This is a genomic window from Maricaulis sp. B-26 (assembly GCF_056857855.1).
In genome coordinates, this window is record NZ_JBSXNX010000027.1 from 163,939 (window position 1) to 220,832 (window position 56,894).

54 protein-coding genes and 2 other RNA genes (2 of these 56 only partly in view) are annotated in these 56,894 nt (G+C 64.9%); 19 read left to right on the top strand and 37 right to left on the bottom strand.

Annotation, left to right across the window (positions count from 1 at the left end; translation table 11 throughout):
• Both AC13HB_RS14460 and AC13HB_RS14465 read right to left on the bottom strand, forming a co-directional pair.
• Positions 1-2,321, bottom strand: the 5' portion of a protein-coding gene (locus AC13HB_RS14460) for a vWA domain-containing protein (RefSeq protein ID WP_482950484.1). 1,945 nt of this gene lie to the left of the window's left edge; 2,321 of the gene's 4,266 nt are visible here — the first part of the coding sequence; the start codon lies at positions 2,319-2,321; the stop codon falls past the left edge of the window.
• Complete coding sequence (locus tag AC13HB_RS14465) at positions 2,300-2,815, bottom strand: hypothetical protein (protein WP_482950485.1); 516 nt, start codon at positions 2,813-2,815, stop codon at positions 2,300-2,302. Before AC13HB_RS14465 ends, AC13HB_RS14460 begins: the two co-directional genes overlap by 22 nt.
• A 267-nt stretch (positions 2,816-3,082) precedes the next feature.
• On the opposite strand from AC13HB_RS14465, the gene ssrA reads away from it, so the two are divergent.
• The 5 genes from ssrA (at position 3,083) to AC13HB_RS14490 (ending at position 6,307) form a co-directional block, all read left to right on the top strand.
• Positions 3,083-3,458: a transfer-messenger RNA gene (gene ssrA, locus AC13HB_RS14470) on the top strand.
• Between the two features lie 153 nt (positions 3,459-3,611).
• Complete coding sequence (locus tag AC13HB_RS14475; protein ID WP_482950486.1) at positions 3,612-4,124, top strand: SspB family protein; 513 nt, start codon at positions 3,612-3,614, stop codon at positions 4,122-4,124.
• Positions 4,124-4,615, top strand: a complete 492-nt coding sequence (locus AC13HB_RS14480; RefSeq protein WP_482950487.1) for a PaaI family thioesterase — start codon at positions 4,124-4,126, stop codon at positions 4,613-4,615. Before AC13HB_RS14475 ends, AC13HB_RS14480 begins: the two co-directional genes overlap by 1 nt.
• Entirely contained in the window at positions 4,615-5,832 is a 1,218-nt protein-coding gene (locus tag AC13HB_RS14485; protein WP_482950488.1) for an MFS transporter, read from the top strand. The genes AC13HB_RS14480 and AC13HB_RS14485 overlap by 1 nt, the downstream gene beginning before the upstream one ends.
• Positions 5,833-5,908: 76 nt before the next feature.
• Positions 5,909-6,307 carry a hypothetical protein gene (locus AC13HB_RS14490; RefSeq protein ID WP_482950489.1) on the top strand — a complete coding sequence of 133 codons (399 nt, stop codon included), beginning with the start codon at positions 5,909-5,911 and terminating at the stop codon, positions 6,305-6,307.
• On the opposite strand, the gene AC13HB_RS14495 is transcribed toward AC13HB_RS14490, so the two are convergent.
• Entirely contained in the window at positions 6,304-6,642 is a 339-nt protein-coding gene (locus AC13HB_RS14495; RefSeq protein WP_482950490.1) for a RusA family crossover junction endodeoxyribonuclease, read from the bottom strand. The two genes, AC13HB_RS14490 and AC13HB_RS14495, sit on opposite strands and share 4 nt — an antisense overlap.
• A gap of 157 nt (positions 6,643-6,799) precedes the next feature.
• Here AC13HB_RS14495 and fumC point away from each other — a divergent pair, with 157 nt between their 5' ends.
• Positions 6,800-8,194 (top strand): class II fumarate hydratase, encoded by a 1,395-nt coding sequence (gene fumC, locus AC13HB_RS14500; protein ID WP_482950491.1) that lies wholly within the window; start codon positions 6,800-6,802, stop codon positions 8,192-8,194.
• Positions 8,195-8,259: 65 nt separating this feature from the next.
• Here the strand turns inward: fumC and AC13HB_RS14505 are convergent, their stop codons facing one another.
• Positions 8,260-9,219, bottom strand: a complete 960-nt coding sequence (locus AC13HB_RS14505; protein ID WP_482950492.1) for a S41 family peptidase — start codon at positions 9,217-9,219, stop codon at positions 8,260-8,262.
• A gap of 111 nt (positions 9,220-9,330) precedes the next feature.
• On the opposite strand from AC13HB_RS14505, the gene AC13HB_RS14510 reads away from it, so the two are divergent.
• A complete protein-coding gene (locus tag AC13HB_RS14510; RefSeq protein WP_482950493.1) occupies positions 9,331-9,639 on the top strand; it encodes a hypothetical protein in 309 nt (102 codons plus the stop codon).
• A gap of 150 nt (positions 9,640-9,789) precedes the next feature.
• On the top strand, positions 9,790-9,987 hold the full coding sequence (locus tag AC13HB_RS14515; RefSeq protein ID WP_482950494.1) for a DUF4169 family protein: 198 nt from the start codon (positions 9,790-9,792) through the stop codon (positions 9,985-9,987).
• Here AC13HB_RS14515 and AC13HB_RS14520 read toward each other — a convergent pair.
• Positions 9,984-10,289, bottom strand: coding sequence for a hypothetical protein (locus AC13HB_RS14520; protein ID WP_482950495.1), 306 nt, complete (start codon positions 10,287-10,289; stop codon positions 9,984-9,986). The two genes, AC13HB_RS14515 and AC13HB_RS14520, sit on opposite strands and share 4 nt — an antisense overlap.
• Positions 10,290-10,471: 182 nt before the next feature.
• Between AC13HB_RS14520 and AC13HB_RS14525 the strand changes: the two genes are divergently transcribed.
• Positions 10,472-10,696 (top strand): ribbon-helix-helix domain-containing protein, encoded by a 225-nt coding sequence (locus AC13HB_RS14525; RefSeq protein ID WP_482950496.1) that lies wholly within the window; start codon positions 10,472-10,474, stop codon positions 10,694-10,696.
• Positions 10,697-10,699: 3 nt separating this feature from the next.
• Here the strand turns inward: AC13HB_RS14525 and AC13HB_RS14530 are convergent, their stop codons facing one another.
• Complete coding sequence (locus AC13HB_RS14530) at positions 10,700-11,137, bottom strand: SRPBCC family protein (protein ID WP_482950497.1); 438 nt, start codon at positions 11,135-11,137, stop codon at positions 10,700-10,702.
• 195 nt (positions 11,138-11,332) lie between these two features.
• Here AC13HB_RS14530 and AC13HB_RS14535 point away from each other — a divergent pair, with 195 nt between their 5' ends.
• The 6 genes from AC13HB_RS14535 (at position 11,333) to AC13HB_RS14560 (ending at position 18,639) form a co-directional block, all read left to right on the top strand.
• The gene (locus AC13HB_RS14535; protein WP_482950498.1) at positions 11,333-12,940 is read left to right on the top strand and encodes a chloride channel protein; all 1,608 of its coding nucleotides are present in this window, start codon (positions 11,333-11,335) and stop codon (positions 12,938-12,940) included.
• Positions 12,941-13,042: 102 nt separating this feature from the next.
• Entirely contained in the window at positions 13,043-13,564 is a 522-nt protein-coding gene (locus AC13HB_RS14540; RefSeq protein WP_482950499.1) for a hypothetical protein, read from the top strand.
• A 69-nt stretch (positions 13,565-13,633) separates the two neighbouring features.
• Entirely contained in the window at positions 13,634-14,014 is a 381-nt protein-coding gene (locus AC13HB_RS14545; RefSeq protein WP_482950500.1) for a hypothetical protein, read from the top strand.
• A gap of 362 nt (positions 14,015-14,376) precedes the next feature.
• Positions 14,377-16,671 (top strand): ATP-dependent helicase, encoded by a 2,295-nt coding sequence (locus AC13HB_RS14550; protein ID WP_482950501.1) that lies wholly within the window; start codon positions 14,377-14,379, stop codon positions 16,669-16,671.
• Between the two features lie 180 nt (positions 16,672-16,851).
• Positions 16,852-17,637 carry an outer membrane protein gene (locus tag AC13HB_RS14555; RefSeq protein ID WP_482950502.1) on the top strand — a complete coding sequence of 262 codons (786 nt, stop codon included), beginning with the start codon at positions 16,852-16,854 and terminating at the stop codon, positions 17,635-17,637.
• 141 nt (positions 17,638-17,778) lie between these two features.
• Positions 17,779-18,639 (top strand): 50S ribosomal protein L11 methyltransferase, encoded by an 861-nt coding sequence (locus AC13HB_RS14560; RefSeq protein WP_482950503.1) that lies wholly within the window; start codon positions 17,779-17,781, stop codon positions 18,637-18,639.
• 13 nt (positions 18,640-18,652) lie between these two features.
• Here AC13HB_RS14560 and AC13HB_RS14565 read toward each other — a convergent pair whose 3' ends face one another.
• Positions 18,653-19,717: a serine hydrolase domain-containing protein gene (locus tag AC13HB_RS14565; protein WP_482950504.1), complete on the bottom strand. Its 1,065-nt coding sequence runs from the start codon at positions 19,715-19,717 to the stop codon at positions 18,653-18,655.
• Positions 19,718-19,800: 83 nt separating this feature from the next.
• Here AC13HB_RS14565 and AC13HB_RS14570 point away from each other — a divergent pair, with 83 nt between their 5' ends.
• Positions 19,801-21,276, top strand: coding sequence for a LytTR family DNA-binding domain-containing protein (locus tag AC13HB_RS14570; protein WP_482950505.1), 1,476 nt, complete (start codon positions 19,801-19,803; stop codon positions 21,274-21,276).
• On the opposite strand, the gene AC13HB_RS14575 is transcribed toward AC13HB_RS14570, so the two are convergent.
• Positions 21,273-21,434 (bottom strand): hypothetical protein, encoded by a 162-nt coding sequence (locus tag AC13HB_RS14575; RefSeq protein ID WP_482950506.1) that lies wholly within the window; start codon positions 21,432-21,434, stop codon positions 21,273-21,275. The genes AC13HB_RS14570 and AC13HB_RS14575 overlap by 4 nt on opposite strands.
• A gap of 154 nt (positions 21,435-21,588) precedes the next feature.
• Here AC13HB_RS14575 and AC13HB_RS14580 point away from each other — a divergent pair, with 154 nt between their 5' ends.
• Both AC13HB_RS14580 and AC13HB_RS14585 read left to right on the top strand, forming a co-directional pair.
• Positions 21,589-23,427, top strand: coding sequence for an aminopeptidase P family protein (locus AC13HB_RS14580; protein WP_482950507.1), 1,839 nt, complete (start codon positions 21,589-21,591; stop codon positions 23,425-23,427).
• Positions 23,427-23,966, top strand: coding sequence for a hypothetical protein (locus AC13HB_RS14585; RefSeq protein ID WP_482950508.1), 540 nt, complete (start codon positions 23,427-23,429; stop codon positions 23,964-23,966). Before AC13HB_RS14580 ends, AC13HB_RS14585 begins: the two co-directional genes overlap by 1 nt.
• Here the strand turns inward: AC13HB_RS14585 and AC13HB_RS14590 are convergent.
• The 29 genes from AC13HB_RS14590 to AC13HB_RS14730 form a co-directional block, all read right to left on the bottom strand.
• Positions 23,963-24,403, bottom strand: a complete 441-nt coding sequence (locus AC13HB_RS14590) for a hypothetical protein (protein WP_482950509.1) — start codon at positions 24,401-24,403, stop codon at positions 23,963-23,965. The two genes, AC13HB_RS14585 and AC13HB_RS14590, sit on opposite strands and share 4 nt — an antisense overlap.
• Positions 24,403-26,511, bottom strand: a complete 2,109-nt coding sequence (gene ligA / locus AC13HB_RS14595) for an NAD-dependent DNA ligase LigA (protein WP_482950510.1) — start codon at positions 26,509-26,511, stop codon at positions 24,403-24,405. Before ligA ends, AC13HB_RS14590 begins: the two co-directional genes overlap by 1 nt.
• 92 nt (positions 26,512-26,603) lie before the next feature.
• A complete protein-coding gene (gene recN, locus AC13HB_RS14600; protein ID WP_482950511.1) occupies positions 26,604-28,301 on the bottom strand; it encodes a DNA repair protein RecN in 1,698 nt (565 codons plus the stop codon).
• Positions 28,302-28,328: 27 nt separating this feature from the next.
• A complete protein-coding gene (locus AC13HB_RS14605) occupies positions 28,329-29,159 on the bottom strand; it encodes an outer membrane protein assembly factor BamD (RefSeq protein WP_482950512.1) in 831 nt (276 codons plus the stop codon).
• A gap of 118 nt (positions 29,160-29,277) precedes the next feature.
• Entirely contained in the window at positions 29,278-30,177 is a 900-nt protein-coding gene (lpxC, locus tag AC13HB_RS14610; RefSeq protein ID WP_482950513.1) for a UDP-3-O-acyl-N-acetylglucosamine deacetylase, read from the bottom strand.
• Between the two features lie 199 nt (positions 30,178-30,376).
• On the bottom strand, positions 30,377-32,008 hold the full coding sequence (gene ftsZ, locus AC13HB_RS14615) for a cell division protein FtsZ (RefSeq protein ID WP_482950514.1): 1,632 nt from the start codon (positions 32,006-32,008) through the stop codon (positions 30,377-30,379).
• Positions 32,009-32,154: 146 nt separating this feature from the next.
• The gene (locus tag AC13HB_RS14620) at positions 32,155-32,553 is read right to left on the bottom strand and encodes a hypothetical protein (protein WP_482950515.1); all 399 of its coding nucleotides are present in this window, start codon (positions 32,551-32,553) and stop codon (positions 32,155-32,157) included.
• Between the two features lie 105 nt (positions 32,554-32,658).
• On the bottom strand, positions 32,659-33,993 hold the full coding sequence (gene ftsA, locus AC13HB_RS14625) for a cell division protein FtsA (protein ID WP_482950516.1): 1,335 nt from the start codon (positions 33,991-33,993) through the stop codon (positions 32,659-32,661).
• A gap of 2 nt (positions 33,994-33,995) precedes the next feature.
• Positions 33,996-34,898 (bottom strand): cell division protein FtsQ/DivIB, encoded by a 903-nt coding sequence (locus AC13HB_RS14630; RefSeq protein WP_482950517.1) that lies wholly within the window; start codon positions 34,896-34,898, stop codon positions 33,996-33,998.
• A complete protein-coding gene (locus AC13HB_RS14635; RefSeq protein WP_482950518.1) occupies positions 34,886-35,800 on the bottom strand; it encodes a D-alanine--D-alanine ligase in 915 nt (304 codons plus the stop codon). Before AC13HB_RS14635 ends, AC13HB_RS14630 begins: the two co-directional genes overlap by 13 nt.
• A gap of 40 nt (positions 35,801-35,840) precedes the next feature.
• Positions 35,841-36,425 carry a hypothetical protein gene (locus AC13HB_RS14640; protein WP_482950519.1) on the bottom strand — a complete coding sequence of 195 codons (585 nt, stop codon included), beginning with the start codon at positions 36,423-36,425 and terminating at the stop codon, positions 35,841-35,843.
• Positions 36,422-37,354 carry a UDP-N-acetylmuramate dehydrogenase gene (gene murB, locus AC13HB_RS14645; protein ID WP_482950520.1) on the bottom strand — a complete coding sequence of 311 codons (933 nt, stop codon included), beginning with the start codon at positions 37,352-37,354 and terminating at the stop codon, positions 36,422-36,424. Before murB ends, AC13HB_RS14640 begins: the two co-directional genes overlap by 4 nt.
• A complete protein-coding gene (gene murC / locus AC13HB_RS14650; protein ID WP_482950521.1) occupies positions 37,351-38,760 on the bottom strand; it encodes a UDP-N-acetylmuramate--L-alanine ligase in 1,410 nt (469 codons plus the stop codon). Before murC ends, murB begins: the two co-directional genes overlap by 4 nt.
• Entirely contained in the window at positions 38,757-39,863 is a 1,107-nt protein-coding gene (gene murG, locus AC13HB_RS14655; RefSeq protein WP_482950522.1) for an undecaprenyldiphospho-muramoylpentapeptide beta-N-acetylglucosaminyltransferase, read from the bottom strand. Before murG ends, murC begins: the two co-directional genes overlap by 4 nt.
• Entirely contained in the window at positions 39,860-40,987 is a 1,128-nt protein-coding gene (gene ftsW / locus AC13HB_RS14660; protein WP_482950523.1) for a putative lipid II flippase FtsW, read from the bottom strand. Before ftsW ends, murG begins: the two co-directional genes overlap by 4 nt.
• Positions 40,980-42,401: a UDP-N-acetylmuramoyl-L-alanine--D-glutamate ligase gene (gene murD, locus AC13HB_RS14665; RefSeq protein WP_482950524.1), complete on the bottom strand. Its 1,422-nt coding sequence runs from the start codon at positions 42,399-42,401 to the stop codon at positions 40,980-40,982. Before murD ends, ftsW begins: the two co-directional genes overlap by 8 nt.
• Before the next feature lie 11 nt (positions 42,402-42,412).
• Positions 42,413-43,516: a phospho-N-acetylmuramoyl-pentapeptide-transferase gene (gene mraY, locus AC13HB_RS14670; RefSeq protein ID WP_482950525.1), complete on the bottom strand. Its 1,104-nt coding sequence runs from the start codon at positions 43,514-43,516 to the stop codon at positions 42,413-42,415.
• A gap of 7 nt (positions 43,517-43,523) precedes the next feature.
• Entirely contained in the window at positions 43,524-44,936 is a 1,413-nt protein-coding gene (locus AC13HB_RS14675) for a UDP-N-acetylmuramoyl-tripeptide--D-alanyl-D-alanine ligase (protein WP_482950526.1), read from the bottom strand.
• On the bottom strand, positions 44,929-46,383 hold the full coding sequence (locus AC13HB_RS14680; protein WP_482950527.1) for a UDP-N-acetylmuramoyl-L-alanyl-D-glutamate--2,6-diaminopimelate ligase: 1,455 nt from the start codon (positions 46,381-46,383) through the stop codon (positions 44,929-44,931). The genes AC13HB_RS14675 and AC13HB_RS14680 overlap by 8 nt, the downstream gene beginning before the upstream one ends.
• Positions 46,380-48,137 (bottom strand): peptidoglycan D,D-transpeptidase FtsI family protein, encoded by a 1,758-nt coding sequence (locus tag AC13HB_RS14685; RefSeq protein ID WP_482950528.1) that lies wholly within the window; start codon positions 48,135-48,137, stop codon positions 46,380-46,382. The genes AC13HB_RS14680 and AC13HB_RS14685 overlap by 4 nt, the downstream gene beginning before the upstream one ends.
• Positions 48,137-48,526: a cell division protein FtsL gene (ftsL, locus tag AC13HB_RS14690; RefSeq protein ID WP_482950529.1), complete on the bottom strand. Its 390-nt coding sequence runs from the start codon at positions 48,524-48,526 to the stop codon at positions 48,137-48,139. Before ftsL ends, AC13HB_RS14685 begins: the two co-directional genes overlap by 1 nt.
• Positions 48,523-49,527, bottom strand: coding sequence for a 16S rRNA (cytosine(1402)-N(4))-methyltransferase RsmH (gene rsmH, locus AC13HB_RS14695; protein ID WP_482950530.1), 1,005 nt, complete (start codon positions 49,525-49,527; stop codon positions 48,523-48,525). The genes ftsL and rsmH overlap by 4 nt, the downstream gene beginning before the upstream one ends.
• Positions 49,524-49,985, bottom strand: coding sequence for a division/cell wall cluster transcriptional repressor MraZ (locus AC13HB_RS14700; RefSeq protein WP_482950531.1), 462 nt, complete (start codon positions 49,983-49,985; stop codon positions 49,524-49,526). The genes rsmH and AC13HB_RS14700 overlap by 4 nt, the downstream gene beginning before the upstream one ends.
• A 290-nt stretch (positions 49,986-50,275) precedes the next feature.
• An RNA gene (rnpB, locus tag AC13HB_RS14705) (RNase P RNA component class A) lies at positions 50,276-50,669 on the bottom strand.
• 33 nt (positions 50,670-50,702) lie between these two features.
• Positions 50,703-51,371 (bottom strand): N-acetylmuramoyl-L-alanine amidase, encoded by a 669-nt coding sequence (locus AC13HB_RS14710; protein ID WP_482950532.1) that lies wholly within the window; start codon positions 51,369-51,371, stop codon positions 50,703-50,705.
• A complete protein-coding gene (locus tag AC13HB_RS14715) occupies positions 51,368-52,282 on the bottom strand; it encodes a DMT family transporter (protein WP_482950533.1) in 915 nt (304 codons plus the stop codon). The genes AC13HB_RS14710 and AC13HB_RS14715 overlap by 4 nt, the downstream gene beginning before the upstream one ends.
• A gap of 54 nt (positions 52,283-52,336) precedes the next feature.
• Positions 52,337-53,569, bottom strand: a complete 1,233-nt coding sequence (locus AC13HB_RS14720) for a glucuronyl esterase domain-containing protein (protein ID WP_482950534.1) — start codon at positions 53,567-53,569, stop codon at positions 52,337-52,339.
• 118 nt (positions 53,570-53,687) lie between these two features.
• A complete protein-coding gene (locus AC13HB_RS14725; RefSeq protein ID WP_482950535.1) occupies positions 53,688-53,987 on the bottom strand; it encodes a hypothetical protein in 300 nt (99 codons plus the stop codon).
• A gap of 57 nt (positions 53,988-54,044) precedes the next feature.
• The gene (locus AC13HB_RS14730) at positions 54,045-54,743 is read right to left on the bottom strand and encodes a TerB family tellurite resistance protein (RefSeq protein ID WP_482950536.1); all 699 of its coding nucleotides are present in this window, start codon (positions 54,741-54,743) and stop codon (positions 54,045-54,047) included.
• 155 nt (positions 54,744-54,898) lie between these two features.
• Between AC13HB_RS14730 and AC13HB_RS14735 the strand changes: the two genes are divergently transcribed.
• On the top strand, positions 54,899-56,894 hold the 5' portion of the coding sequence (locus AC13HB_RS14735; protein ID WP_482950537.1) for a hydantoinase B/oxoprolinase family protein. It continues 1,580 nt past the right edge of the window; the window shows 1,996 of its 3,576 coding nt (coding positions 1-1,996); the start codon lies at positions 54,899-54,901; its stop codon lies off the right edge, out of view.

Genomic DNA, 56,894 nt, shown 5'->3' on the forward strand with positions numbered 1-56,894 from the left:
GCATTGTCCAGGCTGAACCTTATCTCACCATCGTTCCAGGTCTCGATATCGTCCGCGGCGATGAGCGTCGCCGAACCGGGCCGCAGCCCGATCTTGAGCGTCCCTCGTTGCTCGCCGAAATGCCGCCCGGTGAGGATCACCGCGTCGCGCGTATCCTCGACCACGGCGACGATGGTCTGCTCAGCCAGCGCCTCCTCATCCTCATAGTCGATCACCGGTGTCTGGTCGCACCAATTGGCGACGGAGCGGTAGGACATGTCTCCTCGCGCCATGGCAAAAGCCTGAGCTTCATTGCGCGAGAAATCCCATGGCACATAGCCGGGATGCATATTCTCCAGCGGGTCGCCGTCGAAATCCGGGGCGGACCAGTTTTCGACCGCGACCTCGCACAGGGGCTGCGCTTCGCGGCGCTGACCATCCGCGTCCAGCATGGCGAGATATTCCTCGACCCGCGAACTCTCCTGACGCACGCCGGTATAGATGCGCTGGGCGAGAAGCCGGCACATGGCGCGCTCATTATCCTGCAGGGAACCGCGCAGCTGCGGCAGCAATTCATCGGATTCTTCACAGAAGTGGTCGGCATGGGCCCGGTTAAAGAACCCATAGATGGATTGCGCGTCCCGGCCGCGCGGGTCCTCCCCGGGCAAGGATGCGATATCGGCCGGTTCGAAATAGGAGGCGATCGGATAGGTGTCGCCCGTGGGAACGCCCAGCAGGTCCATCATCCCGCCCTGGGCGAGATCGATCCCGTCGGGGTCGCGATAGGCACGCAACCGCGCATGCACATAAATGCGCGACAGGCTCAGCGTATTATTGCGGCTGCGGACGAAACCCTGGATCTCCGGCGGCAGATCCTCCAGCTCGGCATTGCCCGTGACATTGTTGATGACATTGCCGATGCGAAAGCCAGCCTGGGCCAGGGTCGTTATCCCGCCGGCAATGGCGAATTCCTGGCCCATGCCGTTGAGGATGGAGTCATTGGTCGCCCACATGTCGAAGCAATTCGCGCCCGGCCCGGAGGGAATGTCCGAACGCAGCGTGGCGCCGTCGACGCCATAGCCGTCCTGACCTTCTCCGAACGCCTCGATCACTTCGCGAAAACCGGCGGCACTGCAATCCATGAACTGCTCGTACTGCTCGCCGACGGGCAAGCGCGCTTCTGTATTGTAAGTTACGACGCGACCACCGATATTCACCCTCGCCTCATAGCGCTGGCGCTGCATGTCGTGGGCGCGGTAATCGCCTACGCCGGGATGGGTTTCCTCCTCCCCCGGCCGTCTCCAGTGAGGCACGTAAAGCCGGCTGGGAGCCGGTTCTTCATCCTCGTCGACGACGCCGATCTGCTGGCCAATCCAGTTGAGCGCCCGGGCACCCAGATTGACCACCGTATTGACCGTGCCCACTTCCGGAGAGGACATGGCGTCGGGCACATGCAAAACGGACTCGTAGCCGTGAATGATGCCGGTGAAGGCACCGGCCATCAGCGCCCGGGTCGGATCGACCCCGATGCCACTGGCATTGAATTCCGGCGACCCCCAGCGATCGAACATATGCCCCATCGCCCAGCGGTCCTGGAGAAAGTGCTGGGCATAGCCCTCGAAGGCCAGCGCTTCGCGTTCCGCCTCGCGGATGGCATCTCTGTGCAGGTCTAGCGTGGCCGGGTCCTGCTCCGCCCGCTCGCGCAGACGGCGCGCCCGGCGCGCTGCGGAGAGCGCCGTCGCGTGCAGGCGTCGATAGGTGCGCGTGGCCTGGGAACCGAAATGCGACGCATTGAACCCCCCGCCCTGCCAATAGGTATAGTTGTGACAGTCTGACGGCGTGTTTTCCGGCAACCGCCCCGTCGGGATGGGCGGGCAGAGCTCATTCTTGTTGATCCAGTCATACAGGGAATAGCTGAAATCCGGCACGCCGGCGAAATTCGCCGCGCCCGGAACGACCCGGCGCGGAATGTCCATGACATCGTCCGGATCCCAATAAGCCCCGTCGCGCTCTCGAAGCTGCTCCCGGTAATAGCCGGTGGCCAGATCATAGACCTGAAGGTCCGTCTCGGGCGTCAGTCCCCAGGGGTTTTGCGGCGCGGCCCGGATCAGGGCGGTTTCCGCCAGCCAGGCATGCTCATTCTCCCGGCAGTCTGGCAGGCTGGACCCGTGGCAGTAATACATGGCGTGCCATTTGTCCTGGGGACTGCCATGACTGGCGTATTCGCCCTGTCGGGCCCTGTCCTTCGTATCCCAGCCCCCCACGCCCAGAGACAGGGCTGCTACCGTTCCGATCACCAGGCCGCGAACCGTCCAGCGGGTCATTGTCGGGGTGCGCACCATGCATCCTCCGCTACGAAGACTGCCTCGAATTGATCAACTACACTGTCAAGATCGGTCCCGGCACGATCGGCAAACCGGTCCCGGCAGGCCTGGGGGCAGTCCGACTGCGCCACGCATTGACGCAGCACGTCGGCGCGTTCGGCCTCGCCGTCGGGAATTTCCAGCCCCGTGCAACTGAAAACGGAATCCATGCACATCCCCCATTGGGCGATCGGATCATCCAGGCGCGGATCCGTCCGCATGGAGAAAACCAGCCCGTCATCGCCTCCATGGCCAATCGGTCGCGGCGAGAGGATTTCCGGACATTCTTCCGTGCATTCCGGATCATAGGCGTGGGTGGTCGGGGCCCAGAGATCGTCCGGCGGGGGCGCTTCGCGCAGGAAAAGGAACCAGAAGACAGCGGCTGCGAGCAGCGCAGCAACAACGATCAGCGTGCCGAGCCCCCATCCGGCCCGTCGTGCATCACCCGCCTCATCTTGCGCATCCGAACCCATCCCAACCCCTCTTCGGGTGGAACTCTTGCATGGTTAAAACAGTTCGCGCAACGCCCGAACCTTCCCTCGAATACGCATAATAATCGCAACAACAATCCAGATCCCAACTATCACCGCTCTTCAGCACCGGCTGGCCAGGACGCAATCCGCTCGCACTGAAGCGCCGGAATATCGGCGGCGATCAGGCGATAGTTGGGATTGCCGGAGACGACCTGCCGCCGCTCATTCACATCGGGTCGCCCGGCCGGATCGAGCATACTGGTCGCAGCCCTTCAAACCGGCGCTGCAATCACCTATATTAGGGATGTCGGCTTGCCGACTATGGCGATAAACGCGCTCGTAATAACCGGACCGGACCCGGGGGCAGTACCCGGCGGCTCCACCATAACCTTCCCCGCGCCACCTTCAGCAAGTGGATCGGGCCGGCATGGGGCCGACACAGGATCGACGGACGGGTAAAGGGGATTGCTTTCGCTCGGGTGAGGCCCGTTACAGGCTCGTTTTAGATAGTTGCCAACGACAACTACGCTGAAGAGGTCGCTCTCGCTGCGTAATGCAGCGCGGGTAATCTCGCTTTAAACTCCTGGACCCTTTAGCCGGTTCAGGCGGGGCTCGGAGGCGCCTGGCAACAGAAGCCTCCACTTTACCGGACTTGCCCGATCTAAAGCTTTCAGGCCGCACCTTGACGGAATGCGTGGCCGGCACTGCACGAGTTGCAGTCGGACCGTGCTTCTTCGTTGACCTGAACCGGCCTTCGGGTACCCTTCAATCAGGGTATTAGTGGGGGAATGCGACGATGGCGAAAGACCTGATGCGCTATGATCTGATGGCGCAGGACGCGCTTCGAGGCGTGGTCCGGCAGGCCCTGCTCAAGGCGGCGGGCGCTGAGGGCCTGCCCGGGCAGCACCATTTCTACATCACCTTCCGCACCCGGGCTCCCGGCGTCGATATCGATCCGACCCTCCTGGAGAAATACCCCGAAGAGATGACGATCGTGCTCGAGCACCAGTTCTGGGACCTCAACGTCACCGAGACCGGCTTCGAAGTGACCCTGAAATTCTCCGGCGTGCCGAAATATCTGAAAATGCCCTATTCCGCGATTTCCCGTTTCCACGATCCGAGCGTCGGTTTCCATCTCCAGTTCGAGCAGGACGAAATCACAGGGGACGAGGACAGCAGCGTCGCCGAAGCGGCCGACACGGACGAGCCGAAGGCGGTCGCCGGCGGCAAGAAGGCAACTTCCGGCAAGAAAAACTCAGCCGCCGAGGGCGCCGAGGTCGTCAGCCTCGACAGCTTCCGCAAGAAGTAATGAAATCGCCTCAACTGGTTGCCCCGGATCTGGCTGGCGGAACGCCGCCCGAACCGCTCGACGCGAACCAGATACGCGAGCGCCTCGGCGTGCGCTCCGAACACCCTCACGCATCGAAACTGCTGGGCTTCACGCTGCTCGACTTTTCGATCGAGGAGCGCTGGCTCGAGGCTGAGTTTCACCCGACGCAACAGCTTGCCAATCTCCGCGGCAGCGTGCAGGGCGGTATCGTTACCGCCATGCTGGACGAGGTCATGTCCCTTTCCGTGCTTGTCGCCGAGCGCTTCACATGCGGCGTACCCACGCTGGAGATGAAGACCAGCTTCTTCGAACCGCTGCCGGTCGAGCCATGCCGCGCTCGCGGCCAGGCCATGCGGATCGGAGGGCGTGTCGCCTTCATGGAAGGGACGATCTGGACCCCGTCCGGCGAGATCGCCGCCAAATCGAGCGCCACCTGCCAGGTGCGCCGGGTCAAGCCTGCCAGGACCTGATGTCCGCTCCTGCCGCCTTCCGCGGCAAGGCCCGTTCCCTTGCCTTCATCGCCCTGGCACAGGTGCTCGCCCTCTCCGTCTGGTTTGCCGGCGCCGCCGCACTGCCCGGGCTAACCGCAGTCGGAGATCTCTCAGCCGCCGGCCGGGCGGCGCTGACCAGCGCAGTCCAGATCGGCTTCGTCCTCGGCGCCGTCACATCTGCCGTGCTCGGCCTGCCGGACCGGATCGAGCCGCGCCGGCTCTTCGCGGCCGGCGCCATTCTCGCCGCAGCGTGCAATCTCACGGCACTCGCATTGCCGCCGGGCAGTCTCGCCATGATCGCCACGCGCGCGATCGCGGGCGCCTCGCTGGCCCTTGTCTACCCAGTCGGCATGAAGCTCGCCGCGAGCTGGGCACGAGGCGATGCCGGTCTGCTGGTCGGACTGCTCGTGGGCGCCCTGACGCTCGGTTCCGCCCTGCCATTTGCCTTCAATCTCGCAGCTGCCGAACTGAACTGGCAGGCGCCTTTTCTGGCTTCTGCGATCGCCGCCCTGCTCGCTGCTGGTGCGATCGTCTGCGCAAAAGGGGGGCCCGGACTGCGTCCCGCGGCGCCTTTCGATCCCTCTGCCGCCATGCTGGCCTTGCGCGACCCGGCACTGCGTCTCACCAATCTGGGGTATCTCGGCCATATGTGGGAGCTCTATGCCATGTGGGCGTGGATCGGTCCCTTCGCCTTCGCTTATTGGGCGCCCCATGCGGACGCCGCCTGGCCGGCCGATCTCACCGCTTTCGCCGTCGTCGCCGCCGGCGCGCCCGCCTGTATCGCTGCAGGGCGCCTGGCCGACCGTTTCGGCCGGACGGCCGTGACCTCGATCGCGATGGCCCTGTCCGGAAGTTGCGCCGTGGCGACCGGTCTGCTGTTCGGCGCCCCGCCCTGGCTGATGGTGACGGTACTCCTGGTCTGGGGCATGAGCGTGATCGCGGACAGCGCACAGTTCTCCGCCGCCATCACCGAGCTTGCGCCTCCCGAGCGCACCGGCACCTTGCTGACCATTCAGACCGCGATGGGCTTCGCCCTCACGGCCCTCATGGTCCAGGGACTCGGATGGTGGATCGACTGGGCGGGCTGGCGCTGGGCCTTCGCACCGCTTGCCCTCGGCCCGGCCATCGGCGTCTGGGCGATGTTGCGGCTTCGCAGTCGGCCCGATGCGGGTCGCCTGGCTGGCGGAAAACGCTAGACTGGGTCCGACCGGACTTGGCCCGGTCTTCGCCCTGTCTTAGTTTCACACTGAGACAGGTGGCGAGGATGGCAAGATGGCCTATGAGACGACATTCAAGCCTGCAGAAGATCGTTTCGAGACGGTCTTGTCAGGACTTGTCTTGCCGCCTGACATTCTCCGGCTCGATAACGAGATCATCAACTCTCCGTACTGGCGTCAGGGCATTTCCCGCCTGGTCGAGGTCAAGCCGTCTGCCGATCTTTCGGCCTTCACCTTCGACGTACTGACCCAGGAACTCTTTCCGGCTCTGCAAGATCGGCGCAGGGAGCACGACACCAAGGAGCGGATCGCCTGGGTCGTGCCATCCGACTTCCAGAGACTGGTGGTACAGGTCTGGGAGGTGATGCCCGCCGCGCGCGAGCTCGAAAATTTCCGGGTTTTCACGACCCGGCCAGAAGCGCTCGCCTGGCTGTCGCAGACGACCGGCGTCTAGGCGTCTTCCAGGACGCGGACTTCCTTCATCGGGCGCGCGGTCACGGCGATACGCGGCTTCTCGCCTTCCGTCTTGGTGACCAGGAGGCGCTCGACCTGGCTATCGTCATGAAAGACGATACCGGACAGAGCGTCGAGCACGGCCTTGGCGACATTGTCCACGTCATGGACGGGGCTTTCCGGCGTGCGCTGGATTTCGATGGTGACCTCGTAAGGCCCCCATTTGGGGCGCGCGCGCTTGAATTCGAGCCGGAAGAATTCACCGATCAGCGACTTGAAACGCCGCGTCTGCGTCGTCACGGCGTCCACCCGCAAATTGAGTTCGTCGCCAGACATGTGTGCCTGAACCTTCCCTCGGCCGACCCAGCTGCGCCCTTTGCCCCCACGGCCATGCGCATGATCATCTTGATCGTTCATGTGTGAGTGCTACACGTCCGAATCAATTCTGACCATCATTTACCCGCATGATGCGGCCTGCAAGGAGCCTCCCCTCATGAGCGAGATGCGTACCGAAACCGACAGCTTTGGCCCGCTCGAAGTCCCGTCCGAAAAACTCTTCGGTGCCCAGACCGCCCGGTCGCTGATCAATTTCCCGATCGGCACGGAGACCATGCCCAGGCCGCTCATCCGCGCGCTCGGCATCGTCAAGCGCTCCGCCGCCCTGGCCAACAGGAAACTGGACAATCTGGAGCCGGAACTGGCTGACGCGATCGCGCAGGCCGCGCTGGAAGTCGCGGAAGGCAAGCTTGACGACCACTTCCCGCTTTCCGTCTGGCAGACCGGTTCGGGCACGCAATCCAACATGAACACGAATGAGGTCGTCTCGAACCGCGCCATCCAGATCCTAGGCGGCAAGATCGGTTCGAAGGATCCGGTTCATCCGAACGATCACGTAAACCGCTCGCAGTCCTCCAACGACACCTTCCCGACGGCGATGCACATCGCCGCCGCCGAGCAGGTCAATGCCGTACTCCTGCCAGCCCTGACCAAGCTGCGCGACGCCCTCGCGGCCAAGTCCGACGAATTCAAGGACATCATCAAGATCGGCCGTACCCACACCCAGGACGCCACACCGCTGACGCTCGGCCAGGAATTCTCCGGCTATGTCGCTATGGTGACCAATGCCATCCGCCGCGTGGAAAGCACCCTGCCTGCCCTCTTCGAACTGGCCCAGGGCGGCACCGCCGTCGGTACGGGTCTCAACACCAAGAAGGGGTTCGCGGAAGGATTCGCCCAGGAAGTCGCCGACTTCACCGGCCTGCCCTTCGTGACGGCGCCGAACAAGTTCGAGGCCCTCGCCACCAAGGACGCCCTGGTCGAGGCGCACGGCATGCTCAACGCGGCCGCCGTCTCCCTGTTCAAGATCGCCAACGACATCCGCTTCCTAGGTTCCGGACCGCGTTCGGGCCTGGGCGAGATTGCTCTGCCGGAGAACGAGCCGGGCTCCTCGATCATGCCGGGCAAGGTGAACCCGACCCAGTGCGAGGCGATGACCATGGTCTGCGCCCAGGTGATGGGAAACAACACCACGGTGAGCTTCGCCGGCAGCCAGGGTCATTTCGAACTCAACGTCTTCAAGCCGGTCATCATCTTCAATGTGCTTCAGTCCATCCGCCTTCTGGCCGATGCCTCGAACACCTTCACCGACAAGTGCGTGGTCGGTATCACGGCCCGCGAAGACAATATCCGCGCCCTGATGGAGCGCTCGCTCATGCTGGTCACGGCGCTCAATTCCACGATCGGCTACGACAACGCCACCATTGTCGCCAAGACCGCGCACAAGAACGGTACGACTCTGCGCGAGGAAGCCGTCAAGCTGGGCTTCGTCACCGAAGAGCAGTTCGACGAGATCGTGCGCCCGGAAAAGATGATCGGTCCGAAGGACTGACGCGCCTCAGCGCTTCGAATGACAGGGACCGGCGGTTTCGCCGGTCCCTTTTTTTTTCTGAGCCGCTAGCGAACCGCTTCGGCGGCGAGAACGGCTTCCACCGCCGGATCACGTCCCGCCACATAGGCCTCGAAATCCAGCGGCGCCGGAATATCGACGTCCAGATCGTCGACGAGGATCGGGAAAATATGCCGACTGCCCCAATGGCAGCGGAAAATGCCTGAACAGCCGTTCTGCAGATCGTAGAAGCCGGTCGAGTAGCGCGCATAGAAGCCCGAATTGGGCAAGGTGTATGCCCACCCTTCCGCCCAGAACTGAAGCCGGTCCCCGATTTGCGATCCGACGATCACCGTCCGCTGCGGAGCGCCGGCCTTCGCAGCGGCGAGGTTCACGATTGCTGCCGAGAAGGTATTCGCATTGGCGAGGAGATAGACCCGCCCTTCGGGCCCGACGATATCGCCCAGCTGATCCATCAGATCGAATGTCAGAGTGAGATCGCCGCCGCCATTGAAACGCTGGTCGACGATGATCGCTCGGGGCGAGATGGCGCGCAGTTCCGCCGCGGCTCGCTCCGAAAACGCGCGGATGCTCTCCCCGCTGTCATCATCGAGATTCCGTCTGATCGTGAGGTAGACGATATCGGATTGCCCCACCCTCTCGAACCAGTACCCGCGGTCCGGGTGCCTGAGAAAGAGCGGCTCGCCGGCCGGAAGGACAGCCTGCCATTCGTCGCCGTCCAGACGCCAGGCCATAGCCAGCGACCCCGGATAGACCGGCGAAGCAGACTCACCGGCGGCAAAAGCGCGGAGCGTGCGCCGGTCCCGGCGCCCGTCGGCCAGTTCGAGATCGAGCACGACTGCATCGTCGTTTCCCAGGCCCACGGCGGTGAGCATGGCCGGCGTCTCCAGAAGAAGCGGGACAACGCTCCGGAAATACGCGTCATTGCCTCCGAAGACATCCCGGAATCTCGCAATAGCCGCTTCGACCGGTTCACCATCGACGGTCAGGATACGCGCGCCCAGCAAGTCGGTATTGCTCCCGCGGACCCTCAGAATGCGCAATTCGCCATCCATGAATGCGGACCGGACAGGCAAACGGGGAAAGTCGCGGACCAGACGGACGGCCGACGTGTTCGAATGACCATTATCGATCACCGCTTGCGCGCGGGCGAGACCCAGCATGAACTCGGCATCGCTCAACTCGCCCGCACCTTCACGGAGTTCCGCCGTGCGGGCATCGAATTCAGCCCGCATCGCCTCGGTCATGGAACGGTCGTTGCGGCGCACATGCCTGAAATGCCGGAGATCCTGAAGCCGGGCTTCCTCCACTGTTTCAGCTTCGCCCTGAAACAGTGGCGGGACCGGTATCGGATGGAAGGCAATAATAGTCGCGATGATGATGAGGATGCCGCGTCCGAACCAAGCAGCTATGCCTGCGAGCGCTAACCAGAGATACCACGGCATCCAGCGGAAGGGCGTGGTCAGAAACCGAAAAAAGGCGCGCATGATTTCCCCTCTGGCACAGCACCGAACCAGACTGTGATGCACGTGAGCTCAGGATTGGATGCAGAACGATATGGTTCTAGACTTCCGGACATGACCTCCAAGCCCGTCAATCTGCGTCAGTTCCGCAAACGCAAGGCGCGTGACGACAAGGCCAAGTCCGCCGAGGCCAACCGGCTGAAATACGGCCAGCCGAAATCGGTCACTTCGCTGACGCAGGCAGAGGCGGCGAAAGCGGCACGCGAGCTGGACGGCAAGAAGCTGTCCGGACCGGATGACAATGAAGACTAGAAGGGCGAGTTGAGCGCGGGACGGCGACCGTTATTCCGGCGATATTCGCGCAGAAGCCGGTCTGCTTCTTCGGCTTCATAGGCCGTCTCGAAATACATCAGTGCCGAAGGCCGGACCTTTTCCTCCGGATCCTGCCCGCCTATCTCGCGTCGAAACCCCCTCAGCAGGGAGCGCGTGGGCATGATCTTGACCACGGAAGCCAGCTGACGCTCATCCTCAAGCAGCACATACACCCCGGGACGATCAGGAACATCCTTCTCGTATAGGGGGGTCAGCGGGATGGGCCTGTGCCAGCGGCGCATGTAGTCTCCGTTCGACGTCGATAAGGCCGAAGCTCTCGATTTCGTAGCGTGTATCGGGGTTTGCGGCTAAGCCACGCCCAGCGTCGCCACGAGGTGCCAGATTGCCTGCACCACGGTTTATGCCTCGTTAATTACACGGCTTTCTCTTGCGTCGGGAGCAAGGCTGCAAGACAGTCAGCACCATGCCCCTCGTGAAAAAATCCCTGGCCCTAGCCGGTCACCGGACGAGCCTGTCGCTCGAACCGGAATTCTGGGCCGAGATCGAACGGGCGGCCGGAGAGGACGGACTATCCGTCGCCGCGCTGATCGGGCGCATCGACACTGAAAGAGGCGACGAGCCGCTGGCCTCCTCCGTACGGGTCTGGGTGCTGGGCCGGCTGAACGCCCGGCTCAGGGTACAGGGCTGACCGTCAGGCCGGTTGCGTCGCCCCGGCCTGGATCACCTCGCGCAGCTTGACCAGATGCTCGTCCCAGCCGCTGTCATGCTCGAACAGCGCATCGAGCGCATCGACCGGCACGTCCTCGAAACCGCCATGCACCAGCCGCAGCCAGGTCCCTTCGCCCAGTTCGGTGAGGGACCATTCGACGCGCGTTTCATGCTGACCCAACCATTCATGGGTAAACGTATAGACCAACCGCCTGGGTGCCTCGGTCTCCAGCACGCGTCCATGGCAGAGCGGCGTGCGATCGGATGCCTTGCGATAGAGGCCGTAGGTCTTGCCTGCCACCATTGTGGCATGGGTCGGGTGAAACCAGCGCGCCAATTCCTCCGGCTCAGTCAGCAAGGCCCAGATGCGACCGGCATCGGCCTTGAGGAAAACGGATTTTTCGATACGCGGCATTGCCATGTCCAATCTCCATTGGCATGCCCGCCGAGGCCACCGGCGGGCACCCACAGTAGCCTAACACAACTTGCATCCTACAACTTCGGCCAGGCCAGGCCCACCCGCAGCCGGAACAGGGCACCAGCACCTCTACCGCTTGACCGGGCGGTTTGGCGGCGCGACACCTGTCATGTGGCTGATTCAAAGAAGCAGACGAGCATGTTGCAGCTGGTCGCCGCCGCTTATCGCGACGGACGCGGCCCGGCGCTCTGGCTGCTCGCCATCGGGGTCGGCCTCATCGCCGGCTATGCCACCCTGGCGCTCCGACTGGGTATAAGCGCGGTCGAACGAACGGCCTTCGGCGTCACCGAAATCCATCTTGCCAGTGCGGCATCCGATCTGCCCGCCTCGCGCCTCGTTCTCATCCCGCTGGCCACCGGCATCGTCGTCGCCGCCCTGCTCTGGTTCGGCCGCAGGCTCGGCCTGAACACCGAGCACAAGCCCGGCGCGGTCGCCGACGTGCTCGAGGCCCGGGCCATTCGCAGTGGCCGGATGGATTTGCGGTCCGGTCTCTATTCCGCCCTGCTGGCCGCTATCTCGCTCGGCGGTGGCGCCAGCGCCGGACGCGAAGGTCCGGCCGTCCACCTCGGCGCGGCACTCGCCTCCAGCCTCGGCCAGATCTTCGATATGTCGGCGCGGGGTAGCCGGACGCTCCTCGCCTGCGGCGCTGCAGCCGCCGTCTCGGCCAGTTTCAATGCTCCGGTCGCTGGCGCGCTCTTCGCCTTCGAAGTCGTGCTTGGCCATTATGCCCTGCGCTCGATCGCGCCCGTCGCGACATCCAGCGTGATCGGCGCGCTGATCGTTCGCGCGCATTTCGGTCAGGACCCGGTCTTCGGATTGCCGGCGCTGGAGGCGGCGAGCGTGTGGGATTTCCCGGCCGCGGCCTTCCTCGGCATCGCCGCCGCCGGCCTGGCCATCATATTCAACCGCGGCGCCATTTTCCTGCCGGCCCGGCTGGCACAGTGGGCCCAGTCGATCCGGCTGCCGCTCTGGCTGCTGCCGATCCCGGGCGGACTGGCCATCGGCGTGCTCGCCCTGGCGGCGCCGGAAATTCTCGGTGTCGGCTATGAAGCGACCTCCAACGCCCTGCGCGGCGAGTATGTCTTCCAGCAACTGGTCCTGTTCATCGCCCTGAAGACCCTTGCCACCATCATCACCCTCTCCTGCCGCTTCGCCGGCGGTGTCTTTTCGCCGTCTCTCTATCTCGGCGCCATGCTGGGTTCCGCTTTCGGGCTCGCCCTGACCGCCGTGTTCGGGGATGCCACCGCCGGTGCCGGCTTTTTTGCGGTCATCGGAATGGGCGCGATGGCCGGCGCGGTGCTGGGTGCACCGCTGTCGACCACGCTCATCGTCTTCGAGCTGACGGCCAGCTACGAAGCCTCTGTCGCGGTCCTCGTCGCGGTCTCGCTGGCAACCGTTCTGTCTCAATCGGCGGTCGGCGGCTCGTTCTTCCAGCTGCAGCTTCAGCGCAAGGGATACGACCTGTCCGGCGGGTCGGGTCGGCTCGTCCTGCAGACGGTGCGCGTGCGCGACGTCCAGATCCCGCTGGACGACTGGGGCACGTCCGAGATCCCCGACAGCACCTGCGTTTTCGAGGATGACACGCTCGGGCGCGCGCTCGGTGTGCTCGATGCGGAACAGGTGGACGGGTGCGCCGTGCGCGCACGCCATGGCGACCAGGATATCGTCGCCTGGATTACCAAGGCCGATGCCCAGGCTGCCTATGCGCGGCGACTCGCCGAGATCAGCGAGGAGGAGCATCGCTGACGCGTTGCGCCACCGGATGTCGTGCGGTTATCCGTCTGGAAAGGTTGTCGCGACTAGACTGTAGACATGAGATCGAACGCAGAGGCAGCACACGACCGGGACATGCCGGTCCTGGGCAGGGGGGCGCTTGACGCCGACGCCCTGCGTGCGGCCAACATCAATCCCGACACCGGGCTGGCGACGGACTATCTCAACCACTTCAACGAAGTCGTGATGTTGATGGAAATGCTTCCGGACATGCCGGATTGTGCAGAGGACATCCTGGAATGGGCTCCCGCCGACTATCCTTCGCACTTCGCGAACTCGACTTTCAAGGACAAGGATCTCGCCGTACAGGCCTACGAGGCGGCCCCACGCGAGGTACGGGCACATCTTGAGACCCTGATCTGCCAGCTGGACAGCGAAATCCTCGGCGCACAAGGCACATTGCGCGACCAACCGACACCGAACGACCTCGCCGCGATCGCCCATCTCGCGACCCATGAAATCAAGCCTCTGATCTCCGCCGCGTCGGGCGCTATTCATGGCCAGACAGTCGACGAGCCAGCTTACGATGACGACACCGCACAGGCGCAAATTGACGCACTTTTTCAACCAGAGGGTAACGAGTTAACAAAAACATAATATGATATGAGCTCAGTTGTGGTTCGCTTCTGTAAATCCTCTTTACTTTCCGGGCGGATGGGGGAGCTCATGAACAATCAGATCGTCGCCGAAACACGCACAACAAATGATGTTTCCTGGCGCAACCGGGCGGAGAATCCCAATCCTCGTGTCCGGTATTACTGGACAATGGTCGCAGAGCTGAACGCGGCACGCGCCGGACAGGCGTCCGGCCCGGACATGCTCGACATCGTCAACGAGCTGGCCTGCGCCGCCGAAGACATGTTCGATTGCCATATCGACCCCGAAACCGACGCGCTTGTCTCCTGTTGCCAGGAGGCGGATAGCTTTCTCGGCCGCCTGGCCGAATACGCGGAAGATGTCCGGTCGGCCAACGGCCATGTCAGCCGGAAATTCCTGCATTTCCTTGAGTCTCCACCATTCGGAGCACCGCGTAATCGCGCTGCCTGACCGGTTAAGGCCCGGCATCCCGCTTGTTCGCGGCCTCAGCCCGGTTGACTGCGCCTGCCAGCCAGCACGCATATCTTGAGACCAGACCTGCCGATTATGGTTTGGGACTCATCGCTCGATATCTACGTCGATGACCGTGCCCGGCCAGTCCGCCTTCTCATCGTCCTCAAGCTGTGACTCTGGGCCCATATCAAGGGCATCGACATGAAATACGGCCTGAAGCCGGTCAGGTTTGCCTGAGCCGGTCTCTGCTGCAGAACCGCCGAACAAAATACGAACAATCGCACACCGACCTCTTGGGCTGACGCGCCAATCGGTCCAGACTGACGAGTAATTTCGACTCGCTGCGGCCGAGGGGCGTCATGTCCAACCTGTCCATTTCCGATATGGCGCGTCCGGCGCCGCCCACGCCTTACCTGGAAGGGCTGAACCCGGAGCAGAAGGCGGCCGTCGAGGCCCTCGACGGGCCGGTGCTCGTTCTGGCGGGCGCCGGAACCGGCAAGACCCGCGTCCTGACCACGCGCCTGGCGCATATCCTGGCCACGGGCCGCGCGCGTCCGTGGGAAATCCTCGCCGTCACCTTCACCAACAAGGCGGCGCGCGAAATGAAGGAACGGGTCGGCAAGATTATCGGCGAGGCCGTCGAAGGCGTGCCCTGGCTGGGCACATTCCACTCCATCTCCGCGCAGATCCTGCGCCGCCATGCCGAACTCGTCGGCCTGCAGTCCAGTTTCACCATCCTCGACACGGACGACCAGCTGCGCCTGCTGAAACAGATCATCCAGGCCGAGCCCGGTATCGACGAGAAGCGCTGGACACCGCGCCACCTGGCCAGCGTCATCGATGGCTGGAAAAATCGCGGCCTGCTGCCTGGCCAGCTCAATGAAGAGGATAAATGGTCCTTCGCCGAAGGGCGCGGCCAGAGCCTCTATGCGACCTATCAGGACCGCCTGAAGACGCTCAATTGCTGCGATTTCGGCGATCTGCTGCTGCACACCCTGCACATCTTCAAGGACAATCCGGACGTCCTCGGCCTCTATCACCAGAAATTCCGCTATCTCCTCGTCGACGAGTACCAGGACACGAATATCGCCCAGTATCTCTGGCTGCGCCTGCTGGCTCAGGGCTCGAACAATATCTGCTGCGTGGGCGATGACGACCAGTCCATCTATGGCTGGCGCGGTGCCGAGGTCGACAACATCCTGCGCTTCGAGAAAGACTTCCCGGGCGCGGAGGTGATCCGCCTCGAGCGCAATTACCGCTCGACCGCGCACATTCTGGGCGCCGCCTCCGGCCTCATCGCCGCCAACCGGTCGCGCCTGGGCAAGACGCTCTGGACCGAGGACGAGGCGGGTGAAAAGGTTCAGGTTCGCGGCATCTGGGATGGCGAGGCCGAGGCCCGCTTCGTTGCCGAGGAGATAGAGAACTGGGTCTCCTCAGACCGCTCCTATGCCGATTGCGCCGTGCTGGTGCGCGCCGCCTGGCAGATGCGCGCCTTCGAAGACCGCTTCATCACGCTGGGCCTTCCCTACAAGGTGATCGGCGGACCGCGCTTCTTCGAGCGCGCCGAGATCCGCGACGCTCACGCCTATCTGCGCCTGGTCCGCTCGCCCCAGGACGATCTTGCCTTCGAGCGTATCGTCAACACACCCAAACGCGGCATTGGCGACACCACGGTTCAGAAAATCGCGATCGCCGCGCGCGAGCGCGGTGTGCCCATGACCGAGGCCGCCCGCATGATGAGCGGCACGGACGAAATCCGCGGCAAGGCGCGCACGGCACTTCAGGTCTTCCTGCGCGATGTCGACCGCTGGCGCGAGCAGGCCGAACAGAGCCGGCTGGACGAGCTGGCCGAGATCGTGCTCGACGAGAGCGGCTATACGGCGATGTGGCGCGAGGACAAGACGCCCCAGGCGGCCGGCCGGCTGGAGAACCTCAAGGAGCTCGTCCGCGCCATGGGCGAATGGGACACGCTGGAAGCCTATCTCGAGCATGTCTCGCTCGTAACCGATGCGGACCGGGTCTCCGACGATGAAGAGATTTCCCTGATGACGCTGCACGGCGCGAAGGGCCTCGAGTTTCCGCTCGTCTTCCTGCCTGGCTGGGAAGAGACTGTCTTCCCCTCCCAGCGCTCGCTGGACGAGGGCGGCACGCGTTCGCTCGAAGAAGAACGCCGCCTCGCCTATGTCGGCATCACCCGGGCCCGCGAACGTGCCATCATCACCTTCACCGCCAACCGGATGATCTATGGCCGCTGGCAGACCGTCATCCCCTCCCGCTTCATCGACGAGCTTCCGCTCGATCATGTCGAGGCGAAATCGGAGACGGGCTATTATGATGGCGGTCCCGGTTTCGAGAGTGTGCGCCAGAAGCCGGACGCCATGGCATCGAGCTATTCCAGCCCGGGCTGGAAGCGCTATCAGGCCAGCCAGACCGAAGGCCGGCGCTCATCCGCGCCGACCATCAATGCCAAGGCCACGCTGATCGAAAGCGGCGGCTCGGACACGACCGGCAAATGGCGAAACGGCGACCGCGTCTTCCACGACAAGTTCGGCTACGGCACAGTGAAAAAGGCCGACGGCGCCAAATACACCGTGAAGTTCGACAAGGCCGGCGAGAAGAAGGTCGTCGAGAATTTCCTGCGGGAATTGCCTTAGGGCACGAGCGGAATTCGGTTGCCGAAAGCCGATCGCCGGACCTTCAGGCTTCCGGAATTTCGGCAGTTCTCCACCCACAACGCAAAGTTTCTAATTAAAACTTTTTGTTGACTAGCCCGCCCCTTCAGTTGTTTCGTAGGACTTGTGGTTCTTGGAATTCGCAATTTGAGGGGTGACCCCATGCCACGCTTTCTGTTTCCTGTGACCGCAAGCCTTGCCGCGGCCGCCGCGCTGACCGCCGGCGCCAGTGCGCAGGACTATTATCTCTCCGGAAGTGCGGGCTTCAATTTCCAGAATGACAGCGACAATTCCGGCGCACTGACGCGCGACTTCATAACCGGCGACGGTGTGAGCATCGCGCCGGGCACAGTCTGGCCCTCCGGCTCAAGCGTCGACTGGTCGACCGAATTCGACAGCGGCGTCTTCCTCGCAGGCGCGTTCGGCTACAGCTATCACAGCAATTGGCGCGGCGAGATCGAAGTCTCTTACAGCGAGGCCGATGTCGACACGCATACCGGCGTCAATGTCGGCGGAAGCTCGATCGGCTCAGCCGACGCGGCTGTCCTCGTCACCGGCGCCACCCCGCTCGGCATGACCGTGGCCGACCTGGTCGCCGACGGGCAGGGCGACATCACGACCTGGGCCCTTTCGGTGAACGGCTATTACGATTTCCCAATCCAAAATTCCACCTTCGACGTTTATGTCGGGGCGGGCATCGGTCTGGCCGAGGTCAAGGTCGAGTACAGCCCGTCCGGAATTGGCATTATCGACGACTCGGAAATGGGCACACTTTTCCAGGCCATGTTCGGCGCCAGCTACGAGATCAACGACAATATGGATCTCTTCGGCGGTTATCGGTACCGCACGACGGGCGATGTGGAGACCAACTCCATTCTCTTCCCCACCAGCCTCGATATCGAGAATGACAGCCACATTCTCGAATTCGGCATCCGGCTGACCCAGTAAACGTCTTCATTGAAGGGAAATTCCCCCTCCCTCCATTGGGGCCCGGCATCGCCGGGCCCTCTTTTTTTGAGCTGACATGCAGGTTGATATTGAAACAGCTTCGGTCCAAACCCGCGCGAACCCAGCCGCAAGGACCGATCCATGAGCACACTCTGGCGACTGACCGCCCGCGCCGACTTCACCACGCTTGCCGATGTCGCAGAGCGGATGGACGAAACCGCGCCGGCGCTCGCTCTCAGCTGGTCCCTCTTCGAGGACGGCGAGGATGCGAGGCTGGACGTGCTTTTCCAGACCATGCCGGACGAGGCCGCCTTCCGGGCCGCCTCGGGCCTGGCCGCAGACATCCCTGTCGAGTTCGGCCCCATGCCGGAAGAAGACTGGGTGCGGCTGTCCCTGGAAGGTCTCAAACCGGTGGATGCGGGCCGTTTCACTCTGTTCGGCTCGCATGACCGCGACGCTGTGGGTAACGGACAGATCGGCCTCGAGATCGAAGCCGGCCCCGCTTTCGGTACCGGTCACCACGGCACCACGCGCGGCTGCCTGATTGCCTTCTCTCGAATGCTCGATGCGGGCGAGACGCCGGCGACGGTCTTCGACCTCGGCTGCGGCACGGCCGCGCTCGCCATCGCCGCGGCGAAAACCCTGCCGGAGGCCGAAATCCTCGCCTCCGACATCGATCCGGAGGCGGTCGAGGAGAGCCTCGAAAACTGCCGCAAGAACGCGACGCCGGAGATCGACTGCTTCGTCGCCGAGGGGCTCGACCACGAGAAGCTGGCCGGGCGGCGGTTCGAGCTGATCTTCGCCAATATCCTCGCCGGCCCTCTGGTCGAGCTTGCCCCCGGCATCGCGAACGCGCTCGCACCGGGCGGCAAGGTCATCCTGTCCGGCCTTCTCACCGAGCAGGAAGCGGCCGTGCGGGAGGCCTACGATAATGCAGGCCTCACCGTCAGCCGGCAAACGCCGATCGAGGGCTGGGAAACCCTGGTCGCCGTCCGCGCCTGATACGGGGTGATACCTACTCCGCGTCGCCGCCCGGCGCCGAGAAAAGCCTGACCAGTGCGAGGGAGAGATCGTAGAAATTCGGTCCGTCGGCATTGGCCGTCACGGCGACGGATACGCGCGGCTCCACGAAGGTGACCATGAAGGCCCGGCCGCCAGGCGACCCACCGGAATGTGCCGCGAAATGAACGCCCGTATCCTGCGCATAGCCGGCCCAGTGTCCGGTCTCCTCGCCGAGACGCGCAGGGTCGAAAAGCTCGCCCGCCGCGACCGTATCCAGCATGACGGCCAAGTCGCGTGAGCTGGCCAGCAGACCACCGCCGCCGAACTTGCACTCGGCCGACAGGCCATCGACCTGCACAAGCCCGTTGCCCAGGTCGATCCAGTTGGCGGCCTTGTCGGCCATCTCGCTGTCCCGGTGCGCCGTATAGGCCTCGCCCAGCACCTCCCGCATGGCCGCGTCGAACGTATCCGCCCCGGCAATCCGGACCAGAAGGTGCGAGAGCAGGACATAGCCGAAGGTCGAGTATTCTGCTTCGCCATCCGGCGCCGGATCGAGCGGATCCTCGATGAAATGTCCCAGCGCATCCGCCGGAACATCGCAGCGGCGTTCGGAAAATTCGATCCAGTCTGCCTCGGAAGAATAGTGCCGCACGCCCGCACGGTGGTCGATCAGCGCCCGCAGCGTGACACCGTCATAATGCGCCGGCAGGCCCGGATCGATCGTGCGAACCGGCGTGGCGAGATCCAGGCCCTGTGTCTGCTCCAGGCGCAGATAGGCAAGCGCCACCATCAGCTTGGCGACCGAATAGACATTGTAATCCCGGGACACGCCATCGCCCGGAAGGCGGTTGATCCCGCCTTCGGCTTCCCAGACGATCTCGCCCTCGATCATGACCGTTGCGTTGAGCGCGGGGTATTCCGCTGCCATGGCGTCGAAGATCGCCTGGGCCTCGACAGCGCGCGGATCGGGTTCCCGGTCGGAGACCGCCATTGCCGGGCCGGTCACCGAACTGCCGGCAGACGAGAGAAGAAGGACGGCGCCGAGCGCAGCGCTCAGCTGACTTCTGGACATCAACATGCTTTATCCTGTGTTTGAGTTCACCATCGGGGTTCGCCGGATTGACGCCACCAAGCCCCTGTGAAGAAAGTGAAATCGGCTGAATGGCTCATATGCTGGATGAATGGCTCAACCGGTTGCGGACGACCCGCCCGATCCTGGAGGCCCTGGGCCTGTGCGCCCTGGTCCTGGTCGCGCTGCTTTTCATTCCGCAGCCGCAGATCGCCTTCGATGCACCCGGCGAGGTCCGCCACGTCACAGGCCCGGACGGCCTCGATCGATGGCAGTCCGACCCGCAATCGGGGCAGTTGATGCGCTTTCGTGCGGTGGAACGTCCGGACGATGAGGCCTGGCTGATCTGGGAAGACGCGCCCCTCGCCCGCGACGGCGCACCGCCGGCGGTGTTGCTGACCGGCCCGTTCTCGGCCGAGATCATGGTGAATGGCGAGATTGTCGGCACGAAGGGCATGCCCGGCGCATCGGCGGAAGCGGAGACCGCCGGCCCCATCGAGAGCGTGATCGCCATTCCGGGCCGCCTGATCCGTGACGAGGGCAACTGGATCGCCCTGCGCCTGTCCAGCCACCACGCCGGCTACCGGCCTCACACCCTGGTCCAGGCTTTTCTGATCATCCCCTATAATCCCGATGCACGCCGCCCGGTCCGCTACTACCTTCCGCTTGTGGTCACCGGAAGTGCCCTGATCGCCCTGCTCCTGACACTCGGTCTGCGCACACACAGAACCGCCGACAGGCGGGGCTACTGGCTGATCGCGGGCATGGGCGGACTGATCCTGGCCGGGCTCGCGGAAATCAGCCGGTCCTGGATCAACTACCCTTATGACTGGCACCAGCCGCGACAGGCGGTCAGCCTGCTGGGTCTGTCGCTGTTCGGACTGGCGCTCCTGCGCTTCGTGCAACGGCGCTGGCCGGCGGACGACGGGCGGATTGCCCTGAGCTGGATCGGCGTCACGACAGGTCTCGTCGTCGCTGCTGCGCTCTGGATGTCGGGATATGACGGGAAGTCGGCGCTGGCGACGGCGCTGACAATGAGCTCGGCCGGTCTCTGGCTCCTGTGGCGCGGCGATCATGCTGGCCGCGTACTCGCGCTCGGCCTCGCCGTTATCGCGGCCTATGCCCTGCGCTGGCCAAGCGACCTCATCGATCGCGGCGTTTACGCCCTCACCCTGGCTCTGTTTGCCTGGCCGGCCATTCGAAATCCGGGGTTTCTGTTACCGGAACCCGCGGCTCCACCTGATCGTCTGGCGCTCAGCCTGACGGGCCGGACCGTGTATGTGGAGCTTGCCGACATCGCCTATTTCAAGGCGGCGGGGAATTATACCGAAGTGCATATGCGCCAAGGCGGCGAGCACCTGGACAACCGGTCACTGGGGCAATTGCTGGAAGCGGTGCCGGCAGACCGCTTCTTCCGGCTTCATCGCAGCCATGCCGTCAATCTGGACGAGGCCCGGGCGCTGACTGCTTCAGAGGGCAGCCGCTATCGTTTGCAGCTGAAGGACGGATCCGGCTTGCCGGTCAGCCGCAGTCAGGTCGCCCCGCTGCGGGACCGGCTGTCACGCTAGCGGCGTTTGGCCGTCAGACCATTGCTGGCCAGATAGGCGTCAACGTCGGTCGTGCGCGGCTTGGCCTTCACGCCGGCGCGCTCGCGCGAGCGCTCCATGGCGCGGTTGATCATGGAGCTGGCATTCATGTAGCGCCAGTCGTCGACACCGTAGAGCATGGGAACCTCCTGAAAACTCAGACGCCTCATGCCCTGTCTTGGAAGCCCTGCGAAGCCATGCTTCAGCAAGCCGGACCTGCGCAAATGCATGAGGTTCGCGACCCGCCGACGACAAACATTGAACGCACGCCGGAGCAGGCATAGGTTCAGCGCCATGACCCAGATGATTTCCCAGACTTTCGACGTTAAGGGCGGCCCGCATTTCGGCCGCGAGAATGTTCCGAAAATCCGCGCCGCGCTCGACACGCTCGGCCTCGACGGCTTTCTGATCCCGCACGAGGACGAGTACGACAACGAGTATCTGCCGGACTGCAATGAGCGCCTGCTCTGGGCGACCGGTTTTTCCGGTTCCGCCGGTGCCGCGCTGGTAATGAAGGACCGCGCCGCGTGCTTCGTCGACGGACGCTATACCCTGCAGATCAAGCAGCAGGTCGATGCCGACATCTTCGAGTACGCCGATCTGGTCGGTCAGGGCCTGCACGGCTGGATCGAGGAAAACGGACGCAAGGGCGAGAAGATCGGCTATGACGCGCGCCTGCACTCGCCGGCCGCCCTGGCCCTGCTCGAAACGGCTGCCTCACGCGCCGGTGTGACACTGGTCTCCGTGGACGAAAATCCTGTCGACAAGGCCTGGACCGATCGTCCCGAACCGCCCAAGGCAGCGGTGGAGCCGCATCCGATCGAATTCGCCGGCGAGGAGCACGCCTCCAAGCGCCATCGCATCGGTGTCGCCATCCAGCGCGGCGGCGCCGACGCCGCCGTGATCACCGCACCGCCCTCGATCGCCTGGCTGTTCAATGTGCGCGGCGGCGACGTGTCCCGCTCGCCCCTGCCGCTCTCGGCTGCCATCATCGACAGGGACGGCACCGCGACCTTCTTCGTCGATCCGGACAAGATCAGCGACGAGACGCGCTCGCATCTCGGCAACGAGATCGCCCTGCGGCCTGAAAGCGAATTCGGCGACGGACTCGGCGAATATGCCGGCAAGACGGTTCGCGTCGACCCGAACACGGCCTCGGCCTGGGTATTCGAAAAGCTGAAAGCCGGCGGCGCCAAGGTGCAGCAACTGGAAGACCCGGTCATGCGCCCCAAGGCCGCGAAGAACGAGGCCGAGATCGAGGGCTCCCGCCAGGCGCATATCCGCGACGGCTCGGCCATCGTGAAGTTCCTGCACTGGCTGGACACCGAAGCACAGTCCGGCGAGGTCGACGAGATCCGCGCCGCGCAAACACTGGAGGCCTTCCGCAAGCAGCTGCCGGAACTGCGCGATCTCTCCTTCGACACCATTTCCGGTGCCCAGGGCAATGGCGCCTTCGCGCACTATCGCGTGTCCGAAGCGACCAACCTCAAACTGACCCCGGGCTCGCTCTATCTCGTCGATAGCGGCGGCCAGTATCCGGACGGAACGACCGACATCACGCGGACCGTCCCGATCGGCGAACCGACGGCCGAGATGCGCACGCAGTTCACCCGCGTGCTGAAAGGGCACATCGCTCTTTCCATGGTCCGCTTCCCGGAAGGCACGACGGGGACGCAACTCGACGTGCTTGCCCGCCACTCTCTCTGGCAGGCCGGTTTCGACTACGATCACGGCACCGGCCATGGCGTTGGCGCCTTCCTGGGCGTGCATGAGGGTCCGCAGCGCATCGCCAAGGCTCCCAATGCCGTACCGCTCGTCCCGGGCATGATCGTTTCGAACGAGCCGGGCTACTACAAGGCGGACGGCTACGGCATCCGGATCGAGAACCTGCAATACGTCACCGATGCCGCGCCGATCCCGGGCGGCGATCGCGACATGCTCGGTTTCGAGACCCTCACCGTGGCACCGATCCACAAGGGCCTGATCGACCTGCACATGCTGACGCCGGAGGAACTGGCCTGGCTGGACAGCTATCACGCCATGGTGCGCGAGCGCGTCCTGCCGCTGGTCGAGGGCGAAATCGCCGACTGGCTGGTCAAGGCGACCGAGCCGCTGGCCGGGGCTACGCCCTGATGCGCCTGACAGGTCTTGTTGTTGCAGCAGCCGCCTTTCTGGGCGGCTGCTTTTATTCCGACGAGGCCCTGATCGGCCGTTTCTCGGCCGATTTCCCGTTGCCGGAAGGCGATTACAGTCACACCCCGCACCACCCGGATGGTCGCGCCTTCGCCCAAGCCACCTGGACCGGCGAGATCGTCCATCGCGGCGGTCGCTATCATTCCGATAGTCCGGATTTCCCGCATGAAGGCGCCCGCTTCCGCGAAATCGCCGACGGTCTTTACATCGTGATGCGCCCGGACGAGGAGTTCTGGCTTTACGGACTGGTCCGCGTTTTCCCGGACGGTGTTGCCGCCTATTACCTGCCCGATTGCGCGGAACTCTCCGAAGCCGTGCGCGAGGATTACGATATCGTCGAGCATGAGGAAGAGCCCGGCTTCTGTCGCGTGGACGACTGGGACCGCCTCTCCGGCGCCATGCTGTCCTGGCTCGCCACGCAGGGCGATGCCCCGCCCATGGATGGCGTCTACCGCCCGGTCGCGCCAGACCGCGACTAGTCCGCGTGCAGGGCCCAGCGTCGGGCCGTAATAGTCCAGCGGCCGTCTACGCGCTCGAGTAGGAAGACTTCTTCGCTGACCCAGCCCGTATCCTCCGACGGGGCCCAATGCACGTAGTGAAGCGTCACCGTCGCCGTATCCCCCGCGATGAGGGGCCATTCGGCGCGAATGGTCAGGCTACGGCTATCGCCGGTAAAACCATCTGGAGACTGCCGCTCCCAGCGCATGTCATCAGGCAATGGGCACTGCCAAACCGGATCGCTCTCGCTGAGCTGAGCGGGCCAGTCCGGCGTTCCCCAGACAGCGATACCGCTTTCCAGCTCACGCTCGCGCGCCACGGTGTCGCTCGTCAGCGCCGCGTCGAGAATGGCGCATTCGGGGGAGCCGGCGGATGCGGTCTGCATCGCCAGCAGGACGGTCACGTATAGACTTGGCATCACCCCTCCCCGATCAGCTCGAACCACTCGTCCTCAGTCAGCGTCTCGACTCCCAGCTCTGCGGCTTTCTTCGCCTTCGAACCGGCCCCCGGACCCGCAACAAGATAATCGGTCTTGCCCGAGACGGAACCCGAAACCTTCGCGCCGAGCGATTGCGCCTTGGCCTTGGCCTCGTCGCGCGTCATGCGTTCCAGCGTCCCCGTGAAGACCACAGTCTTGCCGGCCACCGGGCTGTCATTTGCCACCGCCTCGGCATCGATGATCGTCAGCTCGGCGGTCAGACGATCGAGCAGGTCGCGATTATGCGGCTCGTCGAAATATTGTTCCAGTGCCTCGACCACGGCATTTCCGATCCCGTCAATGCCCATCATTTCAGCGCGCACCGCATCGTCCGACAAATGCTCCGCCGCAGCGCGAAAGCCGCTCCAGCTGGTATAGGTCCGCGCCAGGAGCTGGGCCGTGTTCTCGCCGAGATGACGAATGCCGAGGGCATTGAGGAAGCGATGCAGCACGATCGTGCGGCGCTCCTCGATAGCCGCGAAAAGATTGGCCACGCTGGTTTCGCCGAACCCTTCGCGCTCCTGCAATGGCGGCTCGATCTCGCCCGCCTCGTTGCGCCGTTTCAGCGTGAAGATATCCGCCGGCTCGGCGATCAAACCCTCGGCCTGGAAGGCCTCGATCTGCTTGATGCCCAGCCCCTCGATGTCGAAAGCCTTGCGTGAGACGAAATGCTTGAGCCGCTCCTTGAGCTGCGCCGCGCAGATCAGGCCGCCCGTACAGCGCCGTACCGCATCGAGCTTGCCGGTTTTGGGATCGTGCTCGCGCACGGCCTGGGAGCCGCAGACCGGGCAATCCGTGGGAAATGAGTAGGGCTCACCACGCTCCGCGCGCTCCGGATCGACGACGCGGACGATTTGCGGGATCACATCGCCGGCGCGCTGCACCACCACCGTATCGCCGATACGTACGTCCTTGCGCTGGATCTCGTCCTCATTGTGCAGCGTCGCATTGGAGACCACGACGCCGCCGACCGTCACCGGTGCAAGCCTGGCGACAGGCGTGAGCGATCCAGTGCGGCCGACCTGGATATCGATCGCTTCCAGCACGGTGGTCGCCTGTTCGGCCGGGAATTTGTGGGCGATGGCCCAACGCGGCGCGCGGGCTACAAAGCCCAGCCGCTCCTGCCAGTCCAGGCGGTCGACCTTGTAGACCACGCCATCGATATCGTAGTCGAGCGTCGCGCGCCGGGCTTCGATATCGCGATAGACGGCCAGGATGTCCTCGATTCCCTCGCATCGCTGCATGAGCGGATTGATCGGAAAACCGAGCTCGCCGAGGCGCGCGACCGCGCCCATCTGGGTCCCGGCAAGCGGTTCGCTCAGCTCGCCCCAGGCATAGGCGAAAAAGCGCAAGGGGCGCTGCGCCGTCATCTTCGGATCGATCTGGCGCAAAGAGCCGGCCGCCGCATTGCGCGGATTCTTGTAGGCCGGCTTGCCCGCCGCCTCCTGGCGCTCGTTGAGCGCCGCGAAGTCGCTATGGCTCATATAGACCTCGCCGCGCACTTCCAGCACGTCGGGCCAGCCCTCGCCAGGCAGGGTTTCGGGAATATCGTCGAGGGTGAGCAGGTTCTGAGTCACGTCCTCGCCGGTCTGGCCGTCCCCGCGCGTGGCGCCGTATTTCAGGCGGCCCTTTTCGTACCGGATATTGGCCGACAACCCGTCGATCTTCGGCTCCGCCGTGATCGCAACGACGTCCGCTTCGCCCAGCCCGAGGAAGCGCCGGATACGCCCGACGAAATCGGCCACGTCATCATCGTTGAAGGCATTGCCGAGAGAAAGCATGGGCACGGCATGACGGATCTCGCCGAACTTGCCCGACGGCGCCGCCCCCACCCGCTGGGTCGGACTGAACAGGTCGACGAGATCGGGAAAGCGCGCCTCGACCGCTTCCAGTCGCTGGCGGAGCGTGTCGTAGGCCGCGTCCGAGATGACCGGCGCATCCTTCTGGTAATAGGCCTTGTCGTGTTTCGCGATTTCCTTCGCCAGACGCGCATGCTCGGCACGGGCTTCGGCTTCGGTCAGCTGATCGACATCCTTGAGTGCGCTCATCTGGGCGGCGGCCTTTTCGACTCGTTACGGGCAGGTCCCCTCCCGTTTTACGGGCTTGGACGGCACCATCAAGCTGTCGGCGCGTCTGGCGCTCAGGCGTCCACAGCCATCAGGGCATCGGCCTGGGCGCGCGCCGCATCGGTGATGTCGGCACCGGAGAGCATGCGCGCGATCTCCTCGCGGCGCGCCTCGCCCTCGAGCCGGATCAGCGTCGTGCGGACACCGCCCCGTCCATCATCATCCTTGACGATCTGCCAGTGATGGTCGGCGACCGCGGCCACCTGCGGCGAGTGCGTGACGACCAGCGTCTGGCCCGCCTTCGCCAGCCGCTTGAGGCGGCGGCCGACGGCATCGGCCACGGCACCGCCCACGCCCTGGTCGACCTCGTCGAATACCAGAACCAGACCGGTATCGTCCCCGGCCAGAGCCACTTTCAGGGCCAGGCCGAATCGAGACAGCTCGCCACCCGAGGCGATCTTGTCCAGCGGGCCGAAGGGCGAACCGGGATTGGTGGCCACTTCGAAAGCGATGCTGTCGGCCCCGTCCGGCCCGGCACGGTCCGGGTCGGTCGCGATGGAGACGCGGAAGCGGGCCTTCTCCATCTTGAGCGGAGGCAGCTCAGCCGCGACGGCCTCGGCCAGCGCCTCGCCGGCCTGCCGGCGGCTGCGCGTCAGCGCGTGGGCGGCATCGTCATAGACGGCCCGAGCTGCCGCGACGGCCTTTTCGGCCTCGGCGATACGACCCGACGCATTCTCGATGGCATCCAGCTGATCCGCGAGACGGGCATGCAGGGCCGGCAGCTCCTCGACTTCGACCTCGTGCTTGCGGGCCAGGCCGCGCAACGCAAAGAGCCGTTCCTCGACCGCTTCCAGACGCCCGGGCTCGACATCGAAGGCTTGAGCAGCGTCTGAGAGCGCATCCTCCGCCTCGGCGAACTCGATCAGGGCGCGGTCGATCGCACCAGAAGCGCGCTCCAGCGCCTCCCCGGCGCTGCCGCCGCCTTCGCCGATATGATCACGCACACGCTCAAGCCCGCGCAGCGCGGCATTGAGCCGGCCTTCCAGCCCGCCGCCATCACCAGCCAGTGCCTGCTGAGCGTCCTGGAGATCGCCGACCGCGCGTTCTGCGCCCTGGAGGAATTGCCGCTCTTCGGCCAGCGCCTGCTCCTCCCCGGTCCTGGGGTCGAGGCGGGACACCTCTTCCAGCGCGTGGGTCAGGAATTCCTGTTCTTCGTCGGAGGCGCGATTGGCGCGGACCAGCTCGTCCAGCCGCGCGCGCGCGGCGGCCAGTTCGCGCCAGGACTTGCGCGTGGCCGCGATCAGCGCGTCATGCCCGGCGAAAGCATCGAGATAGCCACGGTGCGATTTCGGATCCATCAGGCCACGGCCGTCATGCTGGCCATGCACTTCGACGAGGACATCGCCAAGCTGGCGCAGAAGGCCGATACTGGCCGGCTGGTCGTTTATATGGGCGCGACTGCGGCCGTCCTCGGACAGACGCCGGCGCAGGATCAGGGATTCGCCGGGTTCAACGACGATCCCGGCCTCGTCCAGAAGCGCGCGCGCCGGATGATTGTCGGGCAGGTCGAATTCGGCGGTCGCCCGGGCCTCATCGGCACCGGACCGTACCTGCGCACGGTCTGCGCGTTCGCCAGCGGCCAGACCGAGAGCGCCGAGCAGGATGGATTTGCCGGCGCCGGTCTCACCGGTCAGGGCACACAGCCCGCCCTCGAAGACCGCATCGAGCGCGTCGATCAGAACGATATTGCGGATCGAGAGGGAAAGCAGCATTGAGCGCGTTCGCGACCCCCTGCCGGATCAGCCGAAGAGGCGGCGCATCGCCCGTTCGAGGAAGGTCGGGTCGCTCTGGTCGACAAGATCGTCGGTGGCGATACCCTCGCGGGTCAGAAGCGCGTAGCTGCGCTCATACCATTCGCTGCCCGGGAAATTGTAGCCGAGCACGGCCGCGACCTGGCGGGCCTCATGGTCGACGCCGAGCGCGACATTCGCCTCGACGAGGCGATGCAGGGCTTCCGGTACATGCGAGGTCGTCCCGTAATCGCGCAGCACGTTCTGGAAACGGTTGATCGCGGCGAGATGGTAGTTGCGGCGCAGATACCAGCGGCCGATGGTCATCTCCTTGCCGGCGAGGTGGTCGCGCGTCATGTCGATCTTCAGCCGCGCATCCGTCGCATAGCGGCTGTCCGGATAGCGGCGCACCACCTGCTGCAGGGCGGCCATCGCCTGCTGGGTCGCAGCCTGGTCGCGACCGACATCCATGATCTGCTCGAAATGGCAGACCGCTACCAGGTAATAGGCGTAGGGCGCGTTGCGATTGCCCGGGTGCAGCGAGATGAAGCGCTCGGCATCCGAAATCGCTTCCTCGTAATTATTCGCCTGGTAGTTCGCAAAGGCGGCCATCAGCATGGAGCGGCGGGCCCACTCCGAATAGGGGTGCTGGCGCTCGACCTCGTCGAACATCGCGGCGGCAAGACGGTACTGATTGCTGTCCATGGCCTCGAAGGCGGCCGCGTAGATCGTCTCCGCAGGACGCTCGACATAGGCGACGGACGTATCCGGTCCGCTGGCACAGGCAGCCAGAACGGAAGAAGCGACAAGCGGCAACAACAAACGCGACGAAAGGGTCATATGGACACGGCTCAATAGCTGTGGCGGCCGAAGGGCCACCCGTTCATAAGGCGTTGTAGCGGATGATTGGCTGCTGCAAAAGTGCCACGTCAGCGCGAAGTGGCCAGTGTGGCAAAAATCACGACTGGGCGAGCGCGACATCCGCATGGACGTCGTCGCGCATATTCACCCATTTCCAGGCGGATTTGTCGGCCAGCAAGGCGCGGACGGCCTGGTTGTTGATCGCGTGCCCCGGGCGCTCGGCGCGATAGCAGCCGATGATCGGCGCGCCGGCGAGATACAGGTCGCCCAGCGCATCGAGCGCCTTGTGGCGGACGAATTCGTCCTTGAAGCGCAGACCTTCCGGATTGGCGATTCCCGTTTCGTCGAGCACCACGGCATTGTCCATCGAACCGCCACGCGCCAGACCGGCAGCCAGAAGCGCTTCGTAATCCTTGCGGAAACCGAAGGTCCGGGCCTTGGCGATCTTGTCGCTGAAAATGTCCGGCGTGATGTCGAAGACGCAGGCCTGGCGACCGACGGCCTCGTGCTCGAAGCTGATCTCGACCTCGATGGCCGGGCGCAGGGCCGGCAGGAAGCTGACGCAGCGATCGTCGGCATCGACGGTGACAGGGCGCAGGACCTGGATGGCGCGGCGCGGCATGGCGTGAGACTTCAGTCCGACCTGGCGGATGAGATCGACGAACGGACCGGACGAACCGTCCATGACCGGAAGCTCGGGCCCGTCGATCTCGATCACGGCATCGTCGATACCCAGACCGGCAAGTGCCGCCATAAGGTGTTCGATGGTCGCGATGGTGACGCCTTCGGCATTGCCGATCGTCGTTCCGAGACGCACTTCGCAAACGGCGTCGGCACGTGCTTCGATGCGATTATTGCGGTCCGTGATGTCCGAGCGCTGGAAAACAATGCCCGCACCGGCCTGCGCCGGGTGCATCGCCATGCGAACCCGTTCTCCGCTGTGCAGGCCGATGCCTGCACAAACTACGGGGGCCGCCAATGTATGCCGGTTAATCACTGGAACACGTGCCGTTTGCTTATGGTTTACGTCCGACGGCACAGGGCCGCCTCTCTCAGACTGCACAAAACACCAGCGCCGGTCTGCATTCAATTAAAGCATTGTTGCGCTTTGTTACGCGCACGCAGCAAAGCCCTTCAACGCAGAAGGCCCGCCGGTTTCCCCGGCGGGCCTTTGCATTTCGGATTTGACCGAAAAATCAGTTCGCCTGGCGTCGCAGGAAGGCCGGAATTTCCAGATCCCCTTCCTCGAGGCTGTCGCCGAAAAGATCGCCGGATGCCGGTCGCTGGGTCGACTGGACAGGCGCGCTCTTGTTGACCGGCGCCGCCTTCGGTGCAGGCTCGACCGGCTTGCGGCGGCGGCCGAAGAGCGAAAAGCCGCGTTTGGGCTCCTCAGACTGTGCTTCCGGGGCCTGTTTGGAGCGGCGCTCTTCGTAACGGGCGTTCAGGTTCGCCGCTTCCTGGGCCAGACGCGCCTGGTCCTGGACGACACGCGGCGCTTCGGCACGCGCCTGGCGCGTATCGTCCGTCGTGCGAACTTCGGAGATATACGGGTCCTGGCTGGTACGAATTTCATTCTCGGCGATCGCGTCGGAGAGTTCCTCGGCGCCGACGGCACGTTGCAGCGGAATCTGCTCCGGCTCGGGCTCCGGAGCCGGCTCGGCCGCCTGGACCGTCTCCTCGGGCGTCTCATCCATGGTGCGGCGCACGAGCGGCTCGGCCCGCGTTTCCGCAGCAAGACGGCCCGGACGGTCCGAATTCGTCCGCTTCCAAGGCAGGATGGCGTCGTTCGGGCTGGAGCGTTCCTGGGTCGACGGGGCAGCAGCACGGGTGCGTGCCGCACGCGGATCGGCCGCGGCGACCGCTTCAGCGTCGATACCCGTCGCGACGACGGAGACGCGCATGGACCCTTCCATGGTCTCGTCGAAGGTCGAGCCGACAATGATGTTTGCTTCCGGGTCGACTTCCGAGCGGATCTCGTTGGCCGCCTCGTCGACTTCATAGAGCGTCATGTCGTAGCCGCCGGTGATGTTGATGAGCACGCCGGTGGCGCCCTTCATCGACACGTCGTCGAGCAGCGGATTGGAAATGGCGGCCTGCGCAGCCTCCACGGCGCGCTTCTCGCCGGACGCTTCGCCCGTCCCCATCATCGCCTTGCCCATCTCGTTCATCACGGCACGAACGTCCGCGAAGTCGAGATTGATCAGGCCCGGCATGACCATCAGGTCGGTAATACCGCGTACGCCGGAATGCAGGACCTGGTCGGCCATGGAGAAGGCCTCCGCGAAGGTCGTCTTCTCGGTGGCGATGCGGAAGAGATTCTGGTTCGGGATCACGATCAGCGTGTCGACATGATCCTGGAGCTGTTCGATGCCGGCCTCGGCCAGCTTCATGCGGCGCGAGCCCTCGAAATGGAACGGCTTGGTCACCACACCGACCGTCAGGATGCCCAGCTCGCGGGCGGCGCGCGCCACGACCGGTCCTGCCCCCGTGCCCGTACCGCCCCCCATACCGGCGGTAATGAACACCATGTGCGCACCGGACAGGTGCTCGCGGATTTCGTCGATGGAGTCTTCGGCCGACTGTTCGCCCACTTCCGGACGGGCGCCTGCGCCGAGACCTTCCGTGATCGAGGCGCCCATCTGGACGCGCTTCTCGGCGCTCGAACGCGTGAGCGCCTGGGCGTCGGTATTGGCAACCACGAAGTCGACGCCTTCGAGCTGCGACTCGATCATGTTGTTGACCGCATTCCCACCGGCGCCACCGACACCGAACACGACGATGCGCGGCCGTAATTCGGTCGTTTCAGGGATGGAAAGATTCAGCGTCATGGGGGACCCCGCGATCGAAACTGGAGTGGTTAACGGTGATTCACCACAGTTTCGCTCCGAGACGCTTAAGCAGGGGTTAAATTCCGGGAGCTGGCGGACAGGAATTAAACATCTGTCAGCAATTGCGTTGCGCTAGCGTGACACGCTCAGGTTCCGGTCTTGAGCGCACCCTGGCTGGCCCATACGCTGCGCTCGGCATGGTTGCGGATGAAGCAGACTTCGTGACCATGATCGGACAGGCTGCCCGCCAATGCCTGCACGGCTTCGGCAGCCCGCACATCGGGATCTGCGGGGGCCATAAACGCGACCGCGACCTTGCTCATGTAAAAATTGGTCATGAATGCAGCAAGATCGACAGCTTCGCGCGCCGACAGACGCACGACCGCATCGCTCATGTCGACGAAGACGCGGTCCCAGCGCTCACGATCGAGCACCTCCAGCAGGTCCTCGATCATCTCGACCGCGGACTGCCAGTCCTCGTGACCTATGATGCGGGCCTCGGCGTATCGCTCCGCGGGGTGCGGGATAATTTCGTTAGCAGACATGGCTCATATGAAATGCAGCTTAGGCGGGCATAGTACCGCTCATCGCTACTGCCTGTCTGCGGGGCAGCCGGTAATTGATTATGAAGTTGCAGATCGCGTCCGAATTCAGAAACTCTCGGCGAACCAGCGCCACATGGACGCGGCCTTGCCCTGCCCCGCATCGCCGCGGTGACGGCGTGCGGCGAGACTGAATCCGCCCAGGCGGGGCGGTCCGGAAATCGCTTCTGCAGCACCCCGCGTTTCGCGGCGCACGATACCGGCGACGGCACTGAAGGCGGGCCCGGAGACGGCATCGCCGAGACCGGTTACACCGCTCGGTCCGGATATCCGCACCTGCTTGCCGAAGACCCGTGCCGCCAGCTCCGACGCACCGGGCAACTGCGCCCCGCCGCCCGTCAGCACAAGACGGCGTCCGGAGGTCTTGCCGACACCGGCTGCATCGAGCCGGTCGCGGATCAGTTCGAATGTCTCTTCCAGCCGCGGCCGGATGATGGAATTGAGCAGGGAGCGCGGCGCACTCTCGAAGGCGGCCCCGCCCTCACTCGCAACGCAAGGGATCTCGATCATCTGCTGATCGTCTTCCGGGCTGTCCAGCGCCGATCCGTAGAGCGTCTTGAGCCGCTCGGCAGCGGCCAGCGGCGTGGACAGGCCGCGCGCCACGTCAGACGTCACATGCGAACCGCCGACCGGGACCGCATCGATATGCAACAGCGCGCCCTCGGCGAAGACCGCCGCCGTGGTCGCTCCGGCACCCATATCGATCAGGGTGGCACCGAGCAGGACTTCGTCATCGGCCAGGGCCGACAGACCCGATGCGTACGGCGTGGCAACCACGCCCTTGAGGTCGAAATGGCAGCGCTCGACGCAGGTCAGCAGATTGCGCAGCGGACCGACGGCTGCGGTGATGACATGGACTTCGACGCCCAGCGTGCGGCCGAACATGCCGCGCGGATCGCGAATGCCACGATGATCGTCGACCGACCAGGCCAGCGGGATGGCGTGCAGGACGACGCGGTCCTCCACTTCAAACTCGGACAGCGCACCGTTGAGCAGACGGCTCAACTCGCGCTCGGTCACTTCGCGCTGCGGGAGATCGATTTCGGCGGCCAGACGCGTGGAGCTGGGCTGGCCGGATGAGAGGGTCACGGTGACGGAGTTCACGGCGAGGCCGGCCATGCGCTCGGCCTGTTCCACGGCATTGCGGATCGCCTCGGCCGCGCCGTCCATGTCGACCACGGCGCCGGCACGAACGCCCCGGCTGGACTGGTGACCGACGCCGACCACGCGGGGGCGCGGACCGGCAATGGTCTGGTCGGTCTTGGCGATGAAGCAGGCAATCTTGGACGAGCCGACATCCAGCGCGGCGCAAACACCGCCCGAGGACTTGCCACCGGAAACGGCGCTGGACGACTGGGACCGGAGAAAACTGAACACACTCACGCTTAAAGCTCCCGCATGCCGGCCGCCTCTGCCCGTTCCGGCAGGGCCCGTACAACCAATTCACCTTCGCCGCGAAGATCGAAACTCTCCGCAGCGAGCCGCAGCACGCCCCGCTCGGCCTGGAGCCGGGCGAGGATGGCGATCGAGGCGGAGACATCCCCCTCGGGCAATTTCACGTCTGCACCGCTGTCGAGGCGCAAATTCCAGCGGCGGTCGCCCACCCGGACCGCGCCGACCACGCGCTCGCGGACGGCCGGATAGTGTTCCAGCGCCTCGACGATCTCGACGACAGCCTCGTTCGCGCCTTCCGCCACAACGAGCGGCAGGTCCGGCGGGTCCATGACATCGGCCTGGGACAGCACCACGCCGTCGCGATCGATGACAGACAGCTGTCCGTCAACCTGCCAGAGCGCATAGGGCTCGCGTGTGTCGACGACGATGGCGATCCGGTCCGGCAGAAGGCGGGCAACCCGGGCCGTGTGGACGCCGGGCAATGCCTCGACGCGGGTACGGACCTCGTCCGGGTCGACAGAGAAGATGGACTGGCCGCCGGACAGACCGGTCGCGGCTATGATGGTGCGGGCCTCGTCGCCCCAGGCGCCGGTCACGTCGATGGCGCGCACCGCGAAGCCGGCATCGGCCAGGCGGGTCTCGACGGAGGTGCGCACATAACCGGTCACATTTCCCAGCTGACCGAAGAGTACAAGCCCGCCGATCACTGCAGCCGCGAGGCCGGCAATGGCCAGACTGCCCAGCCGGGCAGCATTCGCCAGTCGATATCGCGCACCCCTGAACTGGGCTTCCGCCCAGTTACGAAAACGCCGCGGTGCGGACACCGCGGCGGATCTGGGCTTGGACTTGCGCCGGGTCGTCTTTCGCGACCCGCCACGCCTCACCTTAGACACGACGCATTCTCCGCCATCCATTGAACGAGATCCGTAAACTCGATCCCGCAATACTGCGCCTGTTCGGGCGCAAGAGATGTCGGAGTCATGCCCGGTTGGGTGTTAATTTCGAGTAACCATAGAGGCGTGTCGTTTTCCGGATCGTAACGAAAATCAGACCGCGTCAGCCCCCGGCATCCGAGCGCTTTATGGGCTTTCAGCGCGAGTTCCCTGGCCAGTTCGGCGATCTCGTCGCTGACAGGAGCCGGTAAAATATGATCGGAGCCACCGGCAGAATATTTGGCTTCGTAATCATAGAAGGTGGTGTTCGGCTTTATCTCGGTGACGCAGAGCGGCTTCTCCTCCATCACCGCCACGGTGAGCTCGCGGCCGGCGATATAGCGCTCGATCAGCACCTCATCGCCCAGCGCCCAGGCCGTGGACCCCAGTTCGGCCGGCGGACGGTTGGCGCCTTCCAGCACGATATGCACGCCGACCGACGAGCCCTGGGCATTCGGCTTGGCGACATAGGGCGGCTTCATGGCATGTGATTTCGCCGCCTCGAAACGATTGGCGATGAAGCCTTCCGGACAGGGAATGCCTGCGGCGCGCAACACATCCTTGGCCTTCTGCTTGTCCATGGCCAGGGCCGAGGCGAGGACGCCGGAATGGGTGTAGGGCTTGCCGAAATGCTCGAGGACGCCCTGGACCAGACCGTCCTCGCCCCATTCGCCGTGCAGCGCATTGAAAACGATATCCGGCTGCGCCTCTTCCAGCTGGTTGTAGAGCGCGCGCGTCGGATCGATCTCGACGACGTCATACCCTTTCGCGCGCAGGGCATCGGCACAGGCCTTGCCGGACACGAGCGACACGTCGCGCTCCGGCGAGAGGCCACCCAACAGGACTGCGATCCGCTTGCTCATCTTGTTACCTCACGCTGGGCCGACCGGCCGGATGCTTCGTCTACTGAAGCGATGCCTTCTGCCGCGCCTGGAGCGTCTCGTCATGAACGGAGAGCCGGGTCGCCCCGCTCTGCAGCGCCAGTTCGACAAGATCGCTGAACGCCTGCGGGTGCGCGGAACCGAAATCGACATGCAGGGCCAGTCCGTCGCGGACGATGGAATGGATGACGCCGCCCGGGCGATCCGTCGGCGACGGCTTCGGCTCGCCACCTGCCATGCCGAACCAGCGCTCTAGCCAGCCAGCAAGTGCCGCATCGTGCCACATGCCGCCATTCAGCTGGAACACGGCGCAATCCCAGCGGAAGGGATTGAGCATGAGCTCGAACTGGCCGATCGGGCCGGTCCAGGGCTTGAAACCGAGCATTTCTTCGAAGCGGAACTCACGAAACTCCGGCTGCGCCCCGACGCTGGGCGCGAAGTCGACGCGATAATAGCCGCCGATCGCGTTCTGATCGGTCCGGATAGGGTGTGCGTATTCGATCACGCCGTCCGGGTATTGGGCGCGCATCTCATCGAGCCAAGCGGTATAGGCTTCCAGATGCTTTTCGCGGATCGGCTGAACCGCACTGACGAGCGGATTGGTCATGATGTCTGTCCCTCTTCACGAACCCCGATGCGCTTGACCTCCCAGCGCAGGTCGATGTCCGTTTTCTCTTTCACGCGTCTGCGTATCTCTTCCCCCAAATCCTCCAGATCGGCGGCGCTTGCGCTACCGTCATTGATGAGGAAATTGCAGTGCTGCTCGGAAAAATGAGCGCCGCCAACGCGATAGCCCCTGCCCCCGACACTGTCGATGAGCTGCCAGGACTTGCGCTGATCCGGCGTTCCTGGCGGATCGGGGTTGGCAAAGGTCGAACCGGACGTCTTTTCGCGGATCGGCTGCGTGCTCTCGCGCCGTGCGGTGATGGCGTCCATCCGCTCGGAAATCGCCGCCGGATCGTCGGAGGTTCCCTGAAAGACCGCCTCCGTGAAGATCCAGTCCTCCGGCGCCTCGCAATGGCGATAGGAATAGGCCAGCTCCTCCGGCGTCGCGATGATACGGCGGCCCATGCGGTCCAGCGCCACCGCCTCGACCAGCACGTCGCGCGTCTCCTGCTCGTAGCAGCCGGCATTCATGCGTAGCGCCCCGCCGATCGTGCCGGGTACGCCGACGAAGAATTCCAGACCGGCAATGCCCGCCTTGGCCGCCGCTTTCGCGACCATCTTGTCGAGCGCCCCCGAGCCCGCCCGCAGCCGGTTTCCGTCGAGCGCCTCGGTCTTCGCGAACGCGCCAGTGAGGCGGATGACCACGCCCGGCACGCCGCCATCGCGCACCAGCGTGTTCGAACCCGCGCCCAGCACGGTCACCGGAATATCCTCCGGCGTCTCGGCCAGGAAACGCGAAAGATCCGCTTCGTCAGCCGGCAGGTAAAGCACGTCCGCCGGCCCGCCCACACGCAGCCAGGTCACGTCCTTGAGCGGCGCGTTCTCGAGGTATTTGCCGCGAACTTCGGGGAGGCGTTCGACCAGACTCATCCCAGCGCCTCCAGCTCGCCCGGCAGGTCGTAGGCCCATTGCGTGATGTCGCCCGCGCCGAGGCAGACGACGACATCGCCCTCGCCCGCGCGCCTGGCGACTTCCGCCGCGACGCTCTCGCGCGTCACGCCGGTCACGTCGCTCTTGCCGTTTTTCGCAATAGCAGCGACGAGATGATCACGGTCGAAGCCGGCGAGGTGGCCCTCGCCCGCGGCATAGACATCGGCGATCAGTACGCTGTCGGCTTCGGCAAAGCAGGCGGCGAAATCGTCGAAGAGATCGCGCAGGCGCGTATAGCGATGCGGCTGCATGATGGCGATCACCTTGCCGGTCGATGCCTGGCGTGCGGCTTTCAGCACCGCTTCGATCTCGACCGGGTGATGGCCGTAATCGTCCACAATGGTCGCTCCCTCCCACTTGCCTGTCACGGTAAAGCGCCGCTTCACGCCGCCGAAACCGGCCAGGGCGGTCTTTCCCGCGGCCTCCTCCAGCCCGATCTCGCGCGCCGTGATCAGCGCGGCGCAGGCATTGAGCACATTATGCTCGCCCATCATGGGCAGGACGATATCGGACCAGCGCTTGCGCGGTTGACCGGGAATGGCGAATTCCAGATCGAAAGTGGTCCCGCTCGGCGCCGCATGTTCGCCGCTGACCCGAACCTGCGCGTCCTGCGAGCGGCCATAGGTGATCACCCGCCGGTTTTCGACGCGCTCGGCCAGGCGGCGCACTTCGGGGTGATCGATGCACAGCACCGCGAACCCGTAGAAAGGCAGGTTCTCGACGAACTGATAGAAGGCATCGCGCAGCGTATCGAAACTCCCGCCGTAGTGCTCGAGATGCTCCGGGTCGATATTGGTGACGATGACGGCCGTGGCGGGGAATTTCAGGAAGGAACCGTCGCTTTCGTCCGCCTCCACGGCCATCCATTGGCCAGAACCGATTTTCGCATTGGACTTGTAGGCGTCGATAATGCCGCCATTGACGACGGTCGGGTCGAGACCGGCGGCATCCATCAGGACCGAGACGAGCGAGGTCGTCGTGGTCTTGCCGTGCGTGCCGCCGACGGACACGGCGAGTTGTCCCCGCATGAGCTCGGCGAGCATGTCGGACCGGTGGACCACGGGAATCCGGCTGGCGCGGGCGATCTGGAGTTCAGGATTGTCCGGCTTGATTGCGGTGGAGACCACAAGGGCGCTCGCCCCGTCCACATTCTCCGCCGCATGACCCACGAAAACCCGTGCACCGAGTTTTTCCAGGCGCTCGGTATTGGCGCTCGCCTTCATGTCCGAGCCCTGCACGGTATAGCCCTGCCGGATCATGATCTCGGCAATCGAGCTCATGCCGATCCCCCCGATGCCGACGAAATGGACCGGGCCGAGGTCGAAGGGGATTTCGTCGCGCTTCATACCAGGGCTCCCGTGACGAGACCGTCCACGGCGCGCGCCAGCGCGTCAGCCGCATCGGGACGGCCCAGCGTGCGCGCGGCCGCGGCGCGTTCTTTCAGATCGGTGGGGTTGGACAGTCGCGTTTCCAGCAGGCTTGCGAGACGTTCGATGGTGAAATCGTGCTCGCGGATCACATCCGCAGCCAGCGCCTTCTCCAGCCCCTCGACATTGGCAGCCTGATGATCGTCAGCGGCGATGGCAAGCGGACAGAAGATCGCCGGACGGCCGACGCCCGCCACTTCGGACACGGTAGACGCGCCCGCGCGACCGATCACCAGATGGGCCTGCGCGTAGAGGCTGCCCACATCCTCGAAGAAGGGTTCGCACTCGGCCTTCACGCCGGCTGTTTCATAGATCTCGCGCGCCATGGGAAGAGATTCCTCGCGGGTCTGTTGGACCACATCAAGGCGAGAACGGAGCGATTCCGGGAGTTCTGCGATCGCCGCCGGTACCGTCTCGGAAAGAATACGCGCACCGAGGCTGCCGCCGAGGACGAGAAGATTGATCCGGCTCGTCCCGTCGAGTTCGGGATAACCGGCCGCACGCGCCGTCAGGATCGGCTCGCGCAGGGGATTGCCGGTCAGAATGTGACGTTTGCGGGCCTTCTCCGGCAGGCGGTCGAGGCGTTCGAAGCCTGATGCGACGAAGCCGGCCTTGGCCGCGAAGACGCGGTTCACGCGCCCAAGCACGCCGTTCTGCTCGTGAATGGCGAAGGGAATGCGCAGGGACTGCGCAACGGCCAGAGCGGGAAAAGCCGGATAGCCGCCGAAACCGGCCACCACATCCGGCTTCCAGCGCTTCACGATACCGCGTGCCTGGGCAAATCCCTGGGTCAGCTCGAGCGCGGCTTTCGCCAGTTTGACCGGGTTCCTGGTAGAGGGGCTCGCCGCATGGATCTCATCGACGGCCACCGCCGGGAAATCCTTCGCGTGACGCAGACCGCGCTCGTCGGTGACCAGGCGGATCTGCCAGCCGCGGGCGATCAGCGCCTCGGCTGCCGCGCGTGCAGGAAACATGTGACCGCCGGTTCCGCCGGCAGCGATCAGGCATCTGCGCGGCGTCATGCGGACGACTGCGGAGCATAGGCGCCGGGACGGCGTCGGGTGAATGCCAGCATGAGGCCGGCACCGAAGGCGAGCGCAAGCATGGACGACCCTCCATAGGACACGAAGGGCAGTGTCATGCCCTTGGGCGGAATGAGGTTCAAGTTCACAGCGATGTTGACGAGCGCCTGCAGGCCGAATTGCAGCGCCAGGCCGGCGGTCGCCAGCTGCGCGAAATTGTCGTTCAGCCGCATGGCCTGGCTCCAGGCCCGGATCACCAGGATCGCAAAGAGGCCGATGATGGAAAGCGAGGCAATGAGGCCGAATTCCTCGGCGGCCACGGAAAAGATGAAGTCGGTGTGCGCGTCCGGCAGGAGGTGTTTCACCTCCCCCTCTCCTGGTCCGACCCCGGTAATGCCACCGCGCGAGATCGCCTCGGTCGCCCGGTCGATCTGATAGGTGTCGCCGCTCTCAGGATTGAGGAAGCGGTCCACGCGGCTCGCCACGTGCGGGAAGGTCATATAGGCCAGCGCCGATCCGCCCGCCGCAAGGCTGCCCAGCACGCTCACCCAGAGCCAGGACAGGCCCGAGGCGAAGAAGACCCCGCCAAAGCAGAGTGTCAGCAGGACGGACTGGCCGAAATCCGGCTGCGCCATCAGAAGCAGGATCGCGATGGCATAGATTCCGAAGGCAATCAGGCGTCCCGGAATGGGCGCGCCGCGTCTTTCCTCGGCAAACAGCCAGGCCGCGGTGACGATCAGGGCGGGCTTGAGGAATTCGGAGGGCTGCAGGCCGAAGGAGCCGATCCGGATCCAGCGCGTCGCCCCCTTTACCTCATAGCCGATAAACGGCAGCGCCATCATGAGCAGAAGCGCTCCGAACAGGGCCAGCACAGCCAGACGCCGCGCGCCTTTCAGACTCAGCGCGGAGATACCCAGTAGTCCGAACAGGCTCAAACCGGCGAAGATGCTCTGGCGGTATAGAAAATAGAACGGGTCGTCGATGCCCAACCGCTCGGCCGCGGCCGGACTGGCGGCCATGGACAGGACAAGCCCCATTGCGATGAGGGTCAGGACGACGATCAGCAGGGTCCTGTCGACGCCCCGCCACCAGGTCGCCACGGCCCGCGGAAAACTCTCACTCACCAACGGCCTCCGGGACTTGCGTCAGGGATTGTGCGATCTCGCGGAAGGCATCGCCCCGCGCTTCGTAATCACGGAACTGGTCGAAGGACTTTGCGGCGGGCGAGAACAGGACGACGCGGCCATACTGCCCGGCATCCGCCTTCGCATCGCGCGCCGCATGGCGCGCCGCGGTCTCGAGATCGCCGCAACGTTCCATGGGGACCTTGCCGTCGAGCACCGCCGCGAAAACGTTTTCCGCCTCGCCGATGAGATAGGCCTTGGCGACCCGGTCCAGTGCCGGGAGCGTCGGATCGAGCGACTTGGCCTCGGCCCGGCCGCCGACGATCCAGTAGATCCGGTCGTAACAGGTCAGCGCCTGCACCGACGCTTCGCCATTGGTCGCCTTGCTGTCATTGATGAAGGGGATGTCGTCGATCACGGCAACGCGTTCCTGCCGGTGCGGCAGTCCGGGGAAGCTGCGCATGGCATCGGAAGCCGCGCGGCCCGTCACGCCGAGCAGACGGACCACGGCGAGCGCGGCGGCCGCGTTCTGCGCATTGTGGCGCCCCGGCAGGGCCGGCGTGCGCGTCAGGTCCACCACCGGGTGCGAGGCACTGTCGAGCGCATCTATGACCCGGTCGCCCAGCGCGTAGACGCCGCGCGCGAAGACCCGGCCGGCGGAAATCGGCACGACCTGCTCTTCCCGCCGCGACTGTCTGAGCTGGGTCAGGAGTGCGGCCGTCTGCGGATCGTCCACACCGATCACCGCCTTGCCAGCGGGACCCTGCATGTCGAAGAGCCGCTTTTTGGCAGCAAAATAACCCTTCAGGTCGCCATGCCGGTCGAGATGGTCCGGCGAAAAATTGAGAAAGACCGAGACATCGCATTGCAGCGACCGGGTCAGGTCGAGCTGGAAGGAGGACAGTTCGAGCACGTAATAACTGCCCGAGCGCGGCGGCTCCTGGGCGAGAATGGCCTCGCCGATATTTCCGGCCACCACGGTGCGCCGCCCTGTTTCGCGCAGGATGTGCCCGATCAGGGCCGTCGTCGTGGACTTGCCGTTGGTGCCGGTAATGCCGATCACTTTCGGCCGTTGCGCAGCCGGGAGTTCGGCGAGCGCCATGGCGAAGAGTTCGACATCGCCGATCACGGGCACATCGCTGGCCTGCGCCAGTTTGACGACGGGATGCGGTTCCGGGTGGGTCAGCGGAATGCCGGGCGAGAGCACCAGGGCGGCGATTGAGTCCCAGTTGAGCGTCGCGGGGTCGTCGAGGGTCAGTCCGGCTTCGGCAGCCCGTTGACGCGTCGCCTCGACATCGTCCCAGGACGACACCCGGGCGCCGCCCGCTTCCAGGGCGGCCGCAGCCGCGATGCCCGTCCGCCCCAATCCGAGCACAACCACGCGGCGGCCATCATATGAATGGACCGGGATCATAAGGCGGTACTCTAGCGCAATTTCAGGGTTGCGAGTCCAATTAATGCGAGGATGACTGCGATAATCCAGAAGCGGATGACGATGGTCGGCTCGGCCCAGCCATGCTTCTCGAAATGGTGGTGAATCGGCGCCATCTTGAAGACGCGCTTGCCGAAGAGCTTGAAGCTGGCCACCTGGACCATGACCGAGACCATTTCCAGCACGAAGAGACCGCCCACGATGGCCAGCACGATCTCGTGCTTCACCGCCACTGCGATGGCACCCAGCGCGCCTCCGAGGGAAAGCGAGCCGGTATCGCCCATGAAGATCATGGCCGGCGGCGCATTCCACCAGAGGAAGCCCAGGCCGGCGCCCAGCAATGCACCGCAGAAGACGAGCAGCTCGCCGGTGCCTTCAGTGTAGTGGACCTGGAGATACTCCGCGAAGTCGATCCGCCCGACGACATAGGCGATCGCGCCGAAAGTGGCCGCGGCGATCATCACCGGAACGATAGCCAGGCCGTCCAGCCCGTCCGTCATGTTCACGGCATTGCCCGCACCCACGATGACGATGCAGCCGAAGACGTAGAAGAGCGGCCCGATATTGAGCATCAAATCCTTGAAGAAGGGAAAGGCGATCGAGGTCTCTACGCCCGGCTCGACGCCGAAACTGCGGGCCGTCGCAGTCGCCCAGACAACGGCAATAATGGCGATCGTGAACTCGCCCAGGAGTTTGAGCCTGCCCGAGAAACCTGCCGTGTTTTGCTTGGTCACCTTGAGATAATCGTCGACGAAACCGATCAGGCCGAAGCCTGCGGTGACGAAGACCACGATCCAGACATAGGGATTGGACAGGTCGGCCCAGAGCAGGGTGCCGACCATGACGCCGAGCAGGATCAGGAAGCCGCCCATGGTCGGCGTGCCGGCCTTTTCCACCACATGCCGTTCGATACCCTCTTCGCGGATCGGCTGACCCTTGCCCTGCTTGCGCCGCAGCCAGGCGATCATCGGCTTGCCGAAGATGAAGGCGATCAGCATCGCCGTCATCAGGGCGCCGCCCGTGCGGAAGGTGATGTAGCGGAACAGGTTGGCCAGCTGGAGATCTTCCGCCAGCGGGGCAAACAGCAGGTAGAGCATGGGCGGTTCAGGCCTCCGTGAGTCCGAATGCGGAGCCGTCGGCGAGTACCGCGGCAATCTTGTGCAGGCCCGACGCATTGGAGCCTTTGACGAGAACGACATCGCCCGGGCGGATGGCCGCCTTGAGCATTTCCAGTCCCTCGTCCGATGTCTGCGCATACCCTGCGCGGCGGTGATCCGGCAAGGCATCGAAGAGGCTGCGCATCAGCGGCCCGCAGGCAAAAACGGCATTCACCCCGGCTTCCTCGAGCGGTGCGCCCAGACCGGCATGCAGCGCCTCGGATTCCGGGCCGAGCTCCAGCATGTCGCCGAGGACGGCGATGCGCCGCCCCCCCTTGCCCGGCTGCGAAGCGCCGAGTGCGCCGATGGCTGCAGCCATGGAGACCGGATTGGCGTTATAGGCATCGTCGAGCAGGGTGAATTCGCCGCCATCGGGCAGCAGGACACGCACCGAACGCCCGCGGCCGGCCTCGGCCTCGACAGTGGAGAGTGCCTCGGCGACCGCACCGGCATCCAGCCCGGCTCCGGCGGCCGCGGCGAACACGGCAGCTGCATTCCAGGCCCAGTGCGCGCCCGAGGCGGCGAGCCGGAAATGCGCCCGCACGCCGAGCACGTTGACCACGCCGCGGCTGCCGTCGAGCCCGGTCTCGAAACTCTCGATCCGGATCGCTGCATCCCTCGCAGTGCCGAAATCGAGCATGAAGGCCGCGCAGGAGCGCTGCGCGTGCTGTGCGATGCGCGGCGCGAGCGGATCGTCCGCTGGATAGATGGCGACGCCGTCATCCTCGAGTCCGTCGAAAATCTCGGATTTCGCATCGGCGATCGCCTCGATACTGCCGAGATGTTCCAGATGGGCCGGAGCGATACGCGTGATCAGTGCGACATGGGGACGGACCAGCGAAGACAGGTCGCGAATTTCCCCGGCATGGTTCATGCCGAGTTCGAACACCGCACGCTGCGTTTCGCGCGGCATGCGCGAGAGCGTCAGCGGCACGCCCCAGTGATTATTGTAGGACTTGACGCTCCAGTGCGCCGGACCGTCAGCACGGAAGACGGTGGCCAGGGCTTCCTTGACGCTGGTCTTGCCGACACTGCCAGTGACCGCGACGCGAATGGCGTCGGACCGGTCGCGTGCCGCCGTGCCGAGCGCACGCAAAGCGTCGAGCGTGTCCTTGACCTGAAGCGCCGGCTCGACGCCGAGATCGCCGCGGGAAACGAGACAGGCAGCCGCCCCCTTCTCCATCGCGGCCTTCGCGAATTCGTGCCCGTCGCGCACATCCTTGAGCGCCACGAACAGATCGCCCGGCTCCAGCGAACGCGTATCGATCGAGACGCCCGAACTCTGCCAGTCCGTCTCGCCGAGCAGCATGCCGCCGGTCGCGGCGAGCGCCTGTTTCGCGGTCCAGAGCGGCTCAGACATTTTCCGCCTCCAGGTCAGCCAGGGCGCGGCGCCCCTCCTCGCGATCATCGAAGGGGTGCACCACATCGCCAACCGTCTGGCCGGTCTCGTGACCCTTGCCGGCGATAAGCAGGCTGTCGCCCGGCTTCAGCATGGCCACGCCTGCCCGGATCGCCGCGGCGCGGTCGGGAATCTCTTCAGCGTCCGGGCACCCTTTCAGGATGGCCGCACGGATTGCGGCAGGGTCTTCGGATCGCGGATTGTCGTCGGTGACGATGATATGGTCGGCCTGGCTGGCCGCGATCGCCCCCATTTTCTGGCGCTTGGACGGATCCCGGTCGCCGCCGGCGCCGAAGATCACGATGACCCGGCCCTGGGTGTGCGGCCGCGCGGCTCGCAGGAGCTTGTCGAGACCGTCCGGCGTATGCGCGTAATCGACCAGCACGGGTGCGCCGCCGCGGGTCTCGCCGATCTTTTCCAACCGTCCCGGCACGCCGCTCAGCGATCCAAGCGTCTCCAGCACGGTATCCAGCGGGACGTCGTCGGTCAGCGCGATGGCGGTTGCGCCCAGCGCATTGAGAATCTGGAATTCGCCGACCAGCGGAATGTCGAGACGGTGCTCCGTCCCGCGCCAGGCGAAGACGACGTCCTGGCTTGCCGGACGGGGTGTAATCTCGCGAATGGCCAGATCGTCGCCGCGCCAGCCGACCGTGATGACGGCGAGACCGCGCTTTTGCGCCGTCGCTGCCATTTTCCGCCCCCACTCGCTATCGACATTGATGACCGCCCTCTCCATCTGCGGGAAGCGGTCGGAAAAGAGCAATTCTTTGGATGCGAAGTAATCGGCGAAATCGGGGTGATAATCGAGGTGGTCCTGGGTCAGATTGGTGAAGGCTCCCACCCTCACCCGGGCCGCATCCATGCGATGCTGCTTGAGCCCGTGACTGGAGGCTTCCATGGCGAGATGGGTCACACCATCGCGGGCCAGTGCGTCGAGCGCGCGCTGCAGGGCTACCGCATCCGGCGTCGTATAGCATGTCGTCTCGACTTGGTCGCCGCGCGTCACGCCGAGCGTGCCGAGGCAGGCCGCCTCATGACCGGCTGCGGCCCAGATCTGGCGCAGAAATTCGACGGTGGAGCTTTTGCCATTGGTGCCGGTGATGGCGACGATGTGCTCGGGCTGACGCGGATAGAAGCGCCCGGCCATACGCGCGAGAAGCGCTGCCGGCTGATGGCTGACGACGACCGGGACGGTCACGTCCGGAATAGCCGCATCGCTGATCATCGCGACGGCGCCGGCCTGTTCGGCCTTGCGCGCAAAATCGCGACCGTGAACCTTTACGCCGGGCAAGGCTGCGAAGATATAGCCAGGCTCGACCTTGCGGCTGTCGAGCGTCAGCCCCTTCACCTCGAGATCGGCCGCGCCGGGGAAGGCTGTGTCCAGATCGAGAAGGTCGGCAAGGGTCACGGGATCATCTCCGGCATCAAGGCTGCACGGACCAGCGCGGCCCGCTCTCCCTGGTCGTCGTCATCACGCTCGACGCCCAGAATGGGCGCAATGCGGGAAATGATTTCCCCGACGGCCGGTGCAGCCGTCCATCCGCCCGTGGCATAGCCATAGGTCGATTCATTCCCTTGCGGTTCGTCGAGCAGCACCAGCAGCGCATACTGCGGATCGTCATAGGGAAACACCGCCGAGAAGGAAGAAATAAGGCGATCGCGGTCATAGCCGCCGCGTGTCGGCTTCTCCGCCGTACCCGTCTTGCCGGCCACACGATAGCCGATGGCTTCCGCATTGCCGCCTGTCCCGTCGACGACGTTCTCGCGCATCAGGGTGAGGACGTCGTGCGCCGCCTCGGCACTCATGACGCGTTCGCCGACCACCGTCTCGTCGGCCGCGACCGGCAGCAGGGTCGGCGGCACGTAGACGCCGTTATTGGCGATGGCCGCAAAGGCCGCGACCGTCGCGATCGGGCTCACGGCAATGCCATGCCCATAGGAAATGGTCGCCGTTTCGGTCGGCCCCCATTGCCGCGGTAGAAGCGGGTCGGCGCTTTCGGTCAGCTCGATCGGCGCACGCTCCAGAAGGCGCAGATCGCCGAGGAAGCCGCGCTGGCGGTCCGATCCCACTTCCAGTGCGATACGGCTGGAGCCGATATTGGACGAGTGGGTGAAAATCTCCGACAGGGTCAGCCAGCGATCCTCGGCGTGATAATCATTGATCGTATAGCCGCCGATACGGAGCGGCTCCGACGCATCGTAGCCGCTTTCCAGCGTTGCCGTTCCGGTCTCGAGCGCCATCGCGACCGTGAATGCCTTGAAGGTCGAGCCCATCTCGTAGACCGATTGGGCGGAGCGGTTCAGGCGTTCGGACGGGCTGGCATCGGCCGGCCGGTTCGGGTCGAAATCCGGCAGGGAGACCATGCCGAGGATTTCGCCGGTACGGACATTCATCACGACGCCGGAGGCGGCGTCGGCCTGGAACGCCGCCATGGTCGAGCGCAGCACTTCATCAAGATGGAACTGCACCGACATGTCGATCGAGAGCGCGACCGGGCGTCCGTCGCCCGAGGTAAGCGCCGTGTCGAAGGCACGCTCGGCCCCGGCCAGACCGACCATGTCGCGATCGGTATAACCGACCACATGCGAGGCGAGACGTCCGCGCGGATAGACGCGGCGCGGCTCCATGCGAAAACCGAGACCGGGCAGCCCCAGAGAGAAAACGGCCTGGCGCTGGCGCGGCGTCAGATTGCGCTGGATCCAGACGAAACGGCGACGCGTTCCAAGATCTTCGGTCACCGCATCGATATCGATGTCCGGCAATACGGTCGCGAGCGCTTCGGCGGTCTCGCGCGGATCCCAGACCAGGGTTGGGTCGGCGTAGAGCGAGTGGGTCTGCAAAGTGGTTGCGAGGACCTGTCCGGTCCGATCGAAGAGATCGCCGCGGATTTCATGCGCAGCGACCTGGCGCTGCACCGGGGCCGCGTCGGCGCTGCCGGTAAAGGCCACCTCGATCGCGCGCGCACCGAGAATGGCGAAACAGACGCCAAGGCTCAGCCCCACGATCCGCAAGCGCGAACGGGCCGCATCCAGGGCCCGTGTTTCGTCGCTTTCGATGCGGAGCAGGCGCGACATGTCTGCCGGCGCGGCTTCCGCCAGGGGCGGCAAGGCCACATTCCGGGTTTCGGCCGATACCTGTTTTCGGAACGGCCAGAGTCGCATCAGTCCGGCCCTCCGGTCCTGACGGGCTCAGCCATGGGGGAGCCGTTCTCCGGAATGTCCTGGCGGACGAAACGTCCATCCCGCCGGATCGTATCCGTGGGCTCGGCCGGGTCGGCGAGCAGGGGAAGATCGCTCATTGCCAGCTCCCGAGAGGGATCGAGCGGCTCGAAACCGAGATAGCGCCGTGCGAGGGCGCGCAGGCGTTCCGGGTCTTCCAGGTGAGCGATCTCGACATTGAGCACATTGATCTGACGACGTTCCTCGGCCAGTTGCGCCTGCAGCGCTTCCAGCCGCTCCTCGGAGCTGCGCGCCTCGGCCTTGGCGATGTAGAGCGCCACTGCCAGAGCCGCGGCGACGATGAACGCGATCGCATTGAGCGTGCGGATCATAGCGCGGCCTCCAGGCGGGCAAGCGACACAACACCTTCATGAAGCGCGACACCCTCTTCCCAGGCTGGCGCTTCGGTACGAATGGCGGCCCGCAACTTGGCGGAGCGGGCACGGGGATTGACGGCGGTCTCGGCTTCGCCGGCCGTTATGGCCTTACGGTGCAGAAGCCGGAAACTCGGCGCCGGTCCGGACTCGACGGCGGGCGCGTAACGCGATCCGCCGCCTCCCGCCAACCCGGAACGGGCCCGCAGGAATGCCTTAACCATGCGATCCTCCAATGAATGGAAGGTAACCACGACGAGCCGCCCGAGCGGCGCCAGCAGGCGCTCCGAAGCCTCCAGCGCGCGAGCCAGTTCACCGAGCTCGTCATTCACGAAAATCCGCAACGCCTGGAAGACGCGCGTCGCGGGATGAATTTTCGAATGTTTTCCGCCAATTGCGCGGGTGACGATTTCCGCGAGACGATCTGTCGTCCCGATCGGGGCCTCCTGGCGGGCCTCGCAGATGAACTTCGCGACGCGGCGAGAACGACGCTCTTCGCCGTAGACATAAAATATGTCCGCAAGCTCCTGCTCCTTGAGCAGGTTCACCGCATCGGCCGCGCTCGGGCCGTCTGCGGCCATGCGCATGTCCAGCGGACCGGGCTTCATGAAGGAAAAGCCACGCTCCGCCTGGTCGATCTGCATGGAGGAGACACCGATATCGAGCACGATGCCGTCGACCGTCTCGCCGCCATTGCCGCGAACGACCTCTTCCATGGCCGAGAAGGGCGCTTCGACGAAGACGAAGCGCTGCGGGGCGGCCTGTTTGAGATGCTCGGCAGCCGGACGCACGGACGGATCGCGATCGATCCCGATCAGGCGGCAATCGGCAGCCGAGAGTATACCGCGCGAATAGCCGCCCGCTCCGAATGTGCCGTCAATATAGAGGGCGCCGTCACGCGGCTCGAGCGCGTGCAGGACCTCGTCCAGCATGACGGGGATGTGGGGCGCCTCGCTCATGACGCGCCTCCCGGCTTCGGCGTCAGGCGCAGCGACCGCTTGTTTTCGCGGGCATAGCTCTGGGCGCTCGACTTGTGCTCTTCATAGCGTTCCGGCGACCAGATCTCGAAGCGCGAGCCGAGACCCACGAAGGTCGCACGGCTGTCGAGACCGGCATGCTCGATGAATTCCTTGGGCAGGGTGACGCGGCCATTGCTGTCGAAGCTGAGCGGCCGGGCGGCACCGAAAATGGCGCGCTCGAAAGCGACGCGCGCCTCGTCATAGGGATCCATGTCCTCGATCAGGGCCTGGTAGCGCTCGAGCAAGGCCTGCCCGCCACCTTCCAGATACGGACCGTCGAAGGAGGGCCAGACGATGATGCCGTCGAAGGGACCACCTCGAACAACGGCACGGAAGTCCGCCGGGACGGAAACCCGTCCCTTGGCGTCAACGCCGTTATTGGTGGTCGATAGAAACACGCCCGAGGCTCCCCTGCCCGCATCCGGCCCACTTGGTTAATTATGGGATAACATGGGACAACGTGGGAAACAATGACGAAAGGTTCGTTTTTCATGGATTAACGCGCCTTCCCAAGTATTCGACAGCCCCAAAAACAAGAACAGAAGTGGAACATTAAGTTAATTTCCACAGGGGGCAGCGCCGCACGGCTCGAAAAACCGGCGCTCATAACAAAAGACACGGATTGTTTCCTTAAAGGAACAAACGGCACATCGGCCCGACGAGGCCGTTAACGTCTGTGTCGGAAAAGAGGATCAGGCGGCCTGTAAGCCGGGTTCTGTCCACCGCGTCCCGGAGGGCCGTGGCGTGACGATCATTCATCTGCGGCCGGTCTTGCGACCGGCCTGGTGCGACCTACCCGGATGACATGCGGAGACGCATGTGCGGCCGAAGCCACGCTCATCCCTATTCGGTCTTGCTCCAGGTGGGGCTTGCCGTGCCCCCTTCCTTGCGGTCGGGGCGGTGCGCTCTTACCGCACCCTTTCACCCTTACCGGACCCGAGGGTCCGGCGGTCTGCTCTCTGCTGCGCTTTCCCTGGGGTCACCCCCGCCGGACGCTATCCGGCACCTTGTCTCCGTGGAGCCCGGACTTTCCTCGACAGCGCCGTTTCCAGCCTTGCTGCCGCGACCGTCCAGCCGCCTGATCGGGCTCTATGTCGGGGATGCGGTCGCTCCGGTCAAGCAGCCGATGCCACGCGGGCAATCAGATCGCGGGTCTCGTCGTCGAGATGCCCGTCTACCCGGGCCGGACGCCAGCGGCGCTGGAAGGCCTCCAGGACAGCCTTCAGCCCGGCATCGGGATCATAGCCGATCCCGGCCAGCAGGGTTTCTGGCGCTCCAGCTCGGCCCGGAGCATCGGGAAGCGCCAGCGCAAGCCCGGCATCCGCAAGGCGTTGCCAGGGAAATTTCTCGCCCGGATCCTCCTTGCGTCCCGGCGCCACGTCGGAATGGCCGATCACGCCCGCAGGCGAAATCCCATGCCGTCCCATGACCGCGCCGACCAGCTCCATGACGGCCCCGATTTGGGCATCCGGAAAATTCGGCAAGCCGAACTCGTGACCGCCATTGACGATCTCGATACCGATCGAGGCCGAATTGATATCGCGTTCGCCGCGCCAATAGCTCACCCCGGCATGCCAGGCCCGCTTGTCCTCGCCGACAAGCTGAAGAACGCGCCCGGCCTCTTCGACGACGTAATGCGCACTGACCGACGCCTCCGGATCGCAAAGACGCTCGATGGCGGCGGCGCCGGTCTCCATGCCGGTATAGTGGAGCAGGATGAGCGAGACGGGCGTCTTGCGGTCGTTGAAGTTCGGAGACGGCAGGGCACGGATATCGAGGCTCACAGGGCTTTCTCCCGCGAGAGCGCCGCATTGGGCAGTTTCCGGTTCTGACGCAGGGCGATGATGCCGACGCCGACGAGAGTCAGGCCGCCACCCACGAAGAGGCGCCAGCCATAGGGGTCCCCCATGACCAGAATGCCGCCGATGACGCCGACCAGCGGGGCCAGAAGCGTGATCGGCGCGATCATGGTCGCGTCATAGCGCTGGATCAGCCGGTAGAAGGTTCCGTGTCCGTAGATGTTCACGACGACGACGGTAAAGATCAGCGCGAGCAGGAAGAGCCAGTTCCCGTCGAGGGCGGATTGCAGCTGGTCGCGCTCCATGACCAGCGAGAGCAGGAGGAGCGGCGGCCAGGACAGGAGCCCGATCCAGGCCTGCATATGGATGGAGTCGAGCGGCAGACGCTTGACCAGGATCATCCCGACCGCGCCCATGAAGGCCGCTCCGAGTCCGAAGAGCAGACCGATGGACATGTCCGTACTGGTGGGGTTGGCGACGACGAGCAGCACGCCCCCGAGCGCGAGCAGTATGCCCATGATCCGCGGCACGCCGAGCCGTTCCTTGAGGAAGATGACAGAGAGCACGGTGGCGAAGGGGACGCCCATCTGCAGGGCGATGGCCATACCGGACGGCGTCGCCCATTGAAGCCCCATGAAGATCAGTCCGAAATGAACCGCCCCCATCGACATGGCGACCCAGAACATGCGGGTCATGTCGACGGGCCGCGGACGCAGCCAGGGTGCCAGCACGGCATAGAGCGCCGCGAAGCGCAGGAAGGCGAAGAAGATCGGCGGCACGCCTTCGAAGCCGGGCACCCAGCCGGGCGCGCCGGTTACGGCGAATTTGGCGACGATGAAGTTGAGCCCCCAGACGATGCAGACACCGAGCAGGGCGAGAAGATCGGGCAGACGCATTCCACCTTCTTGGACCGCGCCGCCCGGCGGAGCAAGCGCCAGACTTGCATCGCCCTAATCCGCAGCGAAATGAGCGTCGAGAAACTCCAGAAAGCGCCCCCAGTCCACCGCCGTCACGCCATGCAGACCGCGCCGCATGAAGAGTGCGATGTCGGCGTCGGGGTCGAAATCGTCCAGGCCCGCCTGGCGCAACCCTTCTGATCCGTAGAGCGCGTAGACCGGATTGGCTCCCTCGGCGGCCCGGAAACTGCCTTCCGGGTCTGACCATTGATCGCGCCAGGCCCCGCCGATCAGCAAGGGGCGCGGCGCCATCAGGGCGATGAGCTGATGCTGGTCGACCGGGATCGCATCTTCATGACCGGCATAGGCGGCATAGGCGGGCGAGAACCAGTAGGAATAGGCGTTGGTGATCTGGGCTACGCTCTCCCCCGCATAGCTGCGCGTCAGCGTGGTTCCGCCCGTACCCGCCTGGTGAGCGATGACGAGGTCGATGCGCTGATCGAAGGCCGCGGCAAGCAGGGCCGACTTGCCATTGCGGGAATGCCCCCAGACGGCCATGCGCTCCCGGTCGTAGCGGTCGTCGCGTTCGAGCACGCCGATGGCCTGGCTGTAGACCCAGGCCCAGGCCGCGATGGCGCCGGCCTCGCCGTCAGCCTCCGGCATCAGCTGCGCGAGCGCATCAGGGGCGGCGCGCGAAGTGTCCGGGACGATATCGCCGGGATAGATAAAGGCGAGCGCATAGCCGTGCTCGAGAATACGGGCGATTGGCGGCGACATGATATGCCGACCGAAAATCATCTTGACCGTCATACCCTCCCAACCGCCACCACAGCTCGGCGCGTAGGGGGTAACGGGCCCTGCGATCTCCTCGCGGCCATCGAAGACCGCTCTGTTGCCGCAGAACATCTGCAGCACCACGACCGGCAGCGGCCCCGCGGCGCCATTGGGCCGGACCGTGACGAGATGGGTGTCCCGCCCGGCCAGGCTCAACGCATACTGTTCGATCGTACCGGCGCCGTCGAAAGCGGCCGTATCGATCACTTCGTGCGAGACGATCCGAGCCGGGCCATGCTCCGGCCAGGGGCCGTAGACTTCGTCGGCGAATTGCCGGCGCAGCTCGTCGCGGCTCGCTTCCCAGCTCTCGCGGGTCAGCGCGCGGCTTGCCAGCACCGGTCGCGCCGGCGCCTCGTCGAGCCGCGCCGAGACCTTGGGCAGAGCCATGCTCACACACCCGACCAGCAGAAGCGGGATGGTTACGGTGATGGTCAGAAGAATGCTGCGGATCACGCTTGCTTGCCCTCGCACGCGGACGGGTCTGTATCGATCGCCAGACTAGCCGCGTCCTTCGCATCGTGAAGTCACGATTATGTGCGCATTGTATGCCTGCGGCCGGCTCAGCGACGCGTCAACGCCCTGACGGGCCCATTCCGTCGACGGTCCAGCCATCCGGTCCGCGGGTCGCGACGAGGATTTCCGGCCCCTCGCTGCTGCCACGTCCGCCGCGCAGCTTGCGCCAGAGCCAGTAGACGCCCCCGGCCAGGAGGGCAATGCCCGCCACGACCAGGAAGGCGGCGGTCATGATCGCTGCCAGGAAGATCACCAGCCCGATGAAGGCGAGCGCGATAAGCGCTGCCAGCACGTCGCGAACAATGCGGCTCGCGCGCTTGGAAAACAGGCTGTTCTCGGCATTTCGGGCGTCAGTCATCATGTCCTATCCAGTCTCGCCCCCGCCAGCTACATGTTGGCATTCCTGTGCCAAAGGTCAATTGGGCGCGCCTGCGACATGAGCGCGTTCGTGGAGAATCTGGCTGTAAGCGATATTGATCGCAGCCATTTTTTCGTCGGCGAGGCGCTGGATTTCCGCCGGCGCACCGCGAGCGATCAGGCGATCCGGGTGATTCTGCGAGGCGATGCGCCGATAGGCCCGTTTGAGATCCGCATCGGATATATCCGACTCGATACCGAGAATGACGTAGGGATCGTCCTCGTCGGACGTCACGTGCGCCGTACGGATACGGCGGAACTCGCGGCGCGAGAAGCCGAAGATATCGGCGACCGTCTCGAGGAAGCGCATCTCGTCCGGCGTGACCATTCCGTCCGCCTTGGCGACATGGAAGAGCCCGTCGAGCACGTCTTCCAGGATAGCCGGGTTTGCCCGGAAGCGCCGGGCGAGGCGCTTGGCATAGCCGTCAAAGCCCAGCGTGGTCTGCATGGCCAGCTCGAACGCCCGGTCGAGCGGTTCACGGCCCTCGGGCGGTGGCCGGAAGACCTCGTAGAACGCCTTGATCTCGCTGCGCGACACGATGCCATCCGCCTTGGCCATCTTGGCTCCGAGACCGATCAGCGCCATGGCGAAATCGGCATCGTCGACGCGGTGCGTGGCTGCCTCGTCGCAGCCATCGCATTCCAGGAAGCAGTCGCGTCCCCGGATCCGGTCAGCCAGTTTTCGCCAGAAATTCATACGTCGTCGTCCCTCGGGGACCTCATTTAGGCATTCGCGGCGCCCGGCGCGAGGGCTCATCTTGCCGCAAAGCAGTTGTGCACAAGCTTATGCCTGTTGAATGCGGCGAGACCATGCTTACCCTCCGCGACAATACAGCCGTCTGGATACCGATCATGACCGAACGTGCAACAACCGAGTGGGAATTCTGGATCGACCGGGGCGGTACATTCACCGACGTGATCGGCCGCGCCCCGGACGGATGCCTGCACGCGCTCAAACTGCTATCGGAGAGCCCGGACTATCCCGATGCCGCCACTGAAGGCGTACGCCGCCTCTCCGCAGGCGAGGCCGTCGGTTCGGTAAAAATGGGTACCACGGTCGCGACCAATGCCCTGCTCGAACGCAAGGGCGCGCCGACTCTCTTTCTCGTAACCGAGGGCTTCGCCGACCTGCTGGTGATCGGCGACCAGACCCGGCCGGATATTTTCGCCCTCGATCCGAAACACCCCGATCCGCTCTATCAGCGCGTGATCGAGGTTACGGAGCGCCGCGACGCCGCCGGCGCCTGCGTCTTACCGCTCGACGAAGACGCGGCACGCGCTGCGCTGGCGGGGGCCCGCAAGGACGGGATCGATACCGTCGCCATCGCACTCATGCATGCCTATGCCGACGACAGCCACGAACGCCGGCTGGAAACCCTCGCCCGCGAGGCCGGCTTCGAGACCATTATCCGGTCGTCCGAGGCCAGCCCCCTGATCAAGATCGTCCCGCGCGCCTCCACGGCGGTGCTCGACGCCTATCTCACGCCCGTCCTGCGCGACTATGTCGGACGTGTGGATGCCGGACTGGAGGGGACGCCGCTCTACTTCATGCAGTCTTCCGGCGGTCTCGCACCGGCGGGCGCCTTCCATGCCCGCGACGCCGTGCTTTCCGGACCGGCGGGCGGCGTGGTCGGCATGGCCAGGACCGCACTGCAGGCGGGCCACCCGAAAGTGATCGGTTTCGACATGGGCGGCACCTCGACCGACGTGTCGCGTTTCGACGGCGAGACCTATGACCGTGTGCAGGAGACCACGGTCGCCGGCCAGCGCCTGCGCGCGCCGATGATGGCCGTGCACACGGTCGCTGCCGGCGGCGGCTCGCTGCTCGCCTTCGACGGCGAGCGCGCCCGCGTCGGACCGGAGAGCGCCGGCGCCATGCCGGGCCCCGCCGGCTACGGACGCGGCGGCCCGGCTGCCGTGACGGATGCCAATATCGTGCTGGGCCGGATCCAGCCGGACTGGTTCCCGCGCGTATTCGGCGAGACCGGGGATCGGCCGCTTGATGTCGAGGCGAGCCGCAAGGCGCTCGGCACGCTCGCCGAGGCGATGGGGCTCGACAGCCCCGAAGAGGCGGCGGAAGGCTTCCTCGCCGTCGCCATCGAAAGCATGGCCCAGGCCATCAAGCAGATTTCCATCGCCCAGGGGGTGAACCCGTCCGCCTATGCGCTCGCGGCCTTCGGCGGGGCCGGCGCCCAGCATGCCTGCAAGGTCGCGGCGACGCTCGGCATGAGCTCGGTGCTCGTACATCCCTATGGCGGTCTGCTCTCGGCGCTCGGGATCGGCCTGGCCGAGATTCGCGAAACCCGGATCGGAGCGGTCGAACTGCCGCTGGACGAAGGTTTTTCGAAAGCCTCGGACACGGCGAGCGCGCTGGCCCGCGAAGCCCGCGATGCGCTCGCGGCACAGGGTCTCGACACCAGCGATACGCGTGTGCGCACGGAGTGGCGCCTACGCGTCACCGGCTCAGACACCAGCATTCCGGTCCCCGCGGGCGATCGCGACAGCATGGTCCCGGCCTTCGAGGCCGCCCATGCGCGGCTCTTCGGCTTCCGCCCCGAAGCGCCGCTCCTCATCGAGTCGGTCTCCGTCGATGCGGAGATCGATCCGCCCGGTGCGCGCGGCTGGACGGTCGACATGCCCGAGCCCTGCGGTACGCCGGACGCGGCCGCAACAGCCCGCATGTACGACAAGGGTGCCTGGCACGACGTGCCGGTCTATCCCATCGAGCGTTTCGGCGCGGGCGATGCCGTGGACGGCCCGGCCCTGGTCATGGATCCCAATTCCACCATCGTGCTGGACATTGGCTGGCGCGCCGAGCGGCTGGCCGACGGCATGTTGCGCCTGACCA

Bases quoted from the DNA above. Each gene is read 5' to 3' on its own strand.
- AC13HB_RS14675 (WP_482950526.1), bottom strand. From the start codon at position 44,936: ATGTCTGAGCCGCTCTGGACCGCGAAACAGGCGCTCGCCGCGACCGGC.
- recN (WP_482950511.1), bottom strand. From the start codon at position 28,301: ATGCTGCTTTCCCTCTCGATCCGCAATATCGTTCTGATCGACGCGCTC.
- ftsZ (WP_482950514.1), bottom strand. From the start codon at position 32,008: ATGACGCTGAATCTTTCCATCCCTGAAACGACCGAATTACGGCCGCGC.
- AC13HB_RS14550 (WP_482950501.1), top strand. From the start codon at position 14,377: ATGTCCAACCTGTCCATTTCCGATATGGCGCGTCCGGCGCCGCCCACG.
- AC13HB_RS14525 (WP_482950496.1), top strand. From the start codon at position 10,472: ATGCCCCTCGTGAAAAAATCCCTGGCCCTAGCCGGTCACCGGACGAGC.
- rsmH (WP_482950530.1), bottom strand. From the start codon at position 49,527: ATGAGCGAGGCGCCCCACATCCCCGTCATGCTGGACGAGGTCCTGCAC.
- AC13HB_RS14520 (WP_482950495.1), bottom strand. From the start codon at position 10,289: ATGCGCCGCTGGCACAGGCCCATCCCGCTGACCCCCCTATACGAGAAG.
- AC13HB_RS14605 (WP_482950512.1), bottom strand. From the start codon at position 29,159: ATGACCCTTTCGTCGCGTTTGTTGTTGCCGCTTGTCGCTTCTTCCGTT.
- AC13HB_RS14555 (WP_482950502.1), top strand. From the start codon at position 16,852: ATGCCACGCTTTCTGTTTCCTGTGACCGCAAGCCTTGCCGCGGCCGCC.
- AC13HB_RS14570 (WP_482950505.1), top strand. From the start codon at position 19,801: ATGGCTCATATGCTGGATGAATGGCTCAACCGGTTGCGGACGACCCGC.
- AC13HB_RS14635 (WP_482950518.1), bottom strand. From the start codon at position 35,800: ATGAGCAAGCGGATCGCAGTCCTGTTGGGTGGCCTCTCGCCGGAGCGC.
- AC13HB_RS14715 (WP_482950533.1), bottom strand. From the start codon at position 52,282: ATGCGTCTGCCCGATCTTCTCGCCCTGCTCGGTGTCTGCATCGTCTGG.
- AC13HB_RS14480 (WP_482950487.1), top strand. From the start codon at position 4,124: ATGAAATCGCCTCAACTGGTTGCCCCGGATCTGGCTGGCGGAACGCCG.
- AC13HB_RS14730 (WP_482950536.1), bottom strand. From the start codon at position 54,743: ATGAATTTCTGGCGAAAACTGGCTGACCGGATCCGGGGACGCGACTGC.
- AC13HB_RS14560 (WP_482950503.1), top strand. From the start codon at position 17,779: ATGAGCACACTCTGGCGACTGACCGCCCGCGCCGACTTCACCACGCTT.
- fumC (WP_482950491.1), top strand. From the start codon at position 6,800: ATGAGCGAGATGCGTACCGAAACCGACAGCTTTGGCCCGCTCGAAGTC.
- AC13HB_RS14530 (WP_482950497.1), bottom strand. From the start codon at position 11,137: ATGGCAATGCCGCGTATCGAAAAATCCGTTTTCCTCAAGGCCGATGCC.
- murG (WP_482950522.1), bottom strand. From the start codon at position 39,863: ATGACGCCGCGCAGATGCCTGATCGCTGCCGGCGGAACCGGCGGTCAC.
- murC (WP_482950521.1), bottom strand. From the start codon at position 38,760: ATGAAGCGCGACGAAATCCCCTTCGACCTCGGCCCGGTCCATTTCGTC.
- AC13HB_RS14510 (WP_482950493.1), top strand. From the start codon at position 9,331: ATGACCATTATCGATCACCGCTTGCGCGCGGGCGAGACCCAGCATGAA.
- AC13HB_RS14545 (WP_482950500.1), top strand. From the start codon at position 13,634: ATGAACAATCAGATCGTCGCCGAAACACGCACAACAAATGATGTTTCC.
- AC13HB_RS14565 (WP_482950504.1), bottom strand. From the start codon at position 19,717: ATGTTGATGTCCAGAAGTCAGCTGAGCGCTGCGCTCGGCGCCGTCCTT.
- murB (WP_482950520.1), bottom strand. From the start codon at position 37,354: ATGAGTCTGGTCGAACGCCTCCCCGAAGTTCGCGGCAAATACCTCGAG.
- AC13HB_RS14685 (WP_482950528.1), bottom strand. From the start codon at position 48,137: ATGCGACTCTGGCCGTTCCGAAAACAGGTATCGGCCGAAACCCGGAAT.
- mraY (WP_482950525.1), bottom strand. From the start codon at position 43,516: ATGCTCTACCTGCTGTTTGCCCCGCTGGCGGAAGATCTCCAGCTGGCC.
- AC13HB_RS14475 (WP_482950486.1), top strand. From the start codon at position 3,612: ATGGCGAAAGACCTGATGCGCTATGATCTGATGGCGCAGGACGCGCTT.
- AC13HB_RS14535 (WP_482950498.1), top strand. From the start codon at position 11,333: ATGTTGCAGCTGGTCGCCGCCGCTTATCGCGACGGACGCGGCCCGGCG.
- AC13HB_RS14590 (WP_482950509.1), bottom strand. From the start codon at position 24,403: ATGCCAAGTCTATACGTGACCGTCCTGCTGGCGATGCAGACCGCATCC.
- murD (WP_482950524.1), bottom strand. From the start codon at position 42,401: ATGATCCCGGTCCATTCATATGATGGCCGCCGCGTGGTTGTGCTCGGA.
- AC13HB_RS14490 (WP_482950489.1), top strand. From the start codon at position 5,909: ATGGCCTATGAGACGACATTCAAGCCTGCAGAAGATCGTTTCGAGACG.
- AC13HB_RS14495 (WP_482950490.1), bottom strand. From the start codon at position 6,642: ATGTCTGGCGACGAACTCAATTTGCGGGTGGACGCCGTGACGACGCAG.
- AC13HB_RS14575 (WP_482950506.1), bottom strand. From the start codon at position 21,434: ATGCTCTACGGTGTCGACGACTGGCGCTACATGAATGCCAGCTCCATG.
- ligA (WP_482950510.1), bottom strand. From the start codon at position 26,511: ATGAGCGCACTCAAGGATGTCGATCAGCTGACCGAAGCCGAAGCCCGT.
- AC13HB_RS14725 (WP_482950535.1), bottom strand. From the start codon at position 53,987: ATGACTGACGCCCGAAATGCCGAGAACAGCCTGTTTTCCAAGCGCGCG.
- AC13HB_RS14515 (WP_482950494.1), top strand. From the start codon at position 9,790: ATGACCTCCAAGCCCGTCAATCTGCGTCAGTTCCGCAAACGCAAGGCG.
- AC13HB_RS14585 (WP_482950508.1), top strand. From the start codon at position 23,427: ATGCGCCTGACAGGTCTTGTTGTTGCAGCAGCCGCCTTTCTGGGCGGC.
- ftsL (WP_482950529.1), bottom strand. From the start codon at position 48,526: ATGATCCGCACGCTCAATGCGATCGCGTTCATCGTCGCCGCGGCTCTG.
- AC13HB_RS14485 (WP_482950488.1), top strand. From the start codon at position 4,615: ATGTCCGCTCCTGCCGCCTTCCGCGGCAAGGCCCGTTCCCTTGCCTTC.
- AC13HB_RS14540 (WP_482950499.1), top strand. From the start codon at position 13,043: ATGCCGGTCCTGGGCAGGGGGGCGCTTGACGCCGACGCCCTGCGTGCG.
- AC13HB_RS14640 (WP_482950519.1), bottom strand. From the start codon at position 36,425: ATGACCAATCCGCTCGTCAGTGCGGTTCAGCCGATCCGCGAAAAGCAT.
- AC13HB_RS14465 (WP_482950485.1), bottom strand. From the start codon at position 2,815: ATGGGTTCGGATGCGCAAGATGAGGCGGGTGATGCACGACGGGCCGGA.
- AC13HB_RS14620 (WP_482950515.1), bottom strand. From the start codon at position 32,553: ATGTCTGCTAACGAAATTATCCCGCACCCCGCGGAGCGATACGCCGAG.
- AC13HB_RS14580 (WP_482950507.1), top strand. From the start codon at position 21,589: ATGACCCAGATGATTTCCCAGACTTTCGACGTTAAGGGCGGCCCGCAT.